This is a genomic window from Leucobacter iarius, assembly GCF_039530105.1.
GTDB lineage: Bacteria > Actinomycetota > Actinomycetes > Actinomycetales > Microbacteriaceae > Leucobacter > Leucobacter iarius.
The window spans coordinates 336,242-393,912 of the sequence record NZ_BAAAOB010000002.1 but is presented as its reverse complement, the minus strand read 5'-3'; the positions used below and the strand labels follow the sequence as shown (position 1 = coordinate 393,912).

General features: G+C 71.0%; 49 protein-coding genes and 1 tRNA gene (2 of these 50 running past the window's edge). 37 read left to right on the top strand and 13 right to left on the bottom strand.

Translation table 11 applies throughout. The features are described from left to right. Positions 1-599 carry the 5' portion of an SGNH/GDSL hydrolase family protein gene (locus ABD169_RS11105; protein ID WP_046456375.1) on the bottom strand. 229 nt of this gene lie to the left of the window's left edge, so only the first 599 of its 828 coding nucleotides appear in the window; it begins with the start codon at positions 597-599; the stop codon falls past the left edge of the window. Positions 600-721: 122 nt separating this feature from the next. Between ABD169_RS11105 and ABD169_RS11100 the strand changes: the two genes are divergently transcribed. The 9 genes from ABD169_RS11100 (at position 722) to mshC (ending at position 11,772) form a co-directional block, all read left to right on the top strand. Next, positions 722-2,533, top strand: a complete 1,812-nt coding sequence (locus ABD169_RS11100; protein ID WP_344032230.1) for a DEAD/DEAH box helicase — start codon at positions 722-724, stop codon at positions 2,531-2,533. 184 nt (positions 2,534-2,717) lie between these two features. Further along, positions 2,718-2,802: transfer RNA gene (locus ABD169_RS11095), tRNA-Leu, on the top strand. Between the two features lie 548 nt (positions 2,803-3,350). Continuing rightward, complete coding sequence (locus ABD169_RS11090) at positions 3,351-4,043, top strand: response regulator (protein WP_344032228.1); 693 nt, start codon at positions 3,351-3,353, stop codon at positions 4,041-4,043. Further along, complete coding sequence (locus ABD169_RS11085) at positions 4,040-5,770, top strand: sensor histidine kinase (RefSeq protein WP_344032226.1); 1,731 nt, start codon at positions 4,040-4,042, stop codon at positions 5,768-5,770. The genes ABD169_RS11090 and ABD169_RS11085 overlap by 4 nt, the downstream gene beginning before the upstream one ends. 41 nt (positions 5,771-5,811) lie before the next feature. Next, positions 5,812-6,486, top strand: coding sequence for a GAP family protein (locus ABD169_RS11080; protein ID WP_344032223.1), 675 nt, complete (start codon positions 5,812-5,814; stop codon positions 6,484-6,486). 52 nt (positions 6,487-6,538) lie between these two features. Continuing rightward, on the top strand, positions 6,539-8,119 hold the full coding sequence (locus ABD169_RS11075; RefSeq protein WP_344032221.1) for a carboxylesterase/lipase family protein: 1,581 nt from the start codon (positions 6,539-6,541) through the stop codon (positions 8,117-8,119). Positions 8,120-8,204: 85 nt separating this feature from the next. Then, positions 8,205-9,527, top strand: a complete 1,323-nt coding sequence (locus tag ABD169_RS11070) for a M20/M25/M40 family metallo-hydrolase (protein ID WP_344032219.1) — start codon at positions 8,205-8,207, stop codon at positions 9,525-9,527. A gap of 119 nt (positions 9,528-9,646) precedes the next feature. Further along, positions 9,647-10,537 carry an undecaprenyl-diphosphate phosphatase gene (locus ABD169_RS11065; RefSeq protein WP_046456369.1) on the top strand — a complete coding sequence of 297 codons (891 nt, stop codon included), beginning with the start codon at positions 9,647-9,649 and terminating at the stop codon, positions 10,535-10,537. Continuing rightward, on the top strand, positions 10,534-11,772 hold the full coding sequence (gene mshC / locus ABD169_RS11060) for a cysteine--1-D-myo-inosityl 2-amino-2-deoxy-alpha-D-glucopyranoside ligase (protein ID WP_046456368.1): 1,239 nt from the start codon (positions 10,534-10,536) through the stop codon (positions 11,770-11,772). The genes ABD169_RS11065 and mshC overlap by 4 nt, the downstream gene beginning before the upstream one ends. Here mshC and ABD169_RS11055 read toward each other — a convergent pair. Next, the gene (locus tag ABD169_RS11055) at positions 11,762-12,679 is read right to left on the bottom strand and encodes a PAC2 family protein (protein WP_344032217.1); all 918 of its coding nucleotides are present in this window, start codon (positions 12,677-12,679) and stop codon (positions 11,762-11,764) included. The genes mshC and ABD169_RS11055 overlap by 11 nt on opposite strands. A gap of 99 nt (positions 12,680-12,778) precedes the next feature. Between ABD169_RS11055 and ABD169_RS11050 the strand changes: the two genes are divergently transcribed. From ABD169_RS11050 to lnt, 8 genes are all read left to right on the top strand, one after another. After that, the gene (locus ABD169_RS11050) at positions 12,779-13,525 is read left to right on the top strand and encodes an HAD family hydrolase (RefSeq protein WP_344032215.1); all 747 of its coding nucleotides are present in this window, start codon (positions 12,779-12,781) and stop codon (positions 13,523-13,525) included. Then, complete coding sequence (locus ABD169_RS11045) at positions 13,522-14,622, top strand: tRNA (adenine-N1)-methyltransferase (RefSeq protein ID WP_344032214.1); 1,101 nt, start codon at positions 13,522-13,524, stop codon at positions 14,620-14,622. Before ABD169_RS11050 ends, ABD169_RS11045 begins: the two co-directional genes overlap by 4 nt. Before the next feature lie 73 nt (positions 14,623-14,695). Continuing rightward, positions 14,696-15,628 carry a peptidylprolyl isomerase gene (locus ABD169_RS11040; protein ID WP_344032212.1) on the top strand — a complete coding sequence of 311 codons (933 nt, stop codon included), beginning with the start codon at positions 14,696-14,698 and terminating at the stop codon, positions 15,626-15,628. A gap of 3 nt (positions 15,629-15,631) precedes the next feature. Further along, positions 15,632-16,702, top strand: a complete 1,071-nt coding sequence (locus ABD169_RS11035) for a helix-turn-helix transcriptional regulator (protein ID WP_344032210.1) — start codon at positions 15,632-15,634, stop codon at positions 16,700-16,702. Then, positions 16,702-17,688, top strand: coding sequence for a helix-turn-helix transcriptional regulator (locus ABD169_RS11030; RefSeq protein WP_344032209.1), 987 nt, complete (start codon positions 16,702-16,704; stop codon positions 17,686-17,688). The genes ABD169_RS11035 and ABD169_RS11030 overlap by 1 nt, the downstream gene beginning before the upstream one ends. A 51-nt stretch (positions 17,689-17,739) precedes the next feature. Further along, complete coding sequence (gene tatC, locus ABD169_RS11025) at positions 17,740-18,513, top strand: twin-arginine translocase subunit TatC (RefSeq protein WP_344032388.1); 774 nt, start codon at positions 17,740-17,742, stop codon at positions 18,511-18,513. Further along, the gene (locus ABD169_RS11020; protein ID WP_344032207.1) at positions 18,510-20,783 is read left to right on the top strand and encodes a DEAD/DEAH box helicase; all 2,274 of its coding nucleotides are present in this window, start codon (positions 18,510-18,512) and stop codon (positions 20,781-20,783) included. Before tatC ends, ABD169_RS11020 begins: the two co-directional genes overlap by 4 nt. Then, positions 20,780-22,459: an apolipoprotein N-acyltransferase gene (gene lnt, locus ABD169_RS11015; RefSeq protein ID WP_344032205.1), complete on the top strand. Its 1,680-nt coding sequence runs from the start codon at positions 20,780-20,782 to the stop codon at positions 22,457-22,459. Before ABD169_RS11020 ends, lnt begins: the two co-directional genes overlap by 4 nt. Before the next feature lie 24 nt (positions 22,460-22,483). Here the strand turns inward: lnt and ABD169_RS11010 are convergent, their stop codons facing one another. Then, positions 22,484-22,843, bottom strand: coding sequence for an RNA polymerase-binding protein RbpA (locus tag ABD169_RS11010; RefSeq protein WP_046456358.1), 360 nt, complete (start codon positions 22,841-22,843; stop codon positions 22,484-22,486). 191 nt (positions 22,844-23,034) lie between these two features. Between ABD169_RS11010 and ABD169_RS11005 the strand changes: the two genes are divergently transcribed. The 8 genes from ABD169_RS11005 to ABD169_RS10970 all read left to right on the top strand — a co-directional run bounded on the left by ABD169_RS11005 (position 23,035) and on the right by ABD169_RS10970 (position 35,507). Next, a complete protein-coding gene (locus ABD169_RS11005) occupies positions 23,035-23,799 on the top strand; it encodes an SDR family oxidoreductase (protein ID WP_099724884.1) in 765 nt (254 codons plus the stop codon). 364 nt (positions 23,800-24,163) lie between these two features. Next, a complete protein-coding gene (gltB, locus tag ABD169_RS11000) occupies positions 24,164-28,795 on the top strand; it encodes a glutamate synthase large subunit (protein WP_344032202.1) in 4,632 nt (1,543 codons plus the stop codon). Further along, positions 28,788-30,233: a glutamate synthase subunit beta gene (locus tag ABD169_RS10995; protein ID WP_344032200.1), complete on the top strand. Its 1,446-nt coding sequence runs from the start codon at positions 28,788-28,790 to the stop codon at positions 30,231-30,233. The genes gltB and ABD169_RS10995 overlap by 8 nt, the downstream gene beginning before the upstream one ends. Positions 30,234-30,321: 88 nt before the next feature. Continuing rightward, a complete protein-coding gene (locus ABD169_RS10990; RefSeq protein WP_046456355.1) occupies positions 30,322-30,966 on the top strand; it encodes an NAD(P)-dependent oxidoreductase in 645 nt (214 codons plus the stop codon). A 64-nt stretch (positions 30,967-31,030) separates the two neighbouring features. Further along, positions 31,031-32,623, top strand: coding sequence for a methyltransferase (locus ABD169_RS10985; RefSeq protein ID WP_344032198.1), 1,593 nt, complete (start codon positions 31,031-31,033; stop codon positions 32,621-32,623). A gap of 10 nt (positions 32,624-32,633) precedes the next feature. After that, entirely contained in the window at positions 32,634-33,956 is a 1,323-nt protein-coding gene (hisD, locus tag ABD169_RS10980; protein WP_344032386.1) for a histidinol dehydrogenase, read from the top strand. After that, a complete protein-coding gene (gene nrdR, locus ABD169_RS10975) occupies positions 33,956-34,459 on the top strand; it encodes a transcriptional regulator NrdR (protein WP_046456352.1) in 504 nt (167 codons plus the stop codon). Before hisD ends, nrdR begins: the two co-directional genes overlap by 1 nt. 13 nt (positions 34,460-34,472) lie before the next feature. Continuing rightward, the gene (locus tag ABD169_RS10970) at positions 34,473-35,507 is read left to right on the top strand and encodes a quinone-dependent dihydroorotate dehydrogenase (protein WP_344032384.1); all 1,035 of its coding nucleotides are present in this window, start codon (positions 34,473-34,475) and stop codon (positions 35,505-35,507) included. A gap of 57 nt (positions 35,508-35,564) precedes the next feature. Here the strand turns inward: ABD169_RS10970 and ABD169_RS10965 are convergent, their stop codons facing one another. Beyond that, positions 35,565-36,143, bottom strand: a complete 579-nt coding sequence (locus ABD169_RS10965) for a DUF3043 domain-containing protein (protein ID WP_344032196.1) — start codon at positions 36,141-36,143, stop codon at positions 35,565-35,567. Between the two features lie 163 nt (positions 36,144-36,306). Here ABD169_RS10965 and ABD169_RS10960 point away from each other — a divergent pair, with 163 nt between their 5' ends. From ABD169_RS10960 to ABD169_RS10935, 6 genes are all read left to right on the top strand, one after another. Then, on the top strand, positions 36,307-36,672 hold the full coding sequence (locus ABD169_RS10960) for a HesB/IscA family protein (RefSeq protein WP_046456350.1): 366 nt from the start codon (positions 36,307-36,309) through the stop codon (positions 36,670-36,672). Positions 36,673-36,814: 142 nt separating this feature from the next. Beyond that, positions 36,815-37,669: an aa3-type cytochrome oxidase subunit II gene (gene ctaC / locus ABD169_RS10955; RefSeq protein ID WP_084821180.1), complete on the top strand. Its 855-nt coding sequence runs from the start codon at positions 36,815-36,817 to the stop codon at positions 37,667-37,669. Positions 37,670-37,674: 5 nt separating this feature from the next. Continuing rightward, positions 37,675-39,321 carry an aa3-type cytochrome oxidase subunit I gene (gene ctaD, locus ABD169_RS10950; protein ID WP_046456348.1) on the top strand — a complete coding sequence of 549 codons (1,647 nt, stop codon included), beginning with the start codon at positions 37,675-37,677 and terminating at the stop codon, positions 39,319-39,321. 22 nt (positions 39,322-39,343) lie between these two features. After that, positions 39,344-39,766 (top strand): cytochrome c oxidase subunit 4, encoded by a 423-nt coding sequence (locus ABD169_RS10945; RefSeq protein WP_046456347.1) that lies wholly within the window; start codon positions 39,344-39,346, stop codon positions 39,764-39,766. A 9-nt stretch (positions 39,767-39,775) separates the two neighbouring features. Then, entirely contained in the window at positions 39,776-40,219 is a 444-nt protein-coding gene (locus ABD169_RS10940) for a GNAT family N-acetyltransferase (protein ID WP_046456346.1), read from the top strand. Then, positions 40,206-40,811, top strand: coding sequence for a TetR/AcrR family transcriptional regulator (locus tag ABD169_RS10935; protein WP_344032192.1), 606 nt, complete (start codon positions 40,206-40,208; stop codon positions 40,809-40,811). Before ABD169_RS10940 ends, ABD169_RS10935 begins: the two co-directional genes overlap by 14 nt. Before the next feature lie 1,468 nt (positions 40,812-42,279). Here the strand turns inward: ABD169_RS10935 and qcrB are convergent. From qcrB to ctaE, 4 genes are read right to left on the bottom strand one after another with little or no spacing between them, the layout of a single operon-like run. Then, positions 42,280-43,893 (bottom strand): cytochrome bc1 complex cytochrome b subunit, encoded by a 1,614-nt coding sequence (qcrB, locus tag ABD169_RS10930; RefSeq protein WP_344032190.1) that lies wholly within the window; start codon positions 43,891-43,893, stop codon positions 42,280-42,282. After that, entirely contained in the window at positions 43,890-44,969 is a 1,080-nt protein-coding gene (gene qcrA, locus ABD169_RS10925) for a cytochrome bc1 complex Rieske iron-sulfur subunit (RefSeq protein WP_099724891.1), read from the bottom strand. The genes qcrB and qcrA overlap by 4 nt, the downstream gene beginning before the upstream one ends. 46 nt (positions 44,970-45,015) lie before the next feature. Then, positions 45,016-45,816, bottom strand: a complete 801-nt coding sequence (gene qcrC, locus ABD169_RS10920) for a cytochrome bc1 complex diheme cytochrome c subunit (protein ID WP_046456343.1) — start codon at positions 45,814-45,816, stop codon at positions 45,016-45,018. Between the two features lie 19 nt (positions 45,817-45,835). Continuing rightward, complete coding sequence (gene ctaE / locus ABD169_RS10915) at positions 45,836-46,459, bottom strand: aa3-type cytochrome oxidase subunit III (RefSeq protein WP_046456342.1); 624 nt, start codon at positions 46,457-46,459, stop codon at positions 45,836-45,838. A 247-nt stretch (positions 46,460-46,706) separates the two neighbouring features. Between ctaE and trpD the strand changes: the two genes are divergently transcribed. Beyond that, positions 46,707-47,768 (top strand): anthranilate phosphoribosyltransferase, encoded by a 1,062-nt coding sequence (gene trpD / locus ABD169_RS10910; RefSeq protein ID WP_344032186.1) that lies wholly within the window; start codon positions 46,707-46,709, stop codon positions 47,766-47,768. Between the two features lie 33 nt (positions 47,769-47,801). Next, positions 47,802-48,308 (top strand): Cys-tRNA(Pro) deacylase, encoded by a 507-nt coding sequence (ybaK, locus tag ABD169_RS10905; protein WP_344032184.1) that lies wholly within the window; start codon positions 47,802-47,804, stop codon positions 48,306-48,308. Positions 48,309-48,368: 60 nt separating this feature from the next. Here the strand turns inward: ybaK and pdxY are convergent, their stop codons facing one another. The 3 genes from pdxY to ABD169_RS10890 all read right to left on the bottom strand — a co-directional run bounded on the left by pdxY (position 48,369) and on the right by ABD169_RS10890 (position 52,460). Then, the gene (gene pdxY, locus ABD169_RS10900; protein WP_344032182.1) at positions 48,369-49,220 is read right to left on the bottom strand and encodes a pyridoxal kinase PdxY; all 852 of its coding nucleotides are present in this window, start codon (positions 49,218-49,220) and stop codon (positions 48,369-48,371) included. A 91-nt stretch (positions 49,221-49,311) separates the two neighbouring features. After that, the gene (locus ABD169_RS10895; RefSeq protein ID WP_344032180.1) at positions 49,312-49,917 is read right to left on the bottom strand and encodes a phosphoribosylanthranilate isomerase; all 606 of its coding nucleotides are present in this window, start codon (positions 49,915-49,917) and stop codon (positions 49,312-49,314) included. An 83-nt stretch (positions 49,918-50,000) separates the two neighbouring features. Further along, the gene (locus ABD169_RS10890) at positions 50,001-52,460 is read right to left on the bottom strand and encodes a CDP-glycerol glycerophosphotransferase family protein (RefSeq protein ID WP_344032178.1); all 2,460 of its coding nucleotides are present in this window, start codon (positions 52,458-52,460) and stop codon (positions 50,001-50,003) included. A 130-nt stretch (positions 52,461-52,590) separates the two neighbouring features. On the opposite strand from ABD169_RS10890, the gene ABD169_RS10885 reads away from it, so the two are divergent. Further along, positions 52,591-53,067, top strand: coding sequence for a GNAT family N-acetyltransferase (locus tag ABD169_RS10885; RefSeq protein WP_344032176.1), 477 nt, complete (start codon positions 52,591-52,593; stop codon positions 53,065-53,067). Between the two features lie 10 nt (positions 53,068-53,077). Here ABD169_RS10885 and ABD169_RS10880 read toward each other — a convergent pair whose 3' ends face one another. After that, on the bottom strand, positions 53,078-54,460 hold the full coding sequence (locus ABD169_RS10880) for an aminotransferase-like domain-containing protein (protein ID WP_344032173.1): 1,383 nt from the start codon (positions 54,458-54,460) through the stop codon (positions 53,078-53,080). Positions 54,461-54,684: 224 nt separating this feature from the next. On the opposite strand from ABD169_RS10880, the gene ABD169_RS10875 reads away from it, so the two are divergent. Both ABD169_RS10875 and ABD169_RS10870 read left to right on the top strand, forming a co-directional pair. Next, entirely contained in the window at positions 54,685-55,161 is a 477-nt protein-coding gene (locus ABD169_RS10875) for a GNAT family N-acetyltransferase (RefSeq protein ID WP_344032171.1), read from the top strand. A 103-nt stretch (positions 55,162-55,264) separates the two neighbouring features. After that, positions 55,265-56,218 (top strand): beta-ketoacyl-ACP synthase 3, encoded by a 954-nt coding sequence (locus ABD169_RS10870; RefSeq protein ID WP_344032169.1) that lies wholly within the window; start codon positions 55,265-55,267, stop codon positions 56,216-56,218. Positions 56,219-56,235: 17 nt separating this feature from the next. On the opposite strand, the gene ABD169_RS10865 is transcribed toward ABD169_RS10870, so the two are convergent. After that, positions 56,236-57,237 carry a hypothetical protein gene (locus ABD169_RS10865; protein ID WP_344032167.1) on the bottom strand — a complete coding sequence of 334 codons (1,002 nt, stop codon included), beginning with the start codon at positions 57,235-57,237 and terminating at the stop codon, positions 56,236-56,238. A gap of 125 nt (positions 57,238-57,362) precedes the next feature. On the opposite strand from ABD169_RS10865, the gene ABD169_RS10860 reads away from it, so the two are divergent. Next, positions 57,363-57,671, top strand: partial view of a hypothetical protein gene (locus tag ABD169_RS10860; RefSeq protein WP_052961515.1) — the 5' portion only. It continues 261 nt past the right edge of the window; the window shows 309 of its 570 coding nt (coding positions 1-309); the start codon lies at positions 57,363-57,365; its stop codon lies beyond the right edge, outside the window.

The following is a 57,671-nucleotide window of genomic DNA, read 5'->3' as shown; positions in this document are numbered from 1 at the left end:
GCGGCCCGGGCGATCGTGTGGTGGCCCAGGGCGTTCAGGTGCAGGCGGTCGCCCGCCCAGTACCGGCTGTCCTGCAGCTCCTCGAGGGCCCACTGGTCGACGACGACGCAGTCGTGGCGCTGGGCGACCTTGCGCACGTTCTCGTTGAAGATCGCGACCTTGCCGCGGATCGACCGGAAGACGGGCTGGAACCCGGTGTCCACACCGGTGAAGACGAGTACGGTGGCGCCGGTGGCGCGCAGGCGCGACAGGATCGACTCGAGCTGCTCGGCCACCGCGTCGGGATCGGTGCCGGGGCGGATCACGTCGTTGCCGCCGGCGCAGACGCTCACGAGGTCGGGGCGCAGGTCGAGGGCGATGTCGAGCTGCTCGTCGGTGATCTGGCCGATCAGCTTGCCGCGCACCGCGAGGTTCGCGTAGGCGAACTCGGGATCGTGCTCCGCGAGCACCTCCGCGAAGCGATCGGCCCAGCCGCGCAGACCGCCGGGGCTCTCGGGATCCGGATCGCCGAGGCCCTCGGTGAACGAGTCGCCGATCGCGACGAATCGCGACCAGGGCAGTTCCAGCGGAATCGCATCGTTCGCCAGTTCGTCGGACATCGCGGGGATCCTCTCGGTCGGCGGGGAACGACCGCGCAACGGCGCCGAACTCGGGGGGTCGGACGTCTGCCGGTCGCGAACCCGGGCACGTCGCCCGGGCGCACCGGCTAGTCTAGAACGTTGTGACTGACTCGGACCACGGCCTCCACCTGCCGGGCACGAGCGCAGCCGAACACCTGCCCCCGGCATATCCGGAGCGCGCCGCGCACGGCACCGCAGGAACCCTGCGGGCCTGGCAGGAAGAGGCGATTCGCCAGTACCTGGAACGCGAACCGCTCGACTTCCTCGCCTCCGCGACGCCGGGAGCAGGTAAGACGACGTTCGCGCTCCGCCTGGCGTCGATCCTGCGCGCGAACCGCACCGTCTCGCAGGTGATCGTCGTCGCGCCCACCGAGCACCTCAAGACCCAGTGGGCCGACGCCGCGGCGCGCGCCGGGATCCGGCTCAACCCCTACTACTCCAACGGCGACGGCCTCGGCTACGGCTCGCACTACCACGGCATCGTCGTCACCTACGCCCAGGTCGCCATGAAGCCGGTGCAGCACCGGCTCATCACCGAGAACGCCGACACGCTCGTGATCCTCGACGAGGTGCACCACGGCGGCGACGCGCTGAGCTGGGGCGACGGGATCCGCGAGGCCTACGCGACCGCCAAGCGGCGGCTCTCGCTCACGGGCACCCCGTTCCGATCCGACGACGCGCCGATCCCGTTCGTCGCGTACGCGCCGCAGGGCGACGGTTCGAAGGTCTCGGTCACCGACTACGACTACGGCTACGGTCGCGCGCTCGCCGACGGCGTCGTTCGTCCCGTGGTGTTCATGGTCTACGCGGGAAAGATGCGCTGGCAGACCTCCGCGGGAGAGGAGATGGAGGCGCGGCTCGGCGAGGGCAACACCAAGGACGTCACCTCGCAGGCCTGGCGCACCGCGCTCGATCCCGCCGGCGACTGGATCTCGCAGGTGCTGCGCGCTGCCGACCGCCGCCTGAGCGAGGTGCGGCGCTCGATCCCCGATGCGGGTGCGCTCGTGATCGCGACCGACCACGCGGCGGCGAAGGCGTACGCGAAGCAGCTCCGCGAGATCACCGGCGAGCAGGTCGCGCTCATCCTGTCCGACGACGCGGGCGCTTCGGATCGCATCGACGAGTTCTCGAAGGGCGAATCCCGCTGGATGGTCGCGGTGCGCATGGTGTCCGAGGGCGTCGACGTGCCCCGTCTCGCCGTCGGCGTGTACGCCACCAGCTCGTCCACCCCACTCTTCTTCGCCCAGGCGATCGGTCGCTTCGTGCGTTCGCGCAGGCGCGGCGAGGTCGCTTCGGTCTTCATCCCCAACGTGCCGGCGCTCATGCAACTCGCGCAGGAGATGGAGAAGGAGCGCGGGCACGTGCTCGAGGGGCCGAAGAGCGCTGAGGAGATGTGGGATGCCGAAGCGGCGCTCATGGCCGAGGCCGAGCGCGAGGACAAGGCGTCCTCGGAGCTCGCCGACGGCGAGGGCTTCGTCTACCAGGCGCTCGGGTCCGACGCGCACTTCGACCGCGCCGTGTTCGACGGCGCCGAGTTCGGCGGCTACGCCGAAGTCGAGAGCGAGGAGGAGCTCGAGTTCCTCGGGTTCCCCGGCCTGCTCGAACCGCACGAGGTGAAGGCGGTGCTGCAGCAGCGGCAGGCCCGGCAGGCGCGCAGCAGCGCGACGAAGCAGGGGATCCTCGAGCACGCGCCCGAGAAGGCGGAGGCCCCCGGGGCGCTGCACCGCACCCTGGGGGAGCAGCGCAAGCTCCTCAACAGTCTCGTCGGCATGTACTCGAAGGTGTCGGGGGATCCGCACCCCGCGGTGCACACCGAGCTGCGGCGCATCTGCGGCGGACCCGCGGTCGCGCAGGCGAGCGTGTCGCAGCTGCAGAAGCGGATCGAGCTGCTGCGTCGGCGCCTCAGCCCGTAGCGCTCGGGAAGCGGTGCCGGGGCTGATGCGGGGCTGATGCGGGGCGGATCGACTCGTGAGAATCCGCTCCACGGGCCGCGACGCGCGCGGGCGACGAGCCCGGTTCGTCGGGTCTCGGGAACCGTGCTAGAGTTTATCTCTGTTGCCGGAACAAACCGCGAGGTTCGATCTGGAAGCAGTGTTCGCGCGGGTGGCGGAATGGCAGACGCGCTAGCTTGAGGTGCTAGTGCCCGTATTAGGGCGTGGGGGTTCAAGTCCCCCTCCGCGCACGCGAACGAAAAGGCCCCGGCCGAGAATCTTCTCGGCCGGGGCCTTTTGCATGCCCGGCCGTTCGTGCGTTCGTGCGGCCGGCCGTGCGGCCGGGAGAGGCGCTGCGGGCGTCCGGTCGGCGCGCGCCTGCGTGTCCGGCGGAAGTGACGCGGCCGGCAGGCGCCGTGCGGGCGGCGGGTATGGCCCGAGTGGCTCGGGCAGCACCGTTGGACGCCTTCGCGACATGTGGACGGCGTGTCGGTCGTAGATTCGGCGTCCAAACGTCGGGCTGGTGTCCACTTGTCGCGCAGGCGTCCGGTCGCCGGGTTGGCATCCAAGCGTCGGCCCGGCGTCCGATCGTCGGGCTCGTGTCCATTCGTCGGGTTGGCGTCCGATCGTCGGCCCGGCGTCCGATCGTCGAAGCGCTGATCCGGATGTCCGCCTGCGCGCCACCGCATCGGGGACCCGTTCGCCAGCGCACACGGCGCGCGAATATCGGTGATCCCGCTCTCGATGTCTCCGAGGGCGGTTCGGATATCCGTTCCGCGGCCGCGATACCGTTGACCCCGTGGCCGCGGAGTGGGTGCGACGGGTGCTGGTCGTCGAGGATCAGGGGGCGTTGCGCGCGCTCGTGCACGACCTGTTCGCGCGCAGCGGCTTCGCCGTCGAGAGCCGCGCGACCGCGGTCGACGCGCTCGCCGCCTTCGCCGAGTTCGATCCCGATGCGCTCGTCGCCGACATCGACCTCGGTTCCCGCCCGGACGGCATCGAACTCGCGACGGCGCTGCGCCGCATCGCCCCGCACCTCGGGGTCGTGTTCCTGACCAACTATCCGCGCCGAGCCGCAGGCGCCGAAGTGTTCGGGCTGCCCGGCGCCGTGTTCGTCGGCAAAGCCGAACTCGATTCGCCGGAGCAGATCCTCACCGCTCTGGAGCGTGCGCTACGGCCCACCGCCCCCGCGGACCCGATCGACGCTGCCGCCGTGTCCGGTTCGGAAGATCCCTCGGCGCCGATGGCCGCGGGCGGGAGAACCGACGGGGGAGTGACCGCCCTCACCCGGCACCAGCTCGCCGTGCTCGGCATGGTCGCCCAGGGCTGGTCCAACGAGCAGATCGCACAGCACTCCGGTGCGACCGTGCGCGCCGTCGAACGTTCCATCAGTCGCATCTTCGACCGGCTCGGCGTCTCCGGGGATCCGGCCACGAACCCGCGAGTGGCCGCGGCCGCCCGCTACCTCGCCGAGTTCGGCCCGCAGCGGTGACCCGCTTCGTCCGGGCGTCGCGCACCGCTCTCGAACGGGGTCCGCTGCTCAGCCGATGGTCGGCGCTCGGCACCCTGCCCGTCGCCCTCACCGTGATGGGCCCGTACCTCGGGCCGGACGCCCCGCAGCAGCTCCCCGAACTGCTGCTCGCCGCGTCGGCGTCCTGGATGATCATCGCCGCGATCCTCTGCGTGCCGGCGCGCATCGCTCGTGCGGTCCTCTCGCCTCGGGGACGCGCGGTCCTGGTCGGGGTCCCGGTGCTCGCGCTCGCCGCGGCGCGTCCGGTGCTCACCGACCTCTGCGCCGAGGCGTTCGGCGCCGATCCCGCGCCCGAGCGGTGGCTCCCGTTCCGCATCGCGACGAATCTCGTCGTCTGGCCGGTGCTGCTGCTCGCCATCGCCGTGCTCGTGGCATCTTTCCGGGCGCTGCGCGTCGCGAACCGGCGGCTCGCGGCCGCGATCGCGCTGGGGAGCGCCGATGCGGATCGGCTCCGCGCCCGTGAGGCCCGGGCCCGCTCCGCGACCGCGGCGTGCGCGGCGGAACTCCGTGACCGCCTGGCCGGGCTCGAGGCGACTCCCGAGGCCGTGCGCGCGTTCGGGGCCGGGCCCGTGCGCGACTGGTCCCACCGGCTCGCGGATCTCGCAGATGTCGGCGGTCTCTCCGGTGTCGCGGCGGCCGCACCCGCGGCCGCACCCGCGGCTGCTCCGGCGACCCCGCGGTTCCGCCTGCCGCCCGTCGGCACGGTCTCGATCGCGTACGCGTTCGCCGTGCTCCCGTACGCGGTGCACACGGTTCCCCCGCTCCCGTTCGCGGCGGGCGCGCTCGCGATCCTTCTCGGCGGCGTCGCCATCGACCTGCTCGCTCGGAGACTCAGGAGCGGCACGGCGCTGTTCGCGGCGCTCTGGGGCGTCGCCGGTCTCGCGCTCGCCGCGGCGCAGCTCGTGGATCCCGCGCTGCCCGCGCACTACGCGTGGGTGCCGGTCGTCGCGCTCCCCGCGATCGCCCTGGCCGCCGAACGGATCTCCGCACTGGTGCACGGCCTGCGCAGCGAGGAACGTCGGCTCGAGGCCGCGCTGCTCGCGCGTCGCCGCCGACTGGCCGAGGAGGACGCGGGCACCGCTCGCACGCTGCGCGCCGCGGCCGGGATCCTGCACCGGGACCTGCAGGGCGCGTGCGTGCACTTCGCGGCCGCGAGGACGCACGAGAACCCCAACACCGAGGCCGCCGACCGGGACGCGAACGCGTTGCGCGCCGAATGCGGCGCAGCGCTCGATCGGGTGGCCCGGGCCTTCGAATCCGATCCGGATCCGATCCCCGGCGGCGAACGGCTCGATGCGACGCTGCGTTCCTGGAGTCTCGTGCTCGCACTGGACGTGCGCATCGACATCGGCGCCCGGCAGGAGCTGGAGCGCTCGGACGCGCTCGCCGAGCGGGCGCTCGAGATCGTGACCGAGGGCCTCGTGAACGCCGTCAAGCACGCCGACGGTCGCACCGCATCGGTGCGCGCGACCCGCATCCCGACCGGCGCCGGACCGGTGCTGCAGGTGGAGGTCATCGCGCCCGGCGCCCTCCCGCCCGCCGCCGCGCTCCGCCGGAACGCCCCCGCAGCCGCACTGGGAGCCGAACTGCTGCAGCACGGCGCCGACACGGTGCTCCGCGCCCGGCTCCGCGCGCCCGCTGTCGTGCCACCCGAACATCGGGCCGAAGCGCCGAACTCCCCGGAATAGAGTCGCGATCGCCCCGCGCGGAACGTCTCAGGAGGACCAGCGTGAACGATCTCACCCAGCTCATCCCGCTCGCCGTCGGCGCGGTGATCTCGCCGTTCCCGATCGTGGCGACGGTCGCGATCCTGCTCTCCGCCCGGGGCCGCACGAACGGCCCCGCCTTCGCCGCATCCGCCGCGCTCACCGCGTTCGCCCTCACGCTCGTCGCCGCCCTCACCTCTTCGCGCGCCGGAGCCCACCGTTCCGACGGCGACGACCTCGTCGTCATGATCATCACCTCGGTCCTCGTGCTCGGCTTCGCCGTGCTCGCCGTGATCAGCTGGCTGACCCGGCCCCGCGACGGCAGGCCCGCCAAGACCCCCGGCTGGCTCGCCGCAGTCGACACCATCACACCGCTCCGAGCCGCCGGCCTCGGCCTCGTCATGGGGCTCACCAACGCGAAGAACCTGCCCATCGAGCTCAAGGCGGGCGCGCTCATCGGCGCCCACGACCTGCCGCTGCTCGGCGTGATCGGACTCGCGGCGCTCTTCGCGCTCGGGGCGACGAGCGGAGTGCTCGCGCTGACGGCTCTCGCCGCAACCGGATCGGAGCGGATCGCGCGGGCACTCGCCCGGCTCAAGGCGGAGATGATCGCCCACAACGCGGTGATCATGACCGTGCTCTTCGCGATCCTGGCCGCCTCCGAGGCCGGCCACCTGATCCGCATGCTCCTGCACTGACCACCCCGACCCGGACCACGAGCCCGAGACCGCACCCGAGAGAGGACCGAAGATGACTTCCGAACACCGCGTCGCTGAGGCGCCGGCCGGCCGTTTCCACGGAGAGGACCTCGACGGGGTCCACCGCTGGCGGGGGATCCGCTATGCGCTCGCTCCGACCGGAGCGCTGCGCTGGCGGGATCCGGTCGCGGCTCCCGATGGGGGCGCCGCCGCGGTCCCCGCCCGGTCGTACGGGCCCGCCGCTCCGCAGCAGTCGAACCCCGCGGTGCCGCTCGGCCCGGACACGGCCACGGACGAGGACTGCCTGTTCCTGAACGTGTGGGCTCCCGAGTCCGCGTCCGCGAGCGACTCCGCGGACGCCCGCCCGGTGATGGTCTGGATCCACGGCGGCGCGTACACCTTCGGTTCCGCGTCGCAGCCGCTGTTCGACGGCGCGGCGCTCGTCCGGGCGGGCGACGTCGTGCTCGTCACGATCAACTACCGGCTCGGTGCGCTCGGCTTCCTCGATCTCTCGGGAGTCGCGTCCGGCGAGTTCGACGGCAACCTCGCGCTCAAGGACGTGCTGCTCGCGCTGCGGTGGGTGCAGCGCAACATCGCCGCGTTCGGCGGGGATCCGGGCCGGGTCACGGTCTTCGGCGAGTCGGCGGGCGGCGGGCTCGTGACGACGCTGCTCGCGACGCCGTCGGCCGAGGGGCTGTTCCACCGCGCGATCGCGCAGTCCTCGCCCGTCTCCAGCGTCTACGGGCCGGAGCGGGCGCTGAGCGTCGCCGAGCGGTTCCTCGCCGAGGCCGGCGGATCCGGCGGATCCGGCGGGCCCGCTGAGACCGGCACCGCAATCGCGGCCCGGCTCCGCGAGCTCCCGATCGACGAGATCGTGCGGGCCGGAACCGCCGTGTACGCGAGCGTGCCCGACGACGCCCCGGGTACGCTCGCCTTCGCCCCGGTGGTCGACGGCGCGCTCGTGCCCGAGGCCCCGGTGACGGTGCTCAGCGAGGGACGCGGGATCCCGGTCCCGCTCATCATCGGCACGAACCGCGACGAGGCGTCGCTGTTCAAGTTCATGAAATCGCCGCTGATCCCGATCACGGGGGACCGCCTGGAGCGGATGTTCGACGACATGCGCGCCGAGCTCCCGGGTGCCGACCTCCCCTCCGAGTCCCAGGTGCTGGGCGCCTACGAGGGGGCCCGGCACCGCGCGCTCGGACTCGGCATCGCACGGGACATCGGGTTCCGCATGCCGAGCCTCTGGGCCGCCGAGGGGCACGCCCGGGTCGCGCCGGTGTGGTTCTACCGCTTCGATCACAGCAGCCCGTTCCTGCACCTCATCGGGCTCGGCGCGACGCACGCGACCGAACTGCCGTACCTCTGGGGCAATCTCGACGGGGGCCCGAAGGACCCCACGTTCCGGCTCGGCGGGCGGCGGATCGCGCGTCGGATCTCGGCCCGGATGCAGCAGCGGTGGACCGGGTTCGCCCACGGCCGCGATCCCGAAGCGGACGGTGCCGCGCAGTGGCTGCCGTACACCGCGGACGCCCGCGACACCCTCGTGATCGACGGCATCGACCGGAGCGCGCCGGACCTCGACCGTGCGCTCCGCCTCGGCTGGGGCGACCGCGTGCTGACCTTCGAGTGAGCGGATCGCCGCGACTGTGACCCCGGGTTGCGGGGTTCTGCCGAGAACCGCCCACCCCGGAGCCGGGTCCGGATAGCCTGGACCCATGAGTCAGGAGCGCACCGAGACCACCGAACCGCACCTCTCCGAGACGGCCCGCATCGCGCGGGATCTGATCCGGTTCGACACGTCGAACCGGGGGAACGGCGACGCCAACCGGGAGGCGGACGCGGCGGCCTACGTCGCCGCCTATCTCGCCGAGCTGGGGCTCGAGCCGACGACCATCGAGTCGGAGCCCGGCCGGGCGAGCGTGGTCGCCCGCGTCGCCGGCCGCGAACCGGAGCTGCCCGCGCTCGTGCTGCACGGCCACCTCGACGTCGTACCGGCCGATCCCGCCAACTGGAGCGTCGACCCGTTCGCGGGCGAGATCCGCGACGGCATGCTGTGGGGGCGCGGGGCCGTCGACATGAAGGACATGGACGCCATGATCCTCACCGCGATCGCCGAGCTGCTGCGCGCGGGGGAGCGGCCGCGGCGCGACGTCGTCGTCGCGTTCTTCGCCGACGAGGAGAACGGCGGGATCTACGGCTCCCACCACCTCGTCGACCACCACCCCGAGCTGTTCGCGGGTGCGGGCGCGGCGATCAGCGAGGTCGGCGGCTACTCGGTCGACATCGCCGGCACCCGCGCCTACCTGATCCAGACCGGCGAGAAGTCGCTCGACTGGATCCGCCTGCGGGCCCGGGGCACGGCGGCCCACGGATCGCGCGTCTGGCGCGACAACGCGGTGACCCGGCTCGCCGAGGCCGTGGCCGCGCTCGGGCGCCACGAGTGGCCCGTCGCGCTCTGCGATACGACCCGCGAGCTCGTCGACGCGATCGCCGAGATCTTCGGCGAGGACCCGCACGAGGTCGATCCCGAGCAGCTCGTGCTGCGGACCGGGGCGGGCGGCGGCTTCATCCACGCGAGCCTGCGCACCACCACGAACCCCACCGTGCTGCAGGCCGGCTACAAGCACAACGTGATCCCCGACACCGCCGAGGCGCTCGTCGACGTCCGCACCCTCCCCACCAGCCAGGCGGGGATCCTCGACGAGGTGCAGCGGATCGTCGGCGACGACATCGAGATCGAGGCGCTGCACTCCGACATCGGCCTCGAGGTGCCGTTCGGCGGCGAACTGGTCGACGCGATGACCGCGAGCCTGCGGAAGCACGATCCCGAGGCGCGCGTGCTGCCGTACCTGCTCTCGGGTGGAACCGACAACAAGGCGCTCTCGAAGCTCGGCATCACGGGCTACGGATTCGCTCCGCTCCGCCTGCCCGCCGACCTCGACTTCCCGGGCATGTTCCACGGCGTCGACGAGCGCGTGCCGCTCGACGCGCTCGACTTCGGGCACCGGGTGCTCGTCGACCTGCTGCGCGACTACTGAGCCGCGCTCGGCGCGCCGTGGCGCGCTGGGAATCTTGAGAGAACCGACCCACCCGTCGTACTAGGGTGGACGCTGGTCCGTGCTGGGGCGCGGACCTTCCTGCGCCAGAAAGGGCGGTCATGGACTTCATTCAGGCGATCCTGCTCGGGATCATCCAGGGGCTCACCGAGTTCCTCCCGATCTCCTCGAGCGCGCACCTGCGCATCGCGAGCGAGCTCATGGGCATCGGCGACGCCGGTGCGGCGTTCACCGCCATCACCCAGCTCGGGACCGAGGCGGCGGTCATCGTCTTCTTCTGGAAGGACATCGTGCGGATCATCGGGCGCTGGTTCCGTTCGCTCGCGGGCCGCACCGTGCCCCGCAACGACCCCGACGCCCTCATGGGCTGGTGGATCATCCTCGGCTCGATCCCGATCGTCGTGCTCGGCCTGCTCTTCCAGGACCAGATCGACACGACCTTCCGATCGCTCTGGGTGGTCGCGACGATGCTCATCGTCTTCGGCATCCTGCTCGGCATCGCCGATCGCGTGGGCAAGCGCGTGCACACGCTCGATCAGCTCGGTTGGAAGCACGGCCTCATCTTCGGTCTCGCCCAGGCGCTCGCGCTGATCCCCGGCGTCTCCCGCTCGGGCGGCACCATCACCGCGGGCCTCCTCATGGGTTACAAGCGCGAGGCCGCGGCCCGCTACTCGTTCCTGCTCGCGATCCCCGCCGTCTTCGGCTCGGGCTTCTACAAGCTGTTCAAGGCGCTGAAGGAGCCTGCAGGCGAGACCCCGATGGGCATGACGCTCATCGCGACGGTCATCGCGTTCGTGGTCGCGATCTTCGTGATCGGCCTGTTCATGCGCTACATCTCGAAGGGCAGCTTCCTGCCCTTCGTGATCTACCGTGTGCTGCTCGGCGTCGTCCTCATGGTGCTGCTCGCCACCGGCGTGCTCGCGGCCGACGCGGGTTCCGCGAACGCGGCGGGCCAGATCGCGCAGACCGCGGCGGTCGGAGCCGCGCTGTGAGGACCTGGACCAGACCCGAGCTGCCCGAGCTGCCCGGTGAGGGCACCGCGCCGCGCGTCTTCAACACGGCCACCGGCCGCCTCGAGCACCCGCCCATCGAGGGCGGACGCGCGACCCTCTACGTGTGCGGCATCACCCCGTACGACGCCACGCACCTCGGCCACGCGGCCACCTACCTCGCGTTCGACCTGCTGCAGCGGTCCTGGATCGACGCCGGCATCGAGGCCGTCTACGCGCAGAACATCACCGACGTGGACGACCCGCTGCTCGAGCGCGCGAACGCGACGGGCGTCGACTGGCGCGAACTCGCTGAGTCGCAGGTCGCGCTCTTCCGCTCCGACATGCACCGCCTCGGCATGCTGCCGCCCGAGCACTTCGTCGCCGTCACGGAGTGCATCGACGAGATCGCCGATGCCGTGCAGCGATTGCGCGAGCGCGGTCTCGCCTACACGGTGCCGAGCCCGGACGCCACCGGCGAGGATCTCTACTTCGATACGGCTGCGGCCTCCGAGCAGACCCAGTGGCGGCTCGGCGACGTCGCCCCCTACGATCGCGAGCTCATGTCGCTCCTCAGCGCCGAGCGGGGCGGGGACCCCGACCGCGCCGGCAAGCGCGACCCGCTCGACCCGCTGCTCTGGCGCGCGGCCCGCGAGGGCGAGCCGAGCTGGGGTACGGTGCTGGGGCTCGGGCGCCCGGGCTGGCACATCGAGTGCGCCGTGATCGCGGCCCGCGCTCTCGGCAACGCGTTCACGGTGCAGGGCGGCGGCGAGGACCTGGTGTTCCCGCACCACGAGTTCACCGCCGCGCACGCCACGGCGCTCTCGGGCACCCCGCTCGCGCACGCCTACTGCCACGTCGGTCTGGTCTCGTACAAGGGCCACAAGATGTCGAAGTCGCGGGGCAACCTCGTGTTCGTCTCGAAGCTGCTCGACGGTGGCGCCGATCCCTCGGCGATCCGCCTCGGGATCCTCGCGCACCACTACCGCTCCGAGTGGGAGTGGCACGACGCCGACCTCGAGGTCGCCGCGCGCCGTCTCGCCGCATGGCGGGCGGGTCTCGAACGCACCGGCGAGGAGCCCGCGGCGACCGTGCTGCAGCGCCTGCGCGCCGCACTGGCCAACGACCTCGACACCCCGGTCATGCTGGCGACGCTCGACGCCGCGTTCGACGGCGGGGTCGACGAACCGCAGCTGCTCGCCGATGCGGCGGAGGCGCTGCTCGGCGTCAAGCTGTAGGGGGCGTCCCGCCCTCGTCGTCCGGCTCGTCGTCGCGCAGGAACTTCTCGAACTCGTACGCGAGCGCGTCGCCGGTGGCCTCGGGCGACGCGCTCGCGTCCCGGGCCTCCTCCAGACGGCGGATGTAGCTCGCCATGTCCTCGTCGTCGGCGGCGATGCGGTTGATGCTCGCCTCCCAGTCGTTCGACTCGGTGAGCAGCTCGCCCCGGGGGATCACGACGTCGAGCAGCTCCTCGAGCTTGTCGAGGATCGCCAGCGTCGCCTTGGGCGAGGGCACGCTGTGGACGTAGTGCGGCACCTGCGCCCAGAGCGACACCGAGCTGATGCCCGCGTCAGCGAGCGCGAACGCGAGGATCGATGCGATGCCGACCGGTCCCTCGTAGTCGCTGCGCTGCGCGCCGGTGCGGGCGCGCTGATCGGGGTCGTCGCTCGAGAGCGAGACCGCGATGGGGCGGGAGTGCGGGGCGTCCGAGAACATCGCGCCGAGCAGGATCACGGTGTCGATGCCCCAGGCCTGGATCACGTCGACGACCTCGTCGGCGAACGAGGTCCAGTCGCGCGCGGGCTCGACGCCCGCGAGCAGGAACAGGTCGGTGACGGGGGTGCCGTCGATCCGGTGCACGGTCTCGGCCGCGGGGTCCTTCGGTTCGCCGGGGCGCTGCACCGTGCCGTAGAGCCGGGTCTCGGGCCACTCGAGCACGCGGTGCCCCTGATCGTCGAACCGCACCCGAGGGCGATGCACCTGGAAGTCGACGAAGCCGTCGGCGCCGATCGTGTGCAGCACCTCCGCGCCGATCAGTTCTCCGATGTGCTGCAGCGCCGTGGTGGTGGCCGAGCCGGCGTCGCTCCAGCCCTCGAAGGCGGCGATGAGCACCCGAGCGGGATCGGGATGCGGCTGTCGGGTCACGGGGCTGGGCTCCTTCGCGTCGGTGCCGGGGGAGGCGGCTGGCCCGGGATCGGGATGCCAACCAGGATAGTCCCCGGTCGCTCGATAGACTGGGCGGCGATGAATACCGCGCAACCAGCTGCCGTGCTGTGGGACATGGACGGCACCATCATCGATTCCGAACCGCTCTGGATCGTCGCGGAGGACGCGATGCTCTCCCGATACGGGGTCGAGCTCGATGCCGAACTGCGCGAGCAGCTCATCGGCTCCGGCCTCTGGGACGCCGCCGAGCTGTTCCGCGCGCGCGGTGTCGACCTCAGCGCCGACGAGATCGTGGCGGAACTGGCCGGCGAGGTGCAGGCGCAGCTCGCCGCGGGGGAGCCTGCCTGGCGCCCCGGCGCGGTCGAGCTGCTCGCCGCACTCCGTGAGGCCGGAGTGCCGTGCGCCCTCGTGACGATGTCGATCCGCTCGCTCGCCGACCAGGTCGCCGAACTGCTGCCCCCGGGCACCTTCGGCGCCGTCGTCGCGGGCGACGAGGTCGCGCACGAGAAGCCGCACCCCGACCCCTATCTGCGCGGCGCCGCCGCGCTCGGCGTGCCCATCGAGGCGTGCCTGGCGTTCGAGGACTCGCCGACGGGGCTCCGCTCCGCCGCGGCATCCGGCGCCGTCGCGATCGGCCTGCCGCACCTCGTCGAGCTGGGCGACGCGCCCGCGCACGCGCTGTGGGCCTCGCTCGAGGGCGCGGACGTCGCGGCCGTGGCGCGCGCATTCACCGAACTCCGCGGGACCGCTCCCGGTCCCCGAACCATCACCGAGCCCGCGGCCCGCGAAGCGCTCGTGTCCGACCCGAAGGGAAGCCGCGCATGAGCCGCGACGACGAACGCTCCGAGACCGAGAACGCCAGCCCGGCGCTGAGCGGCCCGTTCCGCTACGGCGATCGCGTGCAGCTGACCGGACCGAAGGGGCGCCTGAACACGATCACGCTCATCGACGGCGGCGAGTTCCACAGCCACCGCGGCATGATCCGCCACTCCGAGCTGGTCGGGCTGCCCGACGGTTCGGTGCTGCGCAACAGCAACGACGAGGAGTACCTGGCACTGCGCCCGCTGCTCTCCGACTTCGTCATGTCGATGCCGCGCGGGGCCGCGATCGTCTACCCGAAGGACGCGGCGCAGATCCTGTCCCTCGCCGACATCTTCCCCGGCGCACGCGTCGTCGAGGCCGGCGTCGGCTCCGGCGCGCTGTCGCTGCACCTGCTGCGCGGCATCGGCAGCGAGGGCCGCCTGTTCTCGTTCGAACGGCGCGACGAGTTCGCCGAGATCGCGAGCTCGAACATCGAGGCGTTCAGCGGATCCGTTCCCGACAACTGGTCGGTGACCGTCGGCGATCTGCAGGAGGTGCTGCCCGCGACCTGCGAGGCCGGGAGCATCGACCGGGTCGTGCTCGACATGCTCGCCCCCTGGGAGTGCGTCGGCGTCGCCGCCGAGGCGCTGAAGCCCGGCGGCGTGATCATCTGCTACGTCGCGACCGTGACCCAGCTGTCGCGCGTGGCCGAGGAGCTGCGCCGCAGCGGCCTCTACACGCACCCGCAGGCCTCCGAGACGATGGTGCGCGGCTGGCACGTCGAGGGGCTCGCCGTGCGCCCCGACCACCGCATGGTCGCGCACACGGGCTTCCTCATCACCGCGCGCCGGCTCGCGCCGGGTACGCAGCTGCCCCAGCTCAAGCGTCGCGCGTCGAAGGGCGAGTTCACCGACGAGGACATGGCGGCGTGGATGCCCGATCTCGTCGAGGGCGGCGAGAGCGAGTGGACCCCCGAATCGATCGGTCAGTGGAGCAAGAGCGACAAGGTGCTCCGCAAGAAGGCGCGCGAGGCGCAGAAGCTCGCCGCGCAGCGGGCGAGCGGGTCCGAGGACTCCGCCGCCGGCGCTGCGGCCGAGGACGGCGCGCCCACCGCCGAGTGATCGGCTGACAGTATCCGAAGCCCCGCACCGGATAGGATGACGGGGTTCGACAGAAACGCTTCGAGAGGTCTCCATGCGCCGTCACATCCTTCCCGCCACCGCTGCGCTGGCGCTGCTGCTCGTCGGTGCGACCACCGGGTGCAGCTCCGCGCCGCAGCTCGACCGCACCGACTGCGGCCCGGCGCTCCACGAGGGGTCGCTGAGCAACAGCGTCAAGGTCGAGGGCAAGGCCGGTTCGGTTCCGAAGGTGACCGTTCCGAAGGGCGTCTCGATCGACGACTCGCAGCGCACCATCGCGTCGCACACGGGCGACTCGACCACCGTCGCCCGCGACGGCGCGCTGCTCTCGATCAACATGCAGGCGATCGACGCCGAGACCGGCCAGACGGTGCACCAGAGCCAGCGCATGGGCACCGAGAACCCGAGCGAGTTCGTGCTGCTGAAGAAGGGGAGCGGCATTCCGGCGCTCACCGACGGTCTCCGCTGCACCGCACCGGGCGACCGCGTCGTGGTCGCGATGGAGCCGAAGGAGAGCGCGCAGCTGCTCGAGCAGTCGGGCGCCAAGTCCGGCGGTTCGGTCGTGTTCATCGTCGACGTGCTCGCGGTGCGCAACACCGGCAACGTCGCGTCCCCCGGCACGCTGCCCTCGGGATTCCCCGCGGTGACCAACCTCGACTCGGGCCGTCCCGGCATCGTGCTGCCCCCGCAGGCCGCACCGAAGTCGACCAAGGTCGCCACCCGCATCGAGGGCGACGGCCTGCGCGTGACCGCCGACAACAACGTGATCGCCCAGGTGCTCACCGTCGACTGGGACGGCCAGGAGCAGAACAACACCTGGACCACCGGCCCCGTCGGTCTCGGCAACGAGGCGCAGATGAGCCAGTCGGGCGTGACCTTCCGCAAGGAGCTCACGGGGCTGCGCGTCGGGTCCCAGGTCGTCATCATGGAGCCCCAGGCGAGCGGCAAGGCCACGGTCAGCGTGGTCGACATCCTCGCCGCAGGGTAGGTCGTGGCCGCAGCAGCATCGCAGCGTTCGGGCGCGCCCCGCTCGTCGGTCCCCGGCGAGCAGCGCGTCTTCAGCCTCGTGCTCGCGCTCGTCGCGAGCCCGCAGGGCGCGACCAAGCGCGAGCTGCTGTCGAGCGTCTACGGCTACGCCGACCGCTACCAGCACGGTGAGCGCTCCGACGCGCTCGAGCGGCAGTTCGAGCGCGACAAGGATCAGCTGCGCGCCATCGGGATCCCGATCGACACGATCGACTCCCCGGAGGAGCCCGGCAACACTCAGCTCACGCGCTACCGCATCTCGAAGGAGCTGCTCCAGGTGCCGCGCGATCTGCGGTTCTCGGAGCGCGAGCTGACCCTGCTGCGCCTCGCCGCGATGGCCTGGCGCGAGGGGAGCCTCACCGCCGAGTCCCGGCGCGCCGCGATGAAGCTGGAATCGCTCGGCGCGGGCCTCGACGTGCAGCACCTCGGGGTCTCCCTGCGTCTCGGCATCCCCGAGCCGGCGGCCCCGGCGTTGCAGAGCGCCATCGACGCGGGCCGGGTGGTGGGCTTCGACTACCAGCTGCCGCATCGCGATGCTCCGCTCGGACGCCGCGTCGCGCCGCTGCGACTGCACCGGGCCGATGGGCGGTGGCACCTCATCGCGCACGACCTGGACCGCGACGACGAGCGCGTGTTCCTGCTCTCCCGCATCGTCGGCGGTGTGCGCACCGAGCGCGAGTCCTTCGATCCCGCGCTGCGCGATCGGGTCGACGCCGAGATCGAGGAGCTGCTGCGGCTCGAGCGCGTGCAGCGTGCGATCCTCGAGGTGCGCCGCGGCAGCGTGGCGGAGGCCCGTCTCAGCCCTCGCGCCGCATCGCACGATGACGCGGTCGAGCCCGGGTGCGAGGCGACCGTGCGCCTCGAGCTCGGCACCCTCGACTACCGCGCCTTCGCCGAAGAGCTCGCGGCGTTCGGTGCCGACGTCGCGGTCGTGGAACCGCCCGAGCTGCGCAGCGCGGTGATCGCCGAACTGCGCGGGATCGCCGGGCGGCACACGGTGCCCGCGGCCGGCTCCGCAGAACGGGGGACCGCCTGATGCGCAGCCAGCTCCAGACGCCCGACCGCGTGGTGCTCCTGCTCGCGCTCGTGCCCTACCTGCGCGAGCACGGGCCGACGCCCGTCGCCGAACTCGCCGAGACCTTCGACGTCGAGCCCGCGCTGCTGCGCAAGCTCGTCCGCTTCCTCGGCACCGCCGGCGTTCCCGGCGAGACGCAGAGCTACCAGCACGAGGACCTGTTCGACATCGATTGGACCGCCCTCGAAGACGAGGACCTGGTGAGCCTCACGCACGTCGTCGCCGTCGACGACACGCCCCGGTTCTCGGCGGCGGAGCGCGCGGCGCTCATCGCCGGTCTGCAGATGCTGACCGGCATGCTGCCGGCCGAGGAGCGCGAGCGCGCCGAGCGGACCGCGGCGAAACTCGCCGGTGCGTTCGGCGACACCGCTCCGCCGAGCGCGCTATCGGTCACCGCGGATCCCCAGGACGCGCGCATCCCGCTGCTCGTCGGCGCGATCGGCAACGGGCATCGGGTGGCCTTCGCCTACCGCGATGCGCGGGGCAGCGAGAGCGCGCGCTCCGTCGAACCGCTGCAGCTGCGGCAGTCCTCGGGCGCCTGGTACCTGCGGGCCTTCTGCCTGGAACGCGGCGAGGAGCGCACGTTCCGCATCGACCGCATGCGCGATCTGCGGGAGCTCGACGAGGACGCCAGCCGGACCGCCTCGGCGACGCCTCGCCCACGGCCCTTCGCTGGCTCCGCATCGAGCCCCGCCGCGCAGCGCGGCCGGATCCGCGTGCGCGTCGACGCCGCACCGCGCCTCGCCGATTTCGGGCTCGAGACCGGTCCGGTCGGCGACGACGGCTGGGCCGATGCCACGGTCGACCTCTGGTATCCGGGCACCGCGGTGGCCCTCGTGCAGGCGGCGCCCGGCGCGGTCGAGATCGTCTCGCCCGAGAGCGCCCGCGCCGCCGTGCGCGCCTGGGCCGAGCAGGCTCTCGGGCTCTACGACGACGAGCAGGATTAGACTGTCGTGGTGCCCGTGAAGACCCGCCGCAAACGCAATCCCGAGGGGCGTATGAGCCTCGGCGACCACCTCGTCGAGTTCCGCAAGCGGCTCATGATCGCCGGTATCGCGATCGTGCTCGGCATGGTCGTGGGCTGGCTGCTCTCGAATCAAGTGCTGAACCTCCTGCGGGGTCCGATCATCGCCATCGCCAAGACCGGCCGCAACGCGCAGCTCAACTACGGCGACATCTCCGGCGCGTTCGACCTCCGGCTGCAGATCGCCTTCTTCATCGCGATCATCATTTCCTCACCGATCTGGCTGTACCAGATCTGGGCGTTCCTGGCCCCCGGCCTCACCGGCAAGGAGAAGCGCTGGGGCATCGCGTTCCTGGGGGCTGCGGTGCCGCTGTTCCTCGGCGGCGCCTACGCGGGCTGGATCGTGTTCCCGAACATCGTGCGGCTGCTCACGAGCTTCGCACCCTCCGAGGACGCGGCGTACGTCGCGGCGCGCACCTACTTCGACTTCGTGCTCAAGCTGATGATCGCGATGGGCATCGGATTCGTGATGCCGGTGTTCCTCGTGCTGCTCAACTTCATCGGGGTGCTGCGCGGGCAGTCGATCCTCAAGAGCTGGCGGATCGCGATCCTCTGCATCATGCTGTTCACCGCGCTGGCCACCCCCGCGGCCGATGTGTGGAGCATGTTCCTGCTCGCTGTCCCCATGGTCGTCCTCTATATGGGCGCCGCGCTCATCGCCGTGCTCCACGACCGGCGCGTCGACAAGCGGCGCGCCGCGGAGTTCGCCGAATACGGCCTCGACGAACCGAACGGCGGAACCGCGTGAGCGAATCGATCCCGAGCGCGGAGACGCCGGCGCAGCCCGAATCGTTCCCCGCGCTCGACGCGTTCGCCGCGTCGCTCGGCTTCCCCCTCGACGGCTTCCAGCGCACCGCGTGCGAGCGGCTCGAATCGGGCCGCAGCGTGCTCGTCGCGGCGCCGACGGGCTCGGGCAAGACCACCGTCGCCGAGTTCGCCGTCGCCCTCGCGCGGCGGGAGCGCGACGCGCGCATCTTCTACACCGCCCCCATCAAGGCGCTCTCGAACCAGAAGTTCCGCGAGCTCTGCGACGCCTACGGCGAGGATCAGGTCGGCCTGCTGACGGGCGACGTGAATCTGCGCGGCGATGCGCCCATCGTGGTCATGACGACCGAGGTGCTGCGCAACATGATCTACGCCGAGTCGGCGGCGCTGACGGAGCTCGCCTTCGTCGTGCTCGACGAGGTGCACTACCTCGGCGATCGCTTCCGCGGTGCGGTCTGGGAGGAGATCATCCTGCACCTGCCGCGGCACGTGCGCCTGGTCTCGCTCTCCGCGACGGTGTCCAACGCCGAGGAGTTCGGCGACTGGATGCACGCCGTGCGGGGCGACACGGACGTGATCCTCTCGGAGCACCGCCCGGTGCCGCTCTACCAGCACGTCCTCACGACCCGGGCGCTCATGCCGCTGCTCGTCGATCGCGACGGTGAGCTCGCCGCGCGCGGCCGGCTCAACCCCGAGCTGCTGCGGCTCGACGGCGGCCGCCCGGGCGGCCGCGGACACGAGCGGAGCCGAGGCCGACCGCCGCAGCGGCGCTCGCCCCGGATCTCGCGCGGCGACATCGCCCGCGCGCTCGACGAGACGGGACTGCTGCCCGGCATCGTCTTCATCTTCAGCCGCAATGGCTGCGACCAGGCGGTCCGGCAGTGCCTGTTCGAGGGCATCCGGCTCACGACGCGCGAGGAGCGCGACGAGATCCGGCGCATCGTGGATCGCGAACTCGACGGGCTCGATCCCGAAGACCTCCGCGTGCTCGGCGTCAGCGAGTGGCGCTCCGCGCTCGAGCGCGGGGTCGCGGCGCACCACGCCGGCCTGCTCCCCGTCTTCAAATCGATCGTCGAGAAGCTGTTCCAAGCCCGCCTCGTCAAGCTCGTGTTCGCGACGGAGACGCTCGCGCTCGGCATCAACATGCCGGCCCGCTCGGTCGTGATCGAGCGGCTCGACAAGTACAACGGCGAGCAGCGCGTGCCGCTGACCTCGGGGGAGTACACGCAGCTGACCGGCCGCGCCGGCCGCCGCGGCATCGACGTCGAGGGGCACGCGGTCGTCGTCTGGAACGACGGCACCGACCTCGAAGCGGTCGCGCACCTGGCATCGACGCGATCGTTCCCGGTGAAGTCGAGCTTCCGTCCGACGCCGAACATGGCCGTGAACCTGCTGCAGCGCATGAGCTTCGAGCGGGCTCGCGAGACGCTCGAGCTCTCGTTCGCCCAGTTCCAGGCCGACCGCGCCGTGGTCGACGACGCGCGCGAGCTCCGCGCCGAGCAGGATTCGCTCGCCGGCTACGACGCCGCCGCGAAGCGAGCCCACGGCAAGGATCGCGTCCGCTGGGAGGAACGCGCCCGCAAGCTGCGCCGCGAGATCGAGCGGGGCCGCCGCCGCATCACCGCGCGGACGGGCACGATCGCCCGCACCTTCGACCGCGTGGTCGACATGCTCGCCGAGCTCGAGTACCTGGCGCCGGAATCCGCGCAGAGCGACGATCTGGTCGTGACCGACTGGGGCACGATCCTGTGCCGGATCTACGGCGACCGGGATCTGCTCGTCGCCGAGTGCCTGCGACGCGATGCCTGGCGCGGTCTCGATGCCTCGGGCGTCGTGGCGATGTGCTGCGCGCTGAGCTACGAGCCCCGGCGCGACGACGAGCCCGAGGGGCGCCTGCCCTCCGGAGCGTTCCGCGGTGCGTTCGAGCGCACGATCCAGCTCTGGGAGGAGCTGGACGAGCTCGCCGAGCGCAACCGGCTTCCGCGCACCGCGCAACCGCACGCCGGCCTCGCCTGGTCGATGTTCGCCTGGGCGAACGGGCAGTCCCTCACCCGCATCCTGGAAGACGGGATGATGAGCGCGGGCGACTTCGTGCGCTGGGCGAAGCAGACCATCGACCTGCTCGATCAGGTGGCGCAGGCCGCCGAATCGGAAGCCGGAGCGGCTGCGGGCCTCACCGAGCTGGGCGCGCTCGCGCGCGAGGGCAAGAAGCGGATCCGGCGCGGCATCGTCGAAGCGTCGAGCACCTCGTGAGGATCCTGATCGGCGCGGGCGTCGCGGTGCGCCTGCGCTTCTGGGCCGCGATCCCGCTCGCCGCGCTCGGCGGTTGGCTGCTCGGCCTCGCCACCCCGCAGCTCGCCTGGTGGCCGATGCTGTTCGTCGGCGTGGCGTTCGTGCTCGCGTCCGTCTGGCGGCAGCGGCTCGGCGTCGCCGCCTTGGCCGGTGCCGCCGCGGGGGCCGGGTTCTGGTTCCCCGTGCTCTCCTGGCTCACCCTCTATCTCGGTCCGGTGCCGTGGCTCGGCCTCGGGGTCGTGATGGCGGCCTGGTACCTGCTCATGGGCCTCGCGATCGCGGCCGCCACGCGCGGGCTCGCGCTGCTGCCCGCGCGCCCCTGGCTGCGCATCTCCGTCGTCGCGCTGGCCGTCGCCGGGCTCTGGACGTTGCGCGAGCAGCTGCAGGGCTTCGTGCCGTACGGCGGGTTCCCGTGGGGGCGCCTCGCGCACTTCGTCGCGGAGACGCCGCTCGCCTCGCTCGTGTCCTGGCTCGGATTCTCGGGGCTCAGCGCGGTCATCGCGCTGGCCTGCGCGGTGCCGGTCGCGGTGCTGTTCGAACGGCTCGGCGCGAAGCGCGCGAGCGCGGAGGCGTCGGAGGCCCCGGAACGCGAGTCCGCGCCCGCGGGTCTCGTCTCCCGCGCCCGGGTCGTCGCGATCCCGACCGCGTTCGCCGTGCTCGGGACCGCGCTCGCGCTCGCGCTCCTCGCCGTCGTGCCCGTGGCGCCGGTCGAGCGGACGGGATCGCTGCGCGTCGTCGCCGTGCAGGGGAACGCGAAGGCCGGGATCTTCGACGACCGCGAGTCCGGCGACGTGCTGCGCGCCCACCTGGACGCCACCCAGCAGGTCGTCGACCGCCTGCGCGCCGAGGGCGAGCGCGTCGACGTGATCGTCTGGCCCGAGAACAGCGCCGAGTTCAACCTGCCGCGCAATCCGCTCGCCGAGGTGCAGATCGCCGCGCTCGCACGCGAGACCGGGGCGCCCATCGTGCTCGGATCGGTGCTGCAGGATCCGGACGGCAGCTACACCAACAGCTCGCTCGTGTGGACGGGGGAGGGCGACGCCGGCGTCCGTTACGACAAGATGCACCCCGTGCCCTTCGCGGAGTACATGCCGAACCGGGAGTTCTTCCGCGCCCTCGCACCCGACCTCGTCGACCTCGTGCAGCTCGACTATCGGACGGGTACGCGGTCGCCCGCGATCGAGGTGCCCGTCGGCGAGACCGCCGAGCGGATCCGCGCGGGGATCGCGATCTGCTTCGACATCATCTTCGACGACCAGGCGGAGCGCATGGTCGACGACGGCGCGCAGGTCATCTTCGCGCAGACCAACAACGCCGATTTCGGCCGTACCGCCGAGAGCGCGCAGCAGCTGCAGATCGCGCGGCTGCGCGCGATCGAGACGGGACGCGCGGTCGTCAACATCTCCACGGTGGGCACCAGCGCGATCGTCGCGCCCGACGGCCGCGACCTCGCGCGGCTGGAACCGTTCACCGCGGATGCGATGGTCGCCGACGTGCCGCTCATGCGCGGCGAGACGCCCGCGATCCGCTTCGGCGCCTGGATCTGCGGCGTCTGGATCGCGCTGGGCGCGGCCGGCCTCGTGGGAGGCTCGGCGCTGAGCATCCTCGCGCGTCGCTGTGCGCGCGAGGGGGCGTAGCAGCCCCGATCTGCCGGGCGGCGGCTACGCGCCGCCGGCGCGCCGCGAGCGCAGCAGTTCGAGCCGCTCCTCGAGCAGCACTTCGAGCTCCTCGCGCGTGCGCCGCTCGAGCAGCATGTCCCAGTGGGTCCGCTGCGACGAGCCCTTCTCCTCGAACTCGGCGCGGGCGGCACGGCCAGCCTCGTCGTCGAGGAACCCCACCTCGCCGCTGCGCTGATCGGCCCATTCCGCGGGTGGTTCCGCGTCCGCGTCGAACATGACCGTGAATCGGGTGCCCTTGTCGGTGAGGTACTCGATCCGCTGGCGTGGAGCCAGCTCGATCCCCTCCTCGCCCTGCAGGCTCGTCGAACCGATCCTCGCTCCGCGGAGTGTGCGCTCGGCCATGGGATCCTCCCCTCGTGCGGGGACCCCGGCTGTTCGAGGCCCCGTCGATCGTGTCTCCTCGGTTGCAGAGTACATGCCGTGCCTTGGCGGCGATAGAGTCTCGCCGGATTCGCTCGTATCCCGGCCGCGCGGGCGGCTTCGACTACAGTGGAAACCTCATCACCGCCCCGTTTCCCACGCAAGGAGCACCCGTGTCACAGCCACTCGAACCGCAGAGCCTCACCGGACGCCGAGCCCTGGTGACGGGATCGTCGCGGGGCGTCGGCGCCGACACCGTCCGCTACTTCGCAGAAGCCGGCGCCGACGTCGTCATCAACTTCCGCAACAAGGCGCCGCGCGCCGAGAAGCTGGCGGGCGAGCTCCGCGAGCTGGGCGTCCGCGCGCTCGTTCAGGGTGCCGACCTGACCGACGCGTCGTCGGTGGATCAGCTCATGGCCGCCGTGCGCGAGGAGTTCGGCGGACTCGACATCCTCGTGCTCAACGCCTCGGGCGGCATGGAGAGCGGCATGGCGGAGGACTACGCGCTGCAGCTCAACCGCGACGCGCAGCTCCGCGTGCTCGACGCCGCGCTGCCGCTGCTCGGCGAGGGATCCCGGGTGGTGTTCGTGACCAGCCACCAGGCGCACTTCATCAACACCACGCCGACCATGCCCGAGTACGAGCCGGTCGCCCGCTCGAAGCGCGCCGGCGAGGACGCGCTGCGCGAGCGGATCCCGGCGCTCGCCGAGCGCGGCATCGAGTTCGTCGTCGTCTCCGGCGACATGATCGAGGGCACCGTCACGGCCACCCTCCTCAACCGTCTGAACCCCGGAGCGATCGAGGAGCGCCGCGAGCAGGCGGGCAAGCTCTACAACGTGGCCGAGTTCGCCGCAGAGGTCGCTCTCGCCGCGGTCGAGCCGGTTCCCGCCGACCACACCCGCCTCGTCGGCGACACCTCGAGCTTCGGCGGCGAGTAGTCTCCGCGCAGCGCGAGCCGGAACGGCCGCGCGGTCCCGTCCATGACGGGACCGCGCGGCCGTTCCGTTTTCCGGCGTGTCGTGGGAGGATTCCCGCACCGAAGATCTCGCGCGCCGACGGGGGTCATCGCCTCGCGAAGCTGCGGCCCAGATCATATATTTTCGCAGAAATCACGGTCGAGCTTCGAGTGTGACCGCGTGTTGCGCAGAAAGTTCGCCGCCGAATTGCATTCGCCGAAGAAGTCGCTGCTATTCTCAAAGCTCCCACTCCGCTCACGGCGGCACGGCAATGATGCCGACCGGTGCACCCGTCGAGCGAGTCTCCACGCGGGCCGCCGACGTCCCGATGATCGAGAGGACGTCGATGCGAACGACTCCTGCGACCCCGAACCCGGCCGTGACGAGCGGATTCCCCGCTGCGACCGGCCTCTACCGCCCGGAGGACGAGCGCGACGCGTGCGGCCTCGCCGCGATCGTGGCCCTGACGGGAGCGCCCGGACACGAGGTCATCTCGCAGGCGCTCGAAGCGCTCGAGCACCTCGAGCACCGCGGCGCGGTCGGTTCCGACGCGGGCACCGGCGACGGCGCCGGGATCCTGAGCGATCTGCCCGACGCGCTGATCCGCGCCGAGCTGGCCGAGCACGATCCCGACGCGGTGCTGCCGGAGCCCGGTCGCTATGCGGCGGGCCTCGCGTTCCTGCCGCAGTCCTCCACCGAGCGGCGTGCGGTGCGCTACCGCATCGCGGCGATCGCCGCGGAGGAATCGCTCGACGTGATCGCCTGGCGTCCCGTCTCGGTACGTCCGGAGGTGCTCGGCGAGAGCGCGCGCGAGGCGGCTCCGCGGATCGAGCAGCTGATCCTCGCACCGCGCGTCGACGAGGCCGGGGGAGCCGCGCTGCTCGGGCAGGTGCGCCCCATCGACACCGACGAGCTCGAACGCCGCGCTTTCCGCACCCGGAAGCGGGTCCAGAACGAGACGGGCGTCTACCTGCCCTCGCTCAGTGCGCGCACCATCGTCTACAAGGGCATGGTCACCACCCTGCAGCTCTCCGGCTTCTATCCGGAGCTGTCCGACGAGCGCTTCGCGAGCCGCTTCGCGATCGTGCACTCGCGCTACTCGACGAACACCTTCCCGTCCTGGCACCTCGCCCAGCCGCTGCGCCTCGTCGCGCACAACGGCGAGATCAACACGGTGCGCGGCAACCGGAACTGGATGCGGGCGCGCGAGGCGCAGCTCGAGAGCGACCGCCTCGGCGACGTGCGGCAGCTCGCGCCCATCTGCTCCGACGGCGGCAGCGACTCGGCCAGTTTCGACGAGGTGCTCGAACTCCTGGTGATGGCGGGACGCAGCCTGCCGCACGCGCTCGCGATGATGGTGCCCGAGGCGTGGGAATCCGAGCGGGGTCTCAGCCCCGAGCTCGTCGAATTCCTCGAGTACCACTCGCTGCTCATGGAGCCGTGGGACGGCCCCGCCGCCATGATCGCGACCGACGGCACCGAGCTCGTGGCGCTGCTCGACCGCAACGGCCTGCGGCCGGGACGCTATCTCGTGACGAGCGACGGCACCATGGTGATCGCCAGCGAGACGGGCGTGCTCGACATCGCCCCGGAGCGCGTGGTCAAGCGCGGGCGCCTGCAGCCCGGCCGCATGCTCGCGGTGAACCTCGCGACCGGCGAGATCCGTGACGACGAGACCGTGAAGAACGAGCTGGCCGGTCTCGCGCCCTGGGGCGAGTGGCTCGACGAGGGGCGGATCCGCCTGTCGGACCAGCCCGAGCGCGAGCACCTGATGCACCCGCCGGCCTCGATCACCCGGCGCCAGCGCACCTTCGGATACACCGACGAGGAGCTGCGGCTGCTGCTCACTCCCATGGCGCGCGAGGGCATCGAGCCGATCGCGGCGATGGGCACGGACACCCCGATCGCGGTGCTGAGCGAGCGGCCGCGGCTCATCTTCGACTACTTCGTGCAGCAGTTCGCGCAGGTCACCAACCCGCCGCTCGACGCGCTGCGCGAGGAGCTGATCACGAGCCTGCGCGCGGGCATGGGGCCGCAGGAGAACCTGCTCACCCAGTCCGCGGCGCACGCCCGGCAGGTGATCCTCGACTTCCCGGTCATCGACAACGACGCCCTCGCGCGGATCCAGCACTTCGGCGAGGACTTCGAGCGCGAGCGCGCGGTCGCGCTGCGCGGGCTCTACCCGGTCGACTTCGGCGCGAAGGGCCTCGCCGACCGGCTCGAATCGCTCTGCTGGGAGGCCAGCGCGGCGGTCGACGCCGGCGCCGAGTTCCTGATCATCTCGGATCGCGACTCCACCAAGGACCTCGCGCCCGTGCCGTCGCTGCTCGCCGTCTCCGCCGTGCACCACCACCTCATCCGCGAGGGGCAGCGCATGCGCGTCGCGCTCATCGCCGAGGCCGGCGACGTGCGCGAGGTGCACCACGTGGCGGCGCTCATCGGCTACGGCGCGGCGGCGGTGAACCCGTACCTCGCCATGGAGACCGTCGGCCTGCTCGTGCGCGACGGCTCGATCGGCGGTGTGACCGAGGAGCAGGCGATCGCCCGGCTGATCAAGGGCCTCGGCAAGGGCATGCTCAAGGTGATGAGCAAGATGGGCATCTCGACCGTCGCCTCCTACTGCGGCGCGCAGACCTTCGAGGCGGTCGGGCTCGCGCAGGACGTGGTCGACCGGTACTTCACCGGGACCGCGTCGCGACTCGGCGGGGTCGGGCTCGACGTGATCGCGGCGGAGGTCGCCGCGCGCCACCGCTCGGCCTACCCGGACGACGCGGCGACGCTCGCGCACCAGCGGCTCGCCACCGGCGGGGAGTACCGGTGGCGGCGCGGCGAGGAACCGCACCTCTTCGACCCCGAGACGATCTACAAGCTGCAGCACGCCACCCGCACCGGACGCCGCGAGATCTTCTCGGAGTACACGCGGCGGGTGAACGAGCAGCAGGAACGGCTCATGACGCTGCGCGGTCTGTTCCGGTTCTCCGCGCAACGGCCGCCCGTCCCGCTCGGCGAGGTCGAGCCGGTGAGCGAGATCGTGAAGCGCTTCGCGACGGGAGCCATGAGCTACGGCTCCATCTCGCCCGAGGCGCACCAGACGCTGGCGATCGCCATGAACCGGCTGGGCGGCAAGTCGAACACGGGCGAGGGCGGCGAGAGCGACGAACGGCTCACCGATCCCGAGCGCCGGAGCGCGATCAAGCAGGTCGCCTCGGGGCGGTTCGGGGTCACCTCGATGTACCTCACGAACGCCGACGAGATCCAGATCAAGCTCGCGCAGGGCGCGAAGCCCGGCGAGGGCGGCCAGCTGCCGCCCGCGAAGATGTACCCCTGGATCGCGCGCACCCGGCACGCGACGCCCGGGGTCGGCCTCATCTCGCCGCCGCCGCACCACGACATCTACTCGATCGAGGACCTCAAGCAGCTGATCTTCGACCTCAAGCGGGCGAACCCCTCGGCGCGCATCTCGACGAAGCTCGTCGCGCAGTCGGGCATCGGTCCGGTGGCCGCGGGCGTCGCGAAGGCGCTCTCCGACGTGATCCTCGTCTCGGGGCACGACGGCGGCACGGGCGCGAGCCCCATGAACTCGCTCAAGCACGCGGGATCCCCGTGGGAGCTCGGCCTCGCCGAGGCGCAGCAGACCCTCATGCTCAACGGCCTGCGCGAGCGCGTGGTGCTGCAGGCGGACGGACAGCTGAAGACGGGCCGCGACGTCGTGATCGCGGCGCTGCTCGGCGCCGAGGAGTTCGGCTTCGCGACGGCCCCGCTCGTGGTGTCCGGCTGCATCATGATGCGTGTCTGCCACCTCGACACCTGCCCCGTCGGCGTCGCGACGCAGAACCCGGAGCTGCGCGAGCGCTTCACCGGGCAGGCGGAGCACGTCGTCAATTTCTTCCGCTTCATCGCGGAGGAGGTGCGCGAGATCCTGGCCTCGCTCGGCTACCGCACGCTCGACGAAGCGGTGGGCGACACCGCGGCGCTCGACGTCGACGATGCGATCCGGCACTGGAAGGCCGACGGACTCGATCTCTCGCCGATCCTGCGGGGCCCGGACTTCGACGGGTCGGCGCCGCGGCGCAGCGGCCGGGATCAGGATCACGAGCTCGCCGAGCACTTCGACGCCGGCCTCATCGAGATCTCGACCGACGCGCTCGAACGGCGCGAGCCGGTGATCATCGACCTTCCGATCAGCAACATCGACCGCGCGGTCGGCACGATGCTGGGGCACGAGGTGACGCGCCGCTTCGGCGCGGAGGGGCTCGCCCCCGCGACGATCGACGTCACGCTGACGGGGTCCGCGGGCCAGTCGCTGGGGGCCTTCCTCCCGACCGGCATCGCCCTGCGCCTCGTGGGCGACGCCAACGACTACGTCGGCAAGGGCCTCTCGGGCGGCGAGATCTCGATCCGCCCCGATCCGAACGCCGGGCACCCGGCCGCGGACAACGTGATCGCGGGCAACGTGATCGGCTACGGCGCGACGAGCGGATCGCTCTGGATCGCCGGCGTCGTGGGGGAGCGGTTCATGGTGCGCGGCTCCGGCGCGACCGCGGTCGTCGAGGGCACGGGCGATCACGCGCTCGAGTACTTCACCGGCGGTTTCGCGCTGATCCTCGGTCCGACGGGGCGCAACATCGGCGCCGGTATGTCGGGCGGCGAGGCCGTGCTGCTCGACCTCGACCCGGCCGACGTCAACGCGGCGGAGCTCGGTTCGGGCGACCTGCTGCTGACCCCCGTCCCGCAGGAGCAGCGCGAACGGATCGTCGGCCTGCTCGGGCGGCACGTCGAGCAGACCGGATCGGAGCTGGCGGAGACGCTGCTCGGCGACATCGAGACGGATCCCGAGACCGCGTTCGCGCGCTTCACGCGGATCATCCCGAAGAACTACTCGCGCGTGCTCGAGATCCGCGAGCGCGCCGGAGCGACCGGGGCGGACCCCGACGGCGAACAGGTGTGGAACGAGATTCTGGAGGCGACCCATGGCTGATCCGCGCGGATTCCTGAAGACCCGCGAGCGCGAGCTCGCGCCCAAGCGCCCGGTCGCGCTGCGCCTCATGGACTGGCGGGAGGTCGTCGACCCGGCGAACCCCGGTATGGTGCAGCGCCAGGCCTCGCGCTGCATGGACTGCGGCGTCGCGTTCTGCCATCAGGGCTGCCCGCTCGGCAACCTGATCCCCGAGTGGAACGATCTGATGTACCGGGGTCGCGAGCGCGAGGCGATCGAGCGGCTGCACGCGACGAACAACTTCCCCGAGTTCACGGGGCGCGCGTGCCCGGCGCCGTGCGAGTCGGCCTGCGTGCTCGGCATCAACCAGCCGGCGGTCACGATCAAGCAGATCGAGAACAGCATCATCGACCAGGCGTTCTCGAACGGCTGGGTGCAGCCGCAGCCGCCCGAGCGGCTCTCGGGCAAGACGGTCGCGGTCGTCGGGTCGGGTCCCGCCGGTCTCGCCGCGGCCCAGCAGCTCACCCGCGCGGGGCACACCGTGGTCGTCTACGAGCGGGACGAGGAGCCGGGCGGCCTGCTGCGCTTCGGGATCCCCGACTTCAAGCTCGAGAAGGAGCTGGTGAGCCGCCGGGTCGAGCAGCTCCGGGCCGAGGGCACCCGGTTCCGCTGCGGGATCGAGATCGGCGGCGACATGAGCTGGGCCGAGCTGCGGCGCCGCTTCGACGCGGTCGTCGTCGCCACGGGATCGACGATCCCGCGGCCGCTGCCGATCGACGGCCGCGACCTCGCGGGCGTGCACTACGCGATGGAGTACCTGACCGCGCAGAACCGCATGGGCGGGCTCCCCGGCGCCCCGATCGACGCGGCCGGCAAGCACGTGATCGTGATCGGCGGCGGCGACACCGGCGCGGACTGCGTGGGCACCGCCCACCGCCAGGGCGCCGCGTCGGTGACGAGTCTCGCGATCGGGCGTCGTCCCGCCGAGAGCCGCACCGACGCGCAGCCCTGGCCCGTGCATCCGACGCTGTTCGAGGTGTCGAGCTCGCACGAGGAGGGCGGAGAGCGGAAGTACCTGGCCTCGACGGTCGAGTTCGTCGGCGACGACGCCGGCCGCGTGACGGGCCTGCGGGTCGCCGAGACGGGGTTCACCGAGGAGGGCCGCGTGCCGATCCCCGGGACCGAGCACCTGCTCGAGGCCGACCTGGTGCTCATCGCGATGGGCTTCACCGGACCCGAGACGATCGACGAAGCCGGCTTCGCGCTGCCCGTCGCGCGCCGGGGGGCGTTCGCCCGCGCGGCCGACTTCTCGACCGAGCTGCCCGGCGTCTACGTCGCGGGCGACGCCGGCCGCGGGCAGTCGCTGATCGTCTGGGCGATCGCCGAGGGCCGGGCCGCGGCGGCCGCGGTCGACCGGCACCTGACCGGCTCGACGGAGCTCCCGGCGCCCGTCGGCGCGAACGACCGCGCGTTCGCCTGATCCGGAGAAACGCCGGATACGGTCGGAATAGGCCCCGGCCGATTCCGGTTGTGGCCCACGACCCCAACACTCGGTGAAAGGACGGAACATGACTCGTGTGACAGTGATCGGCGGCAGCGGATACGCGGGCTCCCACATCGTGGAGGCCGCGGCGGTGCGCGGGCTCGAGGTGACGAGCGTGACCCGCAAGGAGGCGCCGAACCAGATCGCGAACGTGCGCTACACCACCGGATCCATCACCGACCCGGCCGACCGCGCGCGCGTGCTCGCCGAGTCCGACGTGGTCGTCGTCGCGGCGTCGCCGCGCGGGGACATGGTCGACGCGCTGCGTCCCGCCATCGCCGAGTTCGCCGCCGAGGCGGACGCCGCGGGCGTGCGGTTCGGCGTGGTCGGCGGGGCGGGCTCCCTGCTGGTCCGCGAGGGCGGCCCGATGGCCGCCGAGACGCCCGAGTTCGGCGACGAGTACCGGCCCGAGGCGCTCACCATGGCCGGTGTGCTCGAGGATCTGCGGGGGACCCCCGAGAGCCTCGACTGGTTCGTCATCTCGCCTCCCGGCGACTTCGGCCCCTGGATCGCCGGCGAGTTCCGCGGCGAGTACCGGGTGGGCGGCGACCTCCCCGTCGTCGCTGCCGACGGAAGCTCGACCATCGGCGGTGCCGACTTCGGCGTGGCCGTGGCCGACGAGATCGAGCAGCCGGCACACCGCCGGGCCCGGTTCACCGTCGCCTACTGAGCCACTCCGCCCGTTCCAGCTTCGGGCGTGCCCGGGACCTCCGGGCACGCCCTACGCTGGAACGGTGCATCTCGAACCCGAACTGATCGACCGGCTCGCCGCCGACCTCGCCGCCGCCGACTACCGCGTCCCCGCGGTGCGGGAACGCCTCGGCGCCGCCGCCGATGACGCGCGGCAGCGCGGGGTCTTCGCGGCTGCGACCGCCGTGCTCGACGCAGCCGAGGCCGAAGCGGGCGCGGACCCGCTCGGCACCCTGATCCGGCTGCTGCTGCTCGGCGAACCGCTGCGGCCCGAACGGATCGACGCCGCGCTGCCCGAGCTCGGCGCGGCGGGCGCACGCGCGCTCGGCGTGCTCGTCCCGAGCGGCGACGAACTCTCGATCGCGCTGTCGCTGAGCCCCGTGCTCGCGAACGACGCGATCGCCGACGATCCCCGGCACTGGTGGATCCTCTCCGACCTCGACGACCAGCTGCGCTGCGGCCCCGCACGCAGCGATCACGTCATGGGCGTCGGGGGAGCCACGCGCTCCCTCATCTCGCAGGCCCCCGCCGAGCCGGTCGGAAGCTCGCTCGACCTCGGCACGGGATGCGGCATCGTGGCGCTGCACCTCGCGCTCCGCGGCCCGGTCGTCGCCACCGACATCTCGGAGCGGGCGCTCGCGCTGGCGCGCGCGAACGCACGGCTCAACGGGCTCGCCGATCGGATCGAGTTCCGCCGGGGCGACCTGTTCGACCCGGTCGCGGGCGACCGCTTCGACCTGATCCTCTCGAACCCGCCCTTCGTGATCACGCCGAGGGAGCCGGGCGCGGCCGTCTACGAGTACCGCGACGGCGGGCGCACGGGCGACGAGCTCGCCGCGGACGTCGTTCGTGCGGCGCCCGAACACCTGCGGACCGGGGGCACGATGCTGTGCCTCGCCAACTGGGAATCGCCGTGGGGCGAGAACGGGCTCGAGCGGGTGCGCGGCTGGATCGAGGACGCCGCGGGCCGTCTGAGCGACGATTCGCTCGCCGCGTGGGTGATCGAGCGGGATCGCGTGCTCCCGGTGCAGTACGCCGAGACCTGGGCGCGCGACGGCGGCGCCCGGCCCGGCGACCCCGCGTTCGACGCGCTCGTCGCCTCCTGGCTGCGCGATTTCGCCGCCCGGCGCGTCGTGTCCATCGGGCTGGGCGCGATCCGGATCCGCCGGCTCGCCGCAGTCGCGGCCTCCGCGGCCCTCGGCGCCGCGGAATCGCGCGCCGGTGCACCGCTGATCCACCTGGAGCAGGCCACCGGAGCCTTCGCGCCGGAGCGGCTCGGAACGCTGCTCGAATCGGCCTTCGACGCCGGGCTCGCCGCAGCGGCGAAGCGCAGCGCGGACGCGCTCGATACCCACTGGCTGCTCGACCGGGCCGTGGTCGAGGAGCGCGAGCACGTGCCCGGACAGGAGGCCCCGAGCTCGATCGTGCTGCGCACCGATCGGCCGATCGCGCGCCGGGTCGCCGCGGATCCGCTGCTGGCCGCCGCGGTGGGCGCCTGCGACGGCGACCTCACGCTCGGGCAGATCGCGGACGCGCTCGCGACCCTGCTCGAGGTCGATGCGTCGGCGGCTCGGGAAGCGCTGGTCGCCGGTGCCCGGGAGCTCGCGTGGTTCGGAATGCTGCAGCCGATAGACTGAGCGCAATATGATGCGCACGATCGACCTCCGCGGCCGCGAGCTGAGCCGCGCCGAACTGCTGCAATTGGTCCCCAGGGCCGCCGTCGACACCGGCATCGCCGTCGAGCGGGTCCGCCCGCTCGTCGACGCGGTCCGCGATCGGGGCGAGGCCGCGCTGCGCGAGCAGGCGCGCGATTTCGACGGGGTCGAGGGGCACGCGCTCCGGGTGCCCGAGGCCGAGATCGCGGCATCGCTCGCGAGTTGCCCGCCCGAGATCGAACAGGCGCTCCGCCTGCTGGCCGAGCGGCTGCGCGTCGCCTCGGCCGCCCAGGTGCCCGAGCCGCGCACCACGCGCTTCGGCGACGGCGCCGTCATCCGGCAGCGCTGGCAGCCGGTGTCGCGGGTGGGGCTCTACGCGCCCGGCGGCAAGGCCGCGTACCCGTCCTCGGTGCTCATGAACGCCGTCTCGGCCCAGGCCGCCGGCGTGCCGAGCCTCGCGCTCGCCTCGCCCGCGCAGCGGGAGCACGGGGGAGGCGTGCACCCCGCGGTGCTCTGGGCCGCGGCGATCGTGGGCGTCACCGAGGTCTACGCCATCGGCGGCGCCGGCGCCATCGCGGCCTTCGCGCACGGAGTGCCGAGCATCGGGCTCGATCCGGTCGACGTGGTCACCGGTCCGGGCAACGTCTTCGTGGCCGCCGCCAAACGGGTGGTCAACGGACTCGTCGGCATCGACTCCGAGGCCGGAACGACCGAGATCCTCGTGATCGCCGACAGCACCGCCGAGCCGGGCTTCGTCGCCGCGGACCTCATCAGCCAGGCCGAGCACGACGAGGCGGCCGCCTCGGTGCTCGTGACCGACTCGCCCGAACTCGCGGAGCGCGTCGGAGCCGAGGTCGAGCGCCGTGCCGCGCGCACCCGGCACGCGGAGCGCGTGCGTCAGGCGCTCGGCGGCCCGCAGTCCGCGGTGATCCTGGTCGACGACCTCGCCACGGCGGCGCGCGTGAGCGACGCGTACGGCCCCGAGCACCTCGAAGTGCAGACCGCCGATCCCGAAGCGCTGCTCGGCTCGCTGTCCAACGCGGGTGCCATCTTCCTGGGCGGGCACACGCCCGTGAGCCTCGGCGATTACCTCGCCGGCTCGAACCACGTGCTGCCCACCGGCGGCACCGCCCGTTTCGCGGCCGGGCTCGGCGCGCACACCTTCCTGCGCCCGCAGCAGGTCATCTCCTACGAGCGCGACGCGCTGTCGGAGGTGCACGAGCCGCTGCTCGCCATCGCCGGCGCCGAGGGGCTGCCCGCGCACGGCGAGGCGGTCACCGCCCGCTTCGAATCCGAGACCGAGGGGACCGTCTGATGCACTGCCCGTTCTGCCGCCACCCCGATTCCCGGGTCATCGACTCCCGCACCTCCGACGACGGCCTGTCGATCCGCCGCCGGCGCCAGTGCCCCGAATGCGGCCGCCGCTTCAGCACCACCGAGACCGCGAGCCTCACCGTGATCAAGCGCTCCGGCGTGGTCGAGCCGTTCAGCCGCGAGAAGGTCATGAGCGGGGTCCGCAAGGCCTGCCAGGGCCGCCCGGTCACCGAGGCCGACCTCGCGATCCTCGCCCAGCGCGTCGAGGAATCGGTCCGCTCCGCGGGCATCGCGCAGTTCGAAGCCAACGAGATCGGTCTCGCGATCCTGCCCCACCTCCGCGAGCTCGACGAGGTGGCGTACCTGCGCTTCGCGAGCGTCTACCAGGCCTTCGAGTCGCTCTCCGACTTCGATTCGGCGATCGCCGAGCTGCGGGCGCACCCGCGCACGGGGTCCATGCCGAGCATCGACGAGCCCGCTTCGATCCAGAACCCCCAGGAGTAGCCGCACCATGCGTCTGTACCCCCAGCTCTTCAATACGCTGCTGCGCCGCATGGACCCCGAGCAGGCCCACCACCTGGCGTTCGGCGTCATCAAGGGAGCCCCGGCGGCCGGAGCGGCGCTCCGCGCTCTCTGCGCTCCCGATCCCTCGCTGCGCGTCCGCGCGCTCGGCCTCGACTTCCCGAGCCCCTTCGGGCTCGCCGCGGGCTTCGACAAGAACGCCGAGGGCATCCTCGGCCTCGGCGCCTTCGGCTTCGGCCACGTCGAGGTCGGCACCCTGACCAGGCACGCGCAGCCCGGCAACCCGAAGCCGCGCATGCATCGTCTGGTCGACGACCGCGGGCTCATCAACCGCATGGGCTTCAACAACGGAGGATCCGCGGCCGCGGTCGCCCGAATCGAGCGCGCCCGGCTGTCGCGGCACCGCCCGATCATCGGCGTGAACATCGGCAAGAGCCGGGTCACCGAGGTCGATGACGCGGTGCAGGACTACGTGTGGAGCGCGCAGCGCCTCGCGCCCGTCGCCGACTACCTCGCCGTCAACGTGAGCTCACCGAACACGCCCGGGCTGCGCGGACTGCAGGAACTCTCCATGCTCCGTCCGCTGCTCGCCGAGGTGCGCGATGCGGCCCAGGGCACGCCGCTCCTCGTCAAGATCGCCCCCGATCTCGACGACCCGCAGATCGACGGCATCGTCGATCTGGTGGGGGAGCTGGGTCTCGACGGCATCATCGCCACCAACACCACCATCTCGCGCGAGGGCCTTACCGCCCCGGCGTCGGAGGTCGAGGCGATGGGCGCGGGCGGACTGTCCGGCGCACCGCTCAAGCAGCGCTCGCTGGAGGTTCTGCACCGGATCCGCGCGGCAGCGCCCGCCGATCTCTGCGTCGTCTCGGTCGGGGGGATCACCACGGCCGCCGACGTGCGCGAGCGGCTGGACGCCGGCGCGACCCTCGTGCAGGGCTTCACCGCCTACATCTACGAAGGGCCGTTCTGGGCCCGCGAGGTCAACCGGGGGCTCGCCGCCTCCGGCTGGCGGCAGAACGCATAGGAACGCACAGAAAAGGGAGCGGAGGCGATGCCTCCGCTCCCTTTCTCGTCGTCCCGATCAGTTCGGGTACTGGCGGCGCTTGACCTGCGGCTTCGGCATCCGCAGGAAACGCATCTGGAATGCACGCATGGCGGCGTACCAGCGGAAGCCCTTCTGGACGTTCTCCTTGCCGAACTTCGCAGCGAGCTTGCCGTTCAGGCGCACGCCGAGGAGCACCGAGTCGAGCACCGCGAGGGCGACGAAGCCCCAGACGATGAAGACGCTGTAGACGCCGGCCATGCCGGGCAGGAACGTGCCGAGCAGCATGAGCAGCATGAGGGGGATGAGGATCTCGCCCATGCTGAAGCGCGCATCGACGAAATCGCGCACGTAGCGGCGCTGCGGGCCGCGGTCGCGGGCGGTGAGGTAGCGCTCCTCGCCGTTCATCATGCCGAGGCGCGCGCGATCGCGGTCGGCCGTCTGGCGCTGACGCGCGGCCTTCATCGAGGCCTTGTCGCGGCTGCCGACGAGCGGCTGCGCGTTCGCAGCCTGCGCGGCCTTGCGGCTCGGCGTGGGGCGCCCCTTGCCGACGACCGGTTCCGTCGCTCCGCCCTCAACGCTCGGCTTCGACGAATCTTCGGTCCGCTTCGGTGCCACGCCCGACTCCTTGACTGCTTCTGGGCGCCGCGTCGATCGCGACGCCGCCCTCGTGCGCCCGACGATTGTGCGGGCCGTCCTCCAGGATACCCGGTGCGCATGTGAGCGACGCGCGCGGGCGTAGACTTGATTCAGATATGTTCATCGCGAGCAAGGAGTCGGTGTGAGCACTGATACCCAGACCCCCGAGGTCGAGGCCCCGGCGCACGGCGTCAAGCTGTCCGAGACGGCACAGGACAAGGTCCGCAGCCTGCTCTCGCAGGAGGGTCGTGACGACCTCCGCCTGCGCATCGCAGTGCAGCCCGGAGGCTGCTCCGGCCTCATCTACCAGCTCTACTTCGACGAGCGCGTGCTTGACAACGACGCCGTCGTCGACTTCTCCGGCGTCGAGGTGATCGTCGACCAGATGAGCAAGCCCTACCTGGACGGCTCGACCATCGAGTTCGAGGACACGATCCAGAAGCAGGGCTTCACCATCGACAACCCCAACGCCCAGGGCAGCTGCGCCTGCGGCGACAGCTTCAGCTGAACCGAAGATCCTGCGACGCACCGGCCCGTGTCCTGGGCGCTTGCCGGATCGCGCTAAGCTGTCAGGGAGTCATCAGTTTCGCCTGCCCGCCGGGTGGCGAACATCACGTTTCGAAAGGTATGCGGTGCGTTCCAATCGTCGAATGAAATGGGTCGCGACCCCACTCGCGCTGGCTGCAGCGCTGGTGCTCGCAGGCTGCACCTCCGAGCAGCAGCGGGGCTTCCTCCCCGCTGGCTCCGAAGGCGCGACGAACCATACGGACGGCATCACCAGCCTCTGGGTCAACTCCTGGATCGTGCTGCTCGCCGTCGGTGTGATCACCTGGGGTCTGATCATCTGGGCGGCGATCGCATACCGCCGTCGCAAGGGCCAGACCGGCATGCCGGTGCAGCTGCGCTACAACATGCCCATCGAGACCTTCTTCACGATCGTCCCGGTCATCCTGGTCATCGGCTTCTTCGCCTTCACCGCGCAGGAGCAGTCCAAGATCGAGGCACGGGATCCCAACCCCGAGAACGTCGTCGAGGTCTTCGGCAAGCGCTGGGCGTGGGACTTCAACTACGTGAAGGACGACGTCCACTTCCAGGGCGTGCAGGTCCAGACCGACAAGAAGGGCTCGGCGAAGCCCGAGACCATGCCGGTGCTCTACCTGCCCGTCAACAAGACGACCGAGATCCGTCTCGAGTCGCGCGACGTCATCCACTCGTTCTGGGTCGTGGACTTCCTCTACAAGAAGGACATGATCCCGGGCAAGACCAACTACATGACCTTCACGCCCACCAAGACGGGCACCTTCATGGGCAAGTGCGCCGAGCTCTGCGGCGAGTACCACTCGATGATGCTGTTCGAGGTCAAGGTCGTGAACCAGGACGAGTACGACGCATACGTCAAGTCGCTGCGCGAGCAGGGCAAGACGGGTCTGGTCGGCAACGATCAGAACCCGAACCAGGATCTGTTCGCCGCTCCGGCCGCCGCCGGTGAAAAGCACGAGGGATAAGGCACATGAAGAAGGGCAACGTATTCGTCACGTGGATCACGTCCACGGACCACAAGGTGATCGGATACATGTATCTGATCAGCTCCTTCGTGTGGTTCCTGATCGGTGGCCTCATGGCCCTCGTGATCCGCGCCCAGCTGTTCGCTCCCGGCCTCGAGATCGTCGCCACCAAGGAGCAGTACAACCAGCTGTTCACCATGCACGGCACGATCATGCTGCTCATGTTCGCGACGCCGCTGTTCGCCGGCTTCGCCAACGTGATCATGCCCCTGCAGATCGGCGCCCCTGACGTCGCCTTCCCGCGACTGAACGCCTTCGCCTTCTGGCTCTACACCTTCGGCTCGCTCATGGCGGTCGGCGGCTTCCTCACCCCGCAGGGCGCGGCCTCCTTCGGCTGGTTCGCCTACTCGCCCCTCTCCGGTATGACCTTCTCGCCGGGCGTGGGCGGCAACCTCTGGGTGCTCGGCCTCGGCGTCAGCGGCTTCGGCACGATCATGGGCGGCGTGAACTTCATCACCACGATCATCACCATGCGCGCTCCGGGCATGACCATGTGGCGCATGTCCGTGTTCACCTGGAACACGCTCATCACCTCGATCCTGGTGCTCCTCGTCTTCCCCGTGCTCGCCGCGGCGTTCTTCGGCCTCGCGGCCGACCGCATCTTCGGTGCGCACATCTACGATGGCCAGGGCGGCGCCATTCTCTGGCAACACCTCTTCTGGTTCTTCGGACACCCCGAGGTCTACATCATCGCGCTGCCGTTCTTCGGCATCGTCTCCGAGATCTTCCCGGTGTTCAGCCGCAAGCCGATCTTCGGCTACAAGACCCTGATCTACGCGACCATCTCGATCGCGGCCCTGTCGATGACCGTGTGGGCGCACCACATGTACGTCACCGGCTCGGTGCTCCTGCCGTTCTTCGCCCTGATGACCATGCTCATCGCGGTTCCGACCGGCGTGAAGATCTTCAACTGGCTCGGCACCATGTGGCGCGGCTCGATCACCTTCGAGACGCCGATGCTCTGGTCGATCGGCTTCCTCGTGACCTTCGTCTTCGGCGGTCTCACGGGTGTCATCCTCGCCTCGCCGGCGCTCGACTTCCACCTGTCCGATACCTACTTCGTGGTGGCGCACTTCCACTACGTCGTGTTCGGTACCGTCGTGTTCGCGATGTTCGCGGGCTTCTACTTCTGGTGGCCGAAGTGGACCGGCAAGATGCTCAACGAGCGTCTCGGCAAGATCCACTTCTGGGTGCTCTTCATCGGCTTCCACACGACCTTCCTCATCCAGCACTGGCTGGGCGTCATGGCCATGCCGCGTCGCTACTACACCTACCTCCCCGAGGATGGTGTCACCTGGATGAACCAGCTCTCGACCGTGGGCGCGATGATCCTCGGCGCTTCGATGATCCCGTTCCTCCTGAACGTGTACATCACCTCGCGCCGCGCACCGAAGGTGACCGTGAACGACCCGTGGGGCTTCGGCCGCTCGCTCGAGTGGGCGACCTCCTGCCCGCCGCCGCGTCACAACTTCACCTCGATCCCGCGTATCCGCACCGAGTCGCCCGCCTTCGACCTCAACCACCCCGAGGTCAGCGGCATCCAGCAGGTCGGCCAGGAGAGCGAGCAGCACGAGCTCGCCCCCAAGAAGTGACGACTGAGAGGCAACGAACGACATGAAGTCCAACATCGTCATCTTCTGGATCCTGACCGCGTACCTGGTGCTCCTGGCAGCCGTCTACACCGTCTGGAACCTCATCGACCACGGCGGCGTCGAGTGGGTCGGATCCACCGCGATCCTGCTCTCGGGCGGCCTCACCGGCTTCATCGCCTTCTACCTGCAGCTCACGCGCAGCAAGCAGGGCGGCGAGCTGATCGAGGACCTCGAGGACTCGGACATCGACGACGGCGACCCCGAGCTGGGCGAGTTCAGCCCGTGGAGCTGGTGGCCGATCGTCCTCGCCTTCGGTGCGTCGCTGGTCGTCCTCGGCCTGTGCATCGGATTCGAGTTCTGGCTCGCGTTCCTCGCAGCACCGATCGTGCTCGTGGGCGTGGTCGGCTGGGTCTACGAGTACTACCGCGGCAACTTCGCCCGCTAAGGAACTCGCGTGGGAATCACGATTCGACGGGGCCAGATCGAAGACGCTGCGGCGCTCTTCGATCTGGCTCGCCAGTATCAGACCGGCCGTGAGCCGATCGGCCGCGACGAGTTCCTCGTCGGTCTCGACAACGTGCTCCGGCGCCGCGACCACGAGACCAACGTGCTCTTCGTCGCCGAGCTCGACGAGAAGGTCGTCGGCTACTCGCTGACGACCGTCTCCCGGTTGCTGCACGCACCGGGCCTGACGGCCCACCTGCAGGAGATCGTCGTCGATTCGAACTCTCGCGGGCACGGCATCGGCGATCGCCTGATGCAGGCCAACGAGCACTACTGCATGGGGCGCGGCGTGCGTCAGCTGTCCGCGTCGACCGCTCGCATCGGTTCGTTCTACAACCACCGAGGGTTCGAGGCGGTCGGGGAGCACTACCGGAAGATCCTTGACCTCGGATAGCCAGTTTTCTGCTCCCGCCCGTCCCCGGCGTCGTCCGGGCGAGAACCGGGAGCGCCTGATCGAGGCCGGACTCATCGAGTTCGGCCTCTTCGGCTATCACGGAGCATCGACCGCGGGCATCGCCGCCCGGGCCGAAGTTCCACAGCCGCACGTCTACGCGAGTTTCCCGTCCAAGGGGGAGCTCTTCCTCGCGGTCGTGCGTCGCGTTGCGGAGCGGCTTGCGGGGCCGACCGCATTGGCTCCCGCCGGCACCGGCGAAGGCCTTCTCGGCGGGGCGCCCGATGAAGTTCCTGCTGGTGGTGCGCCTGCTGGCGCCCACGGATCCGGTCTCGACGCGGACGGTGAGGGCGGCGAGGGCGGCGAGGGCTCGGATGCGCGCGACAGCGCGAGCGACCGCGCTGATGAGCGTGAGGGCGACGGCGCTGCCGCGGCGCGAGTGCTGCTACAGGCGATCGCTCTTGCCGCCGACACTCAGCTGGGACCGGAGCTCCACCTCGAGCTCTCGACGCTGCGCACCCGGATCGGCGCGTCCGCGTTCGACGAGCTGGTGCTGCATGGTGCGCAGCTGCTGCTCACCGGGCCGGAGGCCTAACCGGCTGCTGGCTTGACGGGGCGCGGCCGCCACGGCTGGACAGCCGCCTCGCTGAGACACTGCGCTCCCCGTTGCGCAGAAGCGGGTTCTGAGCCGGCGCCGGCGTGCACTCGCCGTCCCGGGCTCGCGCATCTCACCCGGCCGCTTGGCGGTGCGGGCATACGTTCAGAAGGAGATTCGCGTTCAGAAGGAGACGAACAGCGAAGTTCGTCCGGAAGAACGCGAATCTCCTTCCGACGGTAGGGCGTGAATGGATCCTCTGAGCTCGACGTCGACCCTGGGACGCGTTGGCACAGGGGAGCGGGCCCGGCTGAGGAGGGCGAGGGCCTCGTCGACGTGGGCCGTCGCATCCACGGCGTCCAAGGCCTGCACGGCATGCACGGCGTCGACCGAGGTCTCGGAACCCGCAACGCGTGGCGTCGCAGGCCCTCGGGCGGGGCACCCGGGCGCGCACGCTTGCGCGGACCGACGCATGCGCGCCCGGGTGTCTTTCGGGCGGACACGCGCGGGTCCGCGCGACCGCCGGGCATCGAAGCGAGGTCTGAGGGTGTCGAGATGCCCGCCCGCCTGCGCCGAATGGCGGCAAACGCATCGAATGCGGGGCTCACGAGAGCGTTTTGGCGCCACTCGGCATCAGCGCCGGTGCGTCGGGGCGGAAGGAGAGCGAATGCTAGTCACGGTGCGCACGTGGCAGTCTCCCCAGTGCCAGCGCCAGCGCCAGTGCCAGCGCCAGCGCGAGAGCGAGAGCGAGAGCGAGAGCGAGAGCGAGAGCCAGGCCTTGGGTTTGGACGCAGGGCTCAGGCCGAGCCGGTGCGACAGCCAGGGCCAGGACCACGGGTCAGGACCACGGGTCAGTATGTAGGCGAAGGGCGAAGGGCGAAGGGCGAAAGGCGAAAGGCGAAGGACGAAAGGCGAAGGACGAAAGGCGAGCGGCGAAGGGCGAGCGGCGAAAGGCGAAAGGCGGGAGGCGAGAGGAGCTGCCTCCCGAACTTGGCGAGCAGCAGACGAATCGCGGAGAAGCAGCGACGCCCTGCAGTGGATCTGGCACGGACCTCTCGAGCCCGCGCGCATCTACGCTTCGGGTATCGAGCATGGGATCGGATCCGCGGACTCCGGTGCACAGGGTCCTGGTGACATCGCCGGGCTCTGGAGACCTGGTGAAGTTGCCGGGTAGGGGAGCCGCGATGCAGCCGCCGAGCGGAGAGCGCCGCGTGAGCGGAGTCTCACGTGAGCGGAGGCCGCACGCGGGGGAGCGATCATTCCCCTACAACAGCATCTTCGCCCGCGAGATTCTCAGCACCAAGACTTGCCCGCTCAAGTGCCCAGCCCGACGGCCCAGCCCGACGGCCCAGCCCGACGGCCCAGTCCCACGAAGCCCAACCAGCGCCGGCACTCAGCACGCAAAAAAACGGGTGGGCCTCCGCAGGAACGAATCCTGCGGAGGCCCACCCGTTGTTCAGCCCGAGGGTCAGTGACCCTCGTGGTGGCCCTGCTCGATCTCACCCTTGGTCGGGGGAACGATGCGGTCCTCGAAGAACCAGCGGCTGACGCCGGCGCGCAGACGACGCGAGAAGGGAATCTTGCCCTCGTCGTTCGGGCGCAGCATGAGCGGTGCGTAGTCGTGGTAGCTGACGAGCTTCCAGGACTCGTAGTCGCTGAGCGGCTTGTGCACCTCGATGAACTCGCCACCGGGCATGCGCACGATGCGTCCCGACTCGTAGCCGTGCAGAGCGATCGAACGATCCTTCTTCTGCAGGCCGATGCAGATGCGCTTCGTGACCTGGTAGGCGACGATCGGGCCGAGGATCAGGAGAGCCTGCAGTGCGTGGATCACACCCTCCATGGAGAGCTGGAAGTGCGTGGCCATGAGGTCCGAGCTCGCACCGGCCCACATCACGGCGTAGAAGGTCACGCCGGCGGCGCCGATCGCGGTACGCGTGGGAGCGTTGCGGGGGCGGTCCAGGATGTGGTGCTCTCGCTTGTCGCCGGTGACCCACGCCTCGATGAAGGGGTAGATCATGACGAGCACGATGAACAGACCGATGATGATCAGCGGCAGGAGCATGTTGAACGACCAGGTGTAGCCGAACCACTCCGCCTCGAGCCCCGGCGGGACCAGACGCAGCATGCCGTCCGCGAAGCCGATGTACCAGTCGGGCTGGGTACCGGCGGACACGGGGGATGGGTCGTACGGTCCGTAGTTCCAGATCGGGTTGATTCCGACGAACGATGCGATGAGCACGATGACGCCGAACACGATGAAGAAGAAGCCGCCGGCCTTGGCCGCGTACACGGGGAGGACGGGGAAGCCGACCACGTTCTGCTGGGTCTTGCCCGGGCCCGCGTACTGCGTGTGCTTGTGGATGACCACGAACGCGAGGTGCAGCGCGACGAACAGGATCACGAGTGCGGGGAGCACCATGATGTGCAGCATGTAGAGGCGTCCGACGATCGCGGTGCCCGGGAACTCTCCGCCGAAGAAGAAGAAGGAGAGGTAGGTGCCGATGACCGGGATGGCCTTGATGATGCCGTCGATGATGCGGAGGCCGTTGCCCGAGAGCACGTCGTCGGGGAGCGAGTAGCCGGTGAAGCCCTCGGCCATCGCGAGGATGAAGAGGACGAAGCCGATCACCCAGTTGAGCTCGCGCGGCTTGCGGAACGCACCGGTGAAGAAGATGCGCAGCATGTGCAGGCCGATGGACGCGACGAACAGCAGCGCGGCCCAGTGGTGGACGTGACGCATGAGCAGGCCGCCGCGCACCGAGAAGGAGATGTCGAGCGTCGACGCCATGGCGGCGGACATCTCGAGGCCCTTCATGGGCACGTAGGGACCGGTGTAGTGGGTCTCGACCATCGACGCCTGGAAGAACAGGGTCAGGAAGGTGCCCGACAGCAGGATCACGACGAAGCTGTAGAGCGCGACCTCACCGAGCAGGAACGACCAGTGGTCGGGGAACACCTTGCGGCCGAACTCCTTGACGGCGACACCGATCTTGGTGCGCTCGTCGATGTAGTTCGCCGCGGCGGCGGTGAATCGGCTCGATCCGCTCGCGGTCGAGGTGGTGGTGGCGGTGCTGCTCACTTGAGACGCTCCCAGAAGCTCGGGCCGACGGGTTCATGGAAATCGCTCTGCGCGACGAGGTAGCCCTCTTCGTCCACCGTGATGGGGAGCTGGGGAAGGGGGCGCTTCGCCGGGCCGAAGATGACCTTGGCGTGCTCGGACACATCGAACTGCGACTGGTGGCAGGGGCAGAGCAGGTGGTGGGTGCGCTGCTCGTAGAGCGCCACCGGGCAACCGACGTGGGTGCAGACCTTCGAGTACGCGACGATGCCGTTGTACGACCAGGTCTTGCGCTCGGGGAGCTCCTTGAGGTCCGCCGGATCGAGACGCATGAGCAGGACGATGGCCTTGGCCTTCTCGTCGAGCACGTGCTCGGCCTCGTGCAGGTTCTCGGGGATCACGTGGAAGGCCGAGCCGATGGTGACGTCGGAGGCCTTGATCGGGACGCCGGAGGGATCACGGGCGAGACGGATGCCCTTGTCCCACATGGTGTGCTTCAGCAGCTCCACCGGATCCTTGTCCTGCGGAGCGAGACCGCGGAGCAGGGTGATGCCGGGGAGGGGGAACGCGACCAGGGCGCCGATGAGGCTGTTGCGCACGAGCGAACGGCGCGAGAAGCCCGACTCCTTGTCGGCGAGCTCGAACACCTCGGCCGAGGCCTCGCGGGTCGCGGTGTCGCTGGCGACCGGGTGGCGCTCGTCGATCGACTCGTGGTCGGCCATGAGGGCCTTGCCCCAGTGGACGGCACCGATGCCGACGGCGAGCAGCGCGAGCGCCATGCCCAGACCCACGAACAGGGTGTTCAGGCGGATGGCCATGAGATCCCCGGTCTCGATGGGGAAGAACATGTAGGCGAGGACCGAGCCGAGGCTGCCCGCGATCGACAGGTAGAAGAGGGTGAAGACGATGCGCTCGGCTCGCTTCTCCTTCTTCGGATCGGTGTCGGTGACACGCTTCCGGTGCGCAGGAAGGCCCGGGTTCTGAACGGCGTCGTCGGAGACGACCGCGGTACCGACCGCGACGTCACCTGCTGCGCCGTGGCTGCGGGCTGCGACAGCGGCGCTATCGCTGCCGCTGTTCATCGCTTCCTCTGCCATGTTGCTCCTTGATTCGTGATGTTTCACTGCTGATCCGCGTCCGTCGTCAGTTCGACTTCGCGGTGACCCAAACGGTGAAGGCGATGACGATGCCGAGGCCGATCACCCAGATGAAGAGGCCCTCGGCCACGGGGCCGATCGAACCGAGCGTGATACCGCCGACGGCGGGCTTGTTCTCGATGTACTTCAGGTAGGTGATGATGTCGGCCTTCTCCTGGGGGGAGATGTTCGCATCGTTGAAGACGGGCATGTTCTGCGGGCCGGTGATCATGGCCTCGTAGATGTGCGAGGGTGCGACGCCGGTCAGCTTCGGCGCGAACTTGCCCTGGGTGAGCGCACCGCCGGCCGCGGCCACGTTGTGGCACATGGCGCAGTTGATGCGGAAGATCTCGCCGCCCTTGGCCGCGTCGCCGTCGGCCTGGAGGTACTTCGAGTCGGGGATCGAGGGCCCGGGAGCCAGCGACGCGACGTACGCGGCGAGCTCGAGGGTCTGCTCCTCGGTGAACTGCTTCGGCTTGACCATGCCCTGCGGGCCCTGGAAGGCGAGGGGCATGCGGCCCGTGCCGACCTGGAAGTGCACGGCGGCGGCGCCCACACCCACGAGGGTGGGGCCGTCCTTGGTGCCCTGTGCGTTCATGCCGTGGCAAGTGGCGCAGTTGGCGCCGAACAGCTTCTGACCGGCCTCGATGGTCGAGGGAGCCTTCATATCGACCTCGGCGGTCGCGGAGGTCTGGCTGAACCCGGCGTACGCGCCGCCGGTGACGAGCAGACCGATGGCGACGAGGGCCACGGTCGCGAGCGGGTGCCGACGGCCGGACTTGCGGAGGTGCTTCTTGGCGCGAGCCATGTGACGAGTGCTCCTGACCTTACTTGAGGACGTAGATGACGAGGAAGAGGATGATCCAGACGATGTCGACGAAGTGCCAGTAGTAGGACACGACGACGGCCGTGGTCTCTTCCTTGTGCGTGAAGTTCTTGACCGCGTAGATGCGGCCGATCACGAGGAGGAAGGCGATGAGGCCGAGGGACACGTGGATTCCGTGGAAGCCGGTGGTCATGTAGAAGGCCGCACCGTAGGGGTCAGCGCCTTCGCCGCCGAGGGTCACGCCCTCCGAGACGAACGTCGCGTACTCCCAGGCCTGGCCCGCCACGAAGATGGCGCCCATGAAGAACGTGAGGTAGAACCACTCCACTGCGCCCCACTTGAGCGGGCTCTTGCCCGTGGCGCGAGGCTGCATGCGCTCGGCGGCGAAGACGCCGGCCTGGCACGTGAACGAGGAGGCAACCAGGATCAGCGTGTTGATGAGCGCGAAGGTGAAGTTGTGCTTTTCGGTCTGCTCGGCCCACAGCTCCGGGTTCATTGCCCGCAGCGTGAAGTAGATCGCGAAGAGGCCCGCGAAGAACATGACCTCGCTGCCGAGCCACACGATCGTGCCGACAGCGACGATATTTGGTCGCTTCACCGTGGGCACGGCTGACTTCGTATTCATAGTGGTCGTAGTCACCTCTCCATTATGGCTGAAAGTTCGGTGTGGAAATCGCACACGAGCGCGGCGTGCCGAACTTTCGGCGAGACCTCTCGAAAGCCTACCGCGGTTCGGAGCCGTTCTTGGCCGCTCAGTGCCGCCCATGCCCGAAGATCCTGCGCACCAGCCGGACGCGGTCCGGCGCGTCCCGTGCCGTTCGGGCTCCCGCGCCGCTTCGGGGCGCGGGTTTTCGCGCCGATAGGATTGCCGCATGATCGACGAACGCACCTGGCCGACCGTGCTCACTTCCCTCCTCTCGGGGGACGACCTCAGCGTGTCGCAGGCCGAGTGGGCCATGGCCGAGTTCATGGCCGGTACCGCGACGGAGGGGCAGATGGGCGCGTTCCTGGTCGCGCTGCAGTCGAAGGGCGTCACGGTCGACGAGATCGTCGGCTTCCGCGACGCGATCCTCGACGCGGCCCAGCCGATCGACCTGCCCGCGATGTCGCTCGACATCGTCGGCACGGGCGGCGACCGCTTCGGGACCGTCAACGTGTCGACCATGGCCTCCCTGATCGCCGCGTCCGCCGGCGTGCCCGTGGTGAAGCACGGGAACCGCGCCGCGAGCAGCAAGTCCGGTTCCTCCGATGTACTGGGCGCCCTGGGCGTCCAGCTGATGCTCGAGCCCGAGCAGCTGCGCGCGGCGTTCGACCGCGCCGGGATCGCGTTCGTGCACGCGGCGAAGTTCCACACCGGGTTCCGGCACGTGGCGCCGGTCCGTGCCGAGATCGGGATCCCCACCGTCTTCAACTTCCTCGGACCGCTGTGCAACCCCGTGCGCCCGGAAGCCTCGGCGGTCGGCGTGGCGGACGTGGAGCGCGCTCCGCTGATCGCCGGCGTCTTCCAGATCCGCGGCGCCTCTGCCCTCGTGTTCCGCGGCGACGACGGGCTCGACGAGCTCACGACGACGGGGCACTCCCGGATCTGGGAGGTGAGCCGCGGCAGCATGACCGAGCACGACCTCGACCCGCGCGACCTCGGGATCGCGCGTGCGCGCATCGAGGACCTGGTCGGCGGCACTCCTGAGGAGAACGCCGACACGGTGCGGCGCGTCCTCGCGGGCGAGCGCGGACCGGTCCGCGACATCGCGGTGCTCAACGCCGCGGCGGGGCTCGTCGCATTCGACCTTGCGAAGACTCCCGAGTCCGTCGATCGTCCGATCCTCGAGCGGCTCGCCGAGCAGATCGGCAACGCCGAGCGCGCGATCGACTCGGGCGCCGCCGCGGCGAAGCTCGACGCCTGGGCGAGCGCGACCAGCGAGGCCGCCGCCTGACGGCGGCTCCGTCGACGCACCGCGGAGGACCCCGTGGCCAGATCGAACCGCGTGCCCGCGACTCCGGCGACCCGCGCGCTGCAGAGCGCGGGGGTCGCGTTCGAGTCGCGGGTCTACGCGCACGACCCGCGCACGACCGACTACGGGGCGGAGGCGGTCGAACTGCTCGGAGTGCAGGCGGAGCGGGTGTTCAAGACGCTCATCGTGCGGTTCGCGCCGTCCGAGCGGAACCGCAGCGGCGCCGCCTGCGCGGTGATCCCGGTGGAGCGACGGCTGTCCACTCACGAACTGGGCGCGGTGCTCGGTGAGAAGGGGATCGAGCTCGCGGATCCCGCGTTCGCCGAGCGGCGCACGGGGTACGTGGTCGGCGGGATCAGTCCGATCGGGCAGCGAACGCCCGTGCCGACGGTGATCGACGAGAGCGCGTGGGATCACGGGACCGTGCTCGTCTCGGGTGGGCGGCGGGGCTTCGACCTCGAACTCGCCCCCGAAGATTTGCGTCGAGTGCTCGACGCGCGCTCGGCGGCGATCACGGCCTGAGCGACCCCGGCGTGCAGGACCTGCGACGGGCAGGAGCCCCGCGGCCCCGCACGGGCGCGGTCAGCGCAGGCGCTGCGCGGTGAAGGACGCGGTCGGGGCGACGTACTCCTCCTGAGACTCGACCAGCTGCAGCTCGCGCTGACCCGACTCGAGCGTGTTCTTGAGGAGGCCGTAGACGCTCGCGGCCGAGCGCTCGAGCGCGAACGCCAGGTTGCCGGTGCGCTGGAAGTGCGCGGAGAACAGCGCCGCGGTCACGTCGCCGGAGCCGTTGGCGTGGAAGGGCAGGTGCGGCGTCTGCACGATCCATGCGCCGGACTCGCCGACGGCGAGCATCTCGATCGTGTCGGCGGGACGGTCGGGTCGCTCGACGCTCGTGACGAGGACCGTGCGGGGGCCCTGCGCGCGCAGCAGCTCGACGGCGTCGAGCGTCTCGTCGATCGCCCGCGGGTCGGTCCCGGTGAGGAAGCCGAGCTCGAACTGGTTCGGGGTGAGCAGGTCCGCGTGCGGAACGACCCGATCCCGGATCAGCTCCTGCACCTCGGGCTTCACGAAGCAGCCCGAGGTCGCGTTGCCGAGCACGGGATCGCAGGCGTAGACGGCCGCGGGGTTGCGGCGCTTCACACGGTCGACGGCATCGAGGATCGCATCGCCGATGTCGTCGGCTCCCTGGTAGCCCGAGAGCACGATGTCGACGTCGTCGAGACCGCCCCGCTCCTCGATCCCGGTGACGACCTCGCGAACGTCGGCCCCGCTGAGCAGCGGGCCGCGCCAGGCGCCGTAGCCGGTGTGGTTCGAGAAATGCACCGTGTACACCGGCATCACCTCGATCCCCATGCGCTGCAGGGGGAAGACCGCGGCCGAGTTGCCGACGTGGCCGTATGCGACGGAGGACTGGATGGAGAGGACCTTCATAGTCCTCGATCCTGGCACTGGTCCAGGTCGTGGTCCAGTCCGCGCGTTTCGCGATGGACCACGGATCGGATCGCGAAGCCCGCCGCGCGGCTCAGGCGTCGCGCGCGGCGCGCACGAAGCGCTCGATCGCGTCGAGATCCTTGACCCCGGGAGCGGACTCGACGCCGCTCGAGACGTCGACGCCCCACGGCGCGACCTCGTGGATCGCGGCCGCGACGTTTTCGGGGACGAGGCCGCCCGCGAGGATCCAGCGCTCGCCGAGGCGCTCGCGATCGATAGCGCCGAGATCCCAGGTCTCGCCGGAGCCCGCGCGCGCGCCGTCGAGCAGCACGAGTTCCTCGCCGTGCTCGCCGGCCCGGAGCTCGGGTTCGCGGGCGAGGGACGTCGCGCGCCAGACGCGCGGGAGTCGCGCGACCGCCAGTGCGAAGTCGTCGTCGGAATAGCGGCCGTGCAGCTGCAGCACGTCGAAGCCGAGCGCCTCGACCGTCTCGACGGCCTGCCCGACCGGCATCTCGCGAACGACGAGGACGGTGTCGACGGGGCGACCCGCGACCGCGTCGAGCACGGCGCGCGCCTGTTCGGGAGAGGCGTGCCGCGGACTCGGCTCGCTCATCACCACGCCCACGGCGTCCGCGCCGAGGTCGGCCGCGCGCGTCGCGGCTTCGGCGGTGGTGAGTCCGCAGATCTTGACGTACACGCTCGAATCCTCCCGAAGTCCCGATGCTGCTGCCATGGTAGTCCGCCGATCCGGGCGCCGACCGCGGCCCGGCCGGCTCGCGCTCAGGCGGTCGGGGTCGCGGGGTCGCCGAGCTCGAGCACCCGCTCGAGCTCGACGCTGACGTCGGCGACGTAGTCGTCGAACTCGAGGCGGCTCGGCGGCACCTCGCCGCGCAGATAGGCGAGCATGCCGTCGCGCAGCGCCGCGTCGTCGGTGTCGACGACGCGGATCGTCGGCTCCGGCAGCGCGTCCTCGACCGAGGCGAACGCGGTGGACACGATCGGGAGCCCGCACAGGGCGGCCTCGAGGAGCACCATCGGCTGGCCCTCGTAGTTGCTCGAGAGGACGAAGCAGTCGGCCGCGACGAGGAGCGAGACGGGCTGGTTCCGTCGACCGGCGAGGAACGCGGCGTCCTGCAGGCCGGCCTCGACGATCTGCGCGGCGAGGGCTGACTGCAGCGGGCCGCCGCCCACGATGAGCAGGCGGGCCGAGGGATCCTCGGCGTGGACCTCGGCGAACGAGCGGATCAGCCGGGCGTGGTTCTTCTCGGGCGAGAGACGCCCGACCGAGATGAACCACTTCGTGGTGCGCTCCGCGTTCTCGAGCTCCCGCATCCACACCGGCGGCTCCTCGTCCTCCCAGAGCAGGTCGGAGATGCGGTGCTCGGGCGAGGGCATCGCCGAGGTCGCGGGGAAGTTGCGCACGGTGGTGAAGTGCGACGGCGGGGCGAACTCCGCGAGCTCGCGGCGGTTGACCTCCGTGAGTCGCGGGGAGACCGAGACGAGCGCGTCGAACCCGCGGTAGAGGCGGAACACCAGACCGAGGGAGCGCTGCATGGGGCGGCGACCGCCGACGGTCCGCATGCGGTCGGAAGCCATCTCGTTGTGCAGCCAGATGGCGCGGGGCGTGTCGGGGGCCTGCAGGAGCAGGTTCGCCCAGAACGGGCTGTATCCGCTGAAGTCCGCGACCCAGTCGAACCGCGAGGAACCGAAGATCCGGTGCCACTCGTCCTTCCAGAGCGAGTCGTGCCACTGCTCGTTGCCGGGCAGGAGCGGGATCGAGGCGAGGTCGCGCACGCGGCGGCGGAGCTGGAAGAACTTCGAGCCGTTCATGCCGCCCATGCGCATGACCAGACGCACGCGGGGATCGATCCGATCCTGGTTGGCGCGCGGCGTCGCGGCCTTGAAGTAGGGCGTGAGCGCCGTCACGTCGTAACGGTCGTGGTCGATGCGGCTCAGCATGTTCATGGCCGAGCTCGTGATGCCGTTCGAGCGCATGCCGCCCAGGTAGAACATCAGGCGCTTGCGTCCGTCGGTGCGAGCGCGGCGCACGCGGTACCCCTCGCGCTCCCCGCCGAAGACGATGTCGATGACCCGTCGGGTCGCCTCGCCGTCCTCGAACGGGGTGAAGCGCTCGGCCCACTCGGCGTAGCGCTCGTGGGACTCCGGTGCGGAGCCGTCGGCCGGCCCGAGCAGGCGAGCGACGTGCGCGACGGCCTCGGCGGGGTCCGCGGTGACGGGCCCCGGCAGCTCGTCGAGCGGCATGTAGGTGCCGCGGGTGTCGGCGTAGTCGTCGGCATCGGGGGTGAAGAAGACGATGGGGCGACCGGTCGCCAGGAAGTCGAAGAAGATCGAGGAGTAGTCGGTGACGAGCGCGTCGGCCGCTCCCAGCATGACGTTCGTCGGGATGCTGTTCGGGACCAGCATGCGGCGCAGCTCCGGACGATCCTCGGCGAAGCCGTGCACGACCTGATGGGTCTTGAGCAGCAGGACCTCGTCGTCCCCGAGCGCGGCCTGCATGGCGGTCGCGTCCGCGACGAGCGCATCGATGTTGTCCTCGGGGGATCCGAAGGAGGCGCCGCGCCAGGTGGGCGCGTAGAGCACGACCCGGCGCTCGCCGATGTCGAGACCGGAACGGCGGAGCTCCGCGCGGACCTCGGCCAGCTGCTCGGGGTTCAGGCGCTGACGGTCGATGCGCGGGTAGCCCTCTTCGATCAGCTCGCCGCCGTAGACGTTGGTGAGGCGGTAGGACTGCTCGTACATGCGCTCGGCCATGAACGGGTTCGCGGCGAGGAGGAAGTCGGCGCTGAGGAAGTTGCGCAGCGTGTTCGCCGACTGGTGGGCTCCGTCGGGCATTTCGAAGCCCATGAGCTTCAGCGGGGTGCCGTGCCAGGTGTTGAGGTAGACCTGGCCGGTGCGCTTGCCGAACGCCGGCGGGAACGTGGCGTTGTTCACGAGGAAGCCGGACGTCGACAGGGCGCGCCAGTACTCGACGCCGCCGCGGCGCACGGCGGACACCCGGGGGTGGTCGCCGAACTCGGCCTCGAAGCGGGCGAGCACGGTCGGGTCGGAGATCGCCCAGACGTGCGAGAGGCGGGCGTGCTCCGGATCGTCGAGCAGCTCGCGGAAGATCGCCTCCGGGTTGCAGAGGACCCCGTTGCCGGCGAAGGACTCGTAGAGCACCACGTCGGGCTGGATGGGGCGGCGTCGCTGGAGGGCGATCCGCTCAGCGGTCACCGCCATCTTGGCTCGCCGAGCGTACCGACGGATCTTCTTCACAGGCCTGCGCACATCAGAAGATTATTCCGCAGGCCGCCTTGGAACTCCCCATGCGGCGGGGCGCGCCGCCGGATCGCCGTGCCACGATGGGGGAATGACCGCACTGACGCTCCGCCCGATGACCGACGCCGAGTACTCGGCCTGGCAGATCGCTCTCGCCCGCGACTACGCCGCGGAGAAGGTCGAAGCGGGCCAGTGGCCGGAGGAAGGCTCGGTCGAACGCGCGCGGCGCGAGAACGCAGAACTCCTGCCCGAAGGGCGTTCGACGCGGAGAATGCTCCTGCTCACCGCGGTGATCCCCACGGGCGAAGCCGTCGGCCGGGTCTGGATCGGCCTGGACCACCCTCGCGGTGTGCAAGGCGTCGCCTTCCTGTACGACATCGAGGTGCACGCGGATCGGCGAGGCGCCGGGATGGGACGCGCCCTCCTCGAGGCCGCCGAGGGCGAAGCCCGGGCGGAGGGTGCCACGGCGCTCGAGCTCAACGTGTTCGGGAGCAACGAAACCGCGAGGGCACTCTACGACTCGGCGGGCTACGCGGTGATGGCGCAGCAGATGCGCAAACCCCTCTGAACCGCGCACGCTAGCGCGCGAGCAGCGATCCGAGCCGCCGCACCCCCTCCGCGATCTGGGCGGGCGTCGCCGCGCCGTAGGAGAGCCGGACGAACGGCGCCGGCGGCTCGTCCACGAAGAAGTGCCGCCCGTCGCCGACGAGCACACCGGCGGCGCCGGCCCGTTCGGCGAGGTCGCGGCTGTCGACGCCCGCGGCGAGGCGGACCCAGAGGTGCAGTCCGCCGTCCGGGATCCGGGCGATCCGGGCGTCGGGCAGCGTGGTGCGCACCGCGGAGACGAGGGCGTCCCTGCGCGTCGTGAGCTCGGCGCGCAGCCGCTTCAGGTGGCGCGGCCAGGCCGGCGAGGTGAGGAGGTCGGTCGCGATCTCCTGCAGCAGGGGAGCGACGCCGAGGTCGTCGGCGGTGCGCGACGCGCGGATCCGCTGGCCGGCAGGACCCCGGGCGACCACCGCGCCGATCCGCAGCCCGGGCGAAGCGGGCTTGGCGAGCGTGGTCACCGTGACGACGTGCCCGTGCGGATCCTCGGCGAAGAGCGGCGGCGGGGTGGTCCGCTCCAGTCCGAGGTGCCGCGCCCAGTCGTCCTCGATCACGAAGGCGCCGTGCTGGGCGGCGAGTTCGAGCACGCGCGCCCGCCGTTCGGGACTGAGCACGGCGCCGCTCGGGTTCGCGAAGCTCGGCTGCAGGTAGACGACGCGCGCACGCGTCCGCTCGAGCTCGACGGCGAGGCGGTCGACCAGGATCCCGTCGGCGTCCGCGGGGACGGCGGCGAGCGCGAGTCCGGCGCTCTGCGCGGCGAGGATCGCTCCGGGGTAGCTGGGGCTCTCGGTGATGACGGTGGATCCGGGCTCGGCGAGCGTGCGCATCGCGAAGATGAGGCCCTGCTGGCCGCCGGGCACGATGAGCACGTCGCCCGGGTCGGCTCGGTAGTCGGCGGCGATGACGCGGCGGAGCTCGGGGGAGCCGGCCGGGGGCGTGAGCTGCCAGGCCCGCGAGCCGCGTGCGGCTCGGGCGCCGATCCGCTGGAGTTCTTCGGCGGGGAGGAGTTCGGCGGCGAGGTAGCCCCAGGAGAGGGGGATCTGCTCGGGGGAGCCGTGGCCGCCGAGGCGGGAGGCCCGGTCGGGGTCGACGCGGGTGCGGCCGAGGGTCTGCGATTGCCAGGCGAAGTCGGGGTCGCGTCGGTGCGCGCGTTCGGCGACGAAGGTGCCTCTGCCGGGTTCGGCTCGGACGAGGCCGAGGGCGCCGAGTTCGGCGAGCGCGGCGGAGACGGTGGCGGCGCTCGCGCGGAACTCGCGCGAGAGTTCGCGCACGCCGGGCAGTTTCGAGCCCGGGGTGGCGGAGTCGATGCGGCCGCGCAGTTCGGCGGCGAGGACTGCCGATCTGTTATCGTTGTTCATGAAGCCATTAGATAACGTTACCCAGTTTTGGGCAAGAGTGTTTCTCTCTGTGCCGCTGGCGGCTTCTTCGACCCCCGACTCGGGCGCGCGAGCGCGCTGCGGCGAGAGGGGTGCGCCATGAGCGGCTAGTCGCCGTGCGGCCGCGATCCCGCGCGAGCCGCCTTCCGGCCGGGCCGCGGGCCCGGCACCCCCTGCCCTTCAGAGACGAAACCGGAGCATTTCCCATGACGCAGCACACCACCACGACCGCCCCCACGATCCGCGCACTCGCGCCCGCCGATGAGACGCGGTGGCGCGAGCTGTTCCGCGCATATCGCGAGTTCTACCGGCTCGCGGAGTCCGAGGAGGTCGTCTCGCGGGCCTGGGCCTGGATGATGGATCCCGCTCACGAGTGCCGCGCGCTGGTGGCCGAGGCGGACGGATCCGTCGTCGGCTTCGCGCACCATCGCCGTTTCTCGTCGCCCTACACGGGGAGCAGCGGCATCTTCCTCGACGATCTGTTCACCGACCCCGAGGCGCGCGGCCGCGGGGTCGGCCGGGCCCTCATCGGACGTCTCACCGAGATGGCCGACGACGAGGGGCGGAGCGTCGTGCAGTGGGTGACCGCGGACGACAACCACCGGGCGCAGGCGCTCTACGACACCCTGGCCGAGCGGACCCGATGGGTCACCTACGAGGCGGATCCCACCGCCCGGGCCTGATGGACCCGCGGCTCGCGGGTCGGCGGTGGCGAAGCACCGGCCGGCTCGCGAGCCGCGCTCGTGCATGCCCCGATCCCGATGCGGCGGGGAGTAGCGTGCGGGCGTGAAGATTTTCGAGATGCGCGGCTCGCGCCTGCTGGGCCTCGGGCACTTCCAGCCCGAGCGGATCGTGACCAACGACGACATCGCGGCGATGGTCGAGACGAACGACGAGTGGATCCGCAGTCGCACGGGCATCCGCGAGCGCCGCATCATCGGGGAGAGCGACTCGGTGCTGTCGATGGCGGTCGCCGCCGCCCGCATGGCGATGGATGATGCCGGCGTCGCGCGCGTCGACCTGGTGGTGCTCGCGTCGACCACGTCCGAGCATCGGAGCCCGAACGCGGCCGGTCGCGTGGTCGCGGAGCTCGGACTCGACGGTGCAGCCGCCGTCGACATCAACACCGCGTGCTCGGGCTTCGAATACGCGCTCGGCATCGCGGAGCAGGCCGTCCGCACCGGCAGCGCGGACACGGCGCTCGTGATCGGCGCCGAGGCGCTCAGCGCCTTCACCGACTGGACGGACCGCAGCACCTGCGTGCTGACCGCGGACGGCGCCGGGGCGGTCGTCGTCGGAGTCTCGGACGAGCCGCGGATCTCCCCGGTCGTCTGGGGCACGGTGCCGGGCCTCACCGAGGCCGTGCGGATCGACGGAGCGCCGCAGCTCTTCTCGCAGGACGGACGCAAGATCATGCGCTGGGCGCTCACCGGGGCCGCGCCGATCGCCGAGCGGATCCTCGACACCGCGGGGGTGAACGCCCGCGAGATCGACGTGTTCGCCCTGCACCAGGCGAACCTGCGGATCATCGAGCCGCTGACGGACGCGCTGGGAGCCTCGGCGCAGCAGATCGTGATCCGCGACATCGAGGAGTCGGGCAACACCTCCGCGGCGTCCGTGCCGCTCGGGCTCTCGAAGGCCTGGCATCGCGGCGAGCTGCCGCGCGGCGGAACGGTGCTGCTCTTCGGCTTCGGCGGCGGCTTCGCCTACGCCGGCCAGGTCGCCGAACTGCCCGAGTAGCGGCCAGGCGGCCCGGATCAGGCGGCGTCGGCGTGCAGCCGGCCCTCACCCCACTCGCGGAGCAGCGTGAGCAGCGCCGCGAGCTGCGGCTCCGTGAACCGAGTCGGAATCTCGTGCGCCTCGCCCGGACCCAGCAGGATCCGGTGCGCGTTGTCGGGTGCGAGCCGGATCTGATCAGGGACGAACTGCTCGGTCGGCGTGAATACCGGATCCTCGCCGAGGTCTTTCGAACGTGCGCCGCGGTCGGTGAGGAGGAACCCGTACGCGCCGATCAGCGTGCTGTCGGTACAGGCGATCAGGATCCGTTCCCCGGCGTCGAGGGGCAGCTTCTTCGCGAGCTTCGCGAAGTGCTTCGCGTGCTTCGGATCGTCGGGCAGCTTCACCGCGCTCCCGAGCCCCAGCTCGCGGACGCGTCCGAGCAGCTCGGCCGAGGTCGGGGGTTCGGGAGCGAGCTCCGCGCCGAGGCGCTGCAGCGTCTCCATCGCGGTGACGAGGAGCTCGGAGAGCAGGAGGCCGAGACCGGACGCGGTGTCCGTGTCGATGAGCGAGCGCGCGAACTCCCAGTCGTAGGAGGAGGTGGCGGAGGACGCGATCTCGGACGCGGATCCCGCGATGCCCGCGCTGCCGACGAACAGCGGGTACTGGCGGGGAGCCGCGGTGCCGAACACCCCGTCGACCTGATCCTTGACCACGAGCCGGCGGTCGGTGAGCAGGAACCCCTGCGCCTCCCGGCGTCCGGTGAAGCGGTTGACGACGTCGTAGCCGATCCAGGCGAGCGGGAGCTCGTCCGCGCCCGCGGGCTCCGCGAGCATCAGCTGCTCGACGGCGTGCCAGAAGCGATCTGCGCCGTCCTCGTACTCCGGATGCGCGTGGCCCGCGATGAATAGCAGCTCCTGCTCCCGCGGGGCGGTCGCAGCGCGATCGGCGATCGCCGCTGCGACGACCGCGTGGGTGCGGACGCGCGCTTCGGGGAGCGCGGCGAGGTACTGGGCGAGCGATCCGGTGGGGTCGGCGGGCATGGCGGCTCCTCGAAGGGGTCGTGCACTGACGGGGCGTCGGGTGATTCCTGACTAGAGTACGGGAAGCCGGGTGCGCTCCGAGCTGAATGCGGGCGCACAGGGCCGCGGGTTACCATCGAAGCACTGTGACCGCATTCGCCCAGACCGCCCGCACCGGATCCGTCCGGTGGTCGCGCGTACGCGGAATCGGGGCCGTCGCCGGTGTCGCGGTGCTGCTCGGCTCGGCCGCGCTGGCACCGCTCTCCATGCCGAACGCCTTCGCGAGCGACGGATCCGGCGGGGCCGCCGACGCTCGGACGCAGAGCTTCGCCGCGGCCGACAGCGCGGAACCGGCCGTCGACCTCGGCGTCTCCGACATCGAGCGCATCGGTGCGACGAACGCGGCCGTGAAATCGCCCAGCAAGCAGCTCGTCGGCGCGCCCCTCTACACGCTC

Excerpts from the sequence above, each read along its gene's own strand:
- ABD169_RS11075 (WP_344032221.1), top strand. The coding sequence starts at position 6,539 with ATGACTTCCGAACACCGCGTCGCTGAGGCGCCGGCCGGCCGTTTCCAC.
- ABD169_RS11070 (WP_344032219.1), top strand. The coding sequence starts at position 8,205 with ATGAGTCAGGAGCGCACCGAGACCACCGAACCGCACCTCTCCGAGACG.
- ABD169_RS11065 (WP_046456369.1), top strand. The coding sequence starts at position 9,647 with ATGGACTTCATTCAGGCGATCCTGCTCGGGATCATCCAGGGGCTCACC.
- ABD169_RS11050 (WP_344032215.1), top strand. The coding sequence starts at position 12,779 with ATGAATACCGCGCAACCAGCTGCCGTGCTGTGGGACATGGACGGCACC.
- ABD169_RS11045 (WP_344032214.1), top strand. The coding sequence starts at position 13,522 with ATGAGCCGCGACGACGAACGCTCCGAGACCGAGAACGCCAGCCCGGCG.
- ABD169_RS11040 (WP_344032212.1), top strand. The coding sequence starts at position 14,696 with ATGCGCCGTCACATCCTTCCCGCCACCGCTGCGCTGGCGCTGCTGCTC.
- ABD169_RS11030 (WP_344032209.1), top strand. The coding sequence starts at position 16,702 with ATGCGCAGCCAGCTCCAGACGCCCGACCGCGTGGTGCTCCTGCTCGCG.
- tatC (WP_344032388.1), top strand. The coding sequence starts at position 17,740 with ATGAGCCTCGGCGACCACCTCGTCGAGTTCCGCAAGCGGCTCATGATC.
- ABD169_RS11010 (WP_046456358.1), bottom strand. The coding sequence starts at position 22,843 with ATGGCCGAGCGCACACTCCGCGGAGCGAGGATCGGTTCGACGAGCCTG.
- gltB (WP_344032202.1), top strand. The coding sequence starts at position 24,164 with ATGCGAACGACTCCTGCGACCCCGAACCCGGCCGTGACGAGCGGATTC.
- ABD169_RS10995 (WP_344032200.1), top strand. The coding sequence starts at position 28,788 with ATGGCTGATCCGCGCGGATTCCTGAAGACCCGCGAGCGCGAGCTCGCG.
- ABD169_RS10990 (WP_046456355.1), top strand. The coding sequence starts at position 30,322 with ATGACTCGTGTGACAGTGATCGGCGGCAGCGGATACGCGGGCTCCCAC.
- hisD (WP_344032386.1), top strand. The coding sequence starts at position 32,634 with ATGCGCACGATCGACCTCCGCGGCCGCGAGCTGAGCCGCGCCGAACTG.
- nrdR (WP_046456352.1), top strand. The coding sequence starts at position 33,956 with ATGCACTGCCCGTTCTGCCGCCACCCCGATTCCCGGGTCATCGACTCC.
- ctaC (WP_084821180.1), top strand. The coding sequence starts at position 36,815 with ATGAAATGGGTCGCGACCCCACTCGCGCTGGCTGCAGCGCTGGTGCTC.
- ctaD (WP_046456348.1), top strand. The coding sequence starts at position 37,675 with ATGAAGAAGGGCAACGTATTCGTCACGTGGATCACGTCCACGGACCAC.
- ABD169_RS10945 (WP_046456347.1), top strand. The coding sequence starts at position 39,344 with ATGAAGTCCAACATCGTCATCTTCTGGATCCTGACCGCGTACCTGGTG.
- qcrA (WP_099724891.1), bottom strand. The coding sequence starts at position 44,969 with ATGGCAGAGGAAGCGATGAACAGCGGCAGCGATAGCGCCGCTGTCGCA.
- qcrC (WP_046456343.1), bottom strand. The coding sequence starts at position 45,816 with ATGGCTCGCGCCAAGAAGCACCTCCGCAAGTCCGGCCGTCGGCACCCG.
- ctaE (WP_046456342.1), bottom strand. The coding sequence starts at position 46,459 with ATGAATACGAAGTCAGCCGTGCCCACGGTGAAGCGACCAAATATCGTC.
- trpD (WP_344032186.1), top strand. The coding sequence starts at position 46,707 with ATGATCGACGAACGCACCTGGCCGACCGTGCTCACTTCCCTCCTCTCG.
- pdxY (WP_344032182.1), bottom strand. The coding sequence starts at position 49,220 with ATGAAGGTCCTCTCCATCCAGTCCTCCGTCGCATACGGCCACGTCGGC.
- ABD169_RS10890 (WP_344032178.1), bottom strand. The coding sequence starts at position 52,460 with ATGGCGGTGACCGCTGAGCGGATCGCCCTCCAGCGACGCCGCCCCATC.
- ABD169_RS10885 (WP_344032176.1), top strand. The coding sequence starts at position 52,591 with ATGACCGCACTGACGCTCCGCCCGATGACCGACGCCGAGTACTCGGCC.
- ABD169_RS10880 (WP_344032173.1), bottom strand. The coding sequence starts at position 54,460 with ATGAACAACGATAACAGATCGGCAGTCCTCGCCGCCGAACTGCGCGGC.
- ABD169_RS10875 (WP_344032171.1), top strand. The coding sequence starts at position 54,685 with ATGACGCAGCACACCACCACGACCGCCCCCACGATCCGCGCACTCGCG.
- ABD169_RS10865 (WP_344032167.1), bottom strand. The coding sequence starts at position 57,237 with ATGCCCGCCGACCCCACCGGATCGCTCGCCCAGTACCTCGCCGCGCTC.